General features: G+C 48.2%; 50 protein-coding genes and 2 pseudogenes (1 of these 52 running past the window's edge). 25 read left to right on the forward strand and 27 right to left on the reverse strand.

The genetic code is table 11. The features are described 5' to 3' along the window. Positions 1-421: 421 nt before the first annotated feature. The 4 genes and pseudogenes from KBW69_RS18280 to KBW69_RS18295 all read right to left on the reverse strand — a co-directional run. A complete protein-coding gene (locus tag KBW69_RS18280; RefSeq protein WP_257281774.1) occupies positions 422-700 on the reverse strand; it encodes a hypothetical protein in 279 nt (92 codons plus the stop codon). Positions 701-789: 89 nt separating this feature from the next. Further along, on the reverse strand, positions 790-1062 hold the full coding sequence (locus KBW69_RS18285; protein ID WP_306674586.1) for a type II toxin-antitoxin system YafQ family toxin: 273 nt from the start codon (positions 1060-1062) through the stop codon (positions 790-792). After that, entirely contained in the window at positions 1062-1322 is a 261-nt protein-coding gene (locus KBW69_RS18290) for a type II toxin-antitoxin system RelB/DinJ family antitoxin (protein WP_257281776.1), read from the reverse strand. The genes KBW69_RS18285 and KBW69_RS18290 overlap by 1 nt, the downstream gene beginning before the upstream one ends. Positions 1323-1734: 412 nt before the next feature. Further along, positions 1735-1986: pseudogene (locus KBW69_RS18295) on the reverse strand (type II TA system antitoxin MqsA family protein); the annotation flags it as partial. Positions 1987-2350: 364 nt separating this feature from the next. Here KBW69_RS18295 and KBW69_RS18300 point away from each other — a divergent pair. Next, on the forward strand, positions 2351-2776 hold the full coding sequence (locus KBW69_RS18300) for a DUF4124 domain-containing protein (RefSeq protein ID WP_257281777.1): 426 nt from the start codon (positions 2351-2353) through the stop codon (positions 2774-2776). Between the two features lie 55 nt (positions 2777-2831). On the opposite strand, the gene KBW69_RS18305 is transcribed toward KBW69_RS18300, so the two are convergent. The 8 genes from KBW69_RS18305 to KBW69_RS18340 form a co-directional block, all read right to left on the reverse strand. After that, entirely contained in the window at positions 2832-3050 is a 219-nt protein-coding gene (locus tag KBW69_RS18305; RefSeq protein ID WP_257281778.1) for a HupE/UreJ family protein, read from the reverse strand. Between the two features lie 53 nt (positions 3051-3103). Beyond that, a complete protein-coding gene (gene ureG / locus KBW69_RS18310; protein ID WP_257281779.1) occupies positions 3104-3769 on the reverse strand; it encodes an urease accessory protein UreG in 666 nt (221 codons plus the stop codon). A gap of 11 nt (positions 3770-3780) precedes the next feature. Continuing rightward, entirely contained in the window at positions 3781-4467 is a 687-nt protein-coding gene (locus KBW69_RS18315; RefSeq protein WP_257281780.1) for an urease accessory protein UreF, read from the reverse strand. Further along, a complete protein-coding gene (ureE, locus tag KBW69_RS18320; protein ID WP_257281781.1) occupies positions 4439-4942 on the reverse strand; it encodes an urease accessory protein UreE in 504 nt (167 codons plus the stop codon). Before ureE ends, KBW69_RS18315 begins: the two co-directional genes overlap by 29 nt. 96 nt (positions 4943-5038) lie before the next feature. After that, a complete protein-coding gene (gene ureC, locus KBW69_RS18325; RefSeq protein WP_257281782.1) occupies positions 5039-6745 on the reverse strand; it encodes an urease subunit alpha in 1707 nt (568 codons plus the stop codon). Further along, positions 6745-7065 (reverse strand): urease subunit beta, encoded by a 321-nt coding sequence (locus tag KBW69_RS18330; protein ID WP_257281783.1) that lies wholly within the window; start codon positions 7063-7065, stop codon positions 6745-6747. The genes ureC and KBW69_RS18330 overlap by 1 nt, the downstream gene beginning before the upstream one ends. Before the next feature lie 13 nt (positions 7066-7078). Further along, positions 7079-7381 carry an urease subunit gamma gene (locus tag KBW69_RS18335; protein WP_062264019.1) on the reverse strand — a complete coding sequence of 101 codons (303 nt, stop codon included), beginning with the start codon at positions 7379-7381 and terminating at the stop codon, positions 7079-7081. A 72-nt stretch (positions 7382-7453) separates the two neighbouring features. Continuing rightward, a complete protein-coding gene (locus KBW69_RS18340) occupies positions 7454-8371 on the reverse strand; it encodes an urease accessory protein UreD (protein ID WP_257281784.1) in 918 nt (305 codons plus the stop codon). A gap of 312 nt (positions 8372-8683) precedes the next feature. On the opposite strand from KBW69_RS18340, the gene urtA reads away from it, so the two are divergent. The 5 genes from urtA (at position 8684) to urtE (ending at position 14419) form a co-directional block, all read left to right on the forward strand. After that, entirely contained in the window at positions 8684-9991 is a 1308-nt protein-coding gene (urtA, locus tag KBW69_RS18345) for an urea ABC transporter substrate-binding protein (protein ID WP_257281785.1), read from the forward strand. A gap of 115 nt (positions 9992-10106) precedes the next feature. Continuing rightward, positions 10107-11732: an urea ABC transporter permease subunit UrtB gene (gene urtB / locus KBW69_RS18350; RefSeq protein ID WP_257281786.1), complete on the forward strand. Its 1626-nt coding sequence runs from the start codon at positions 10107-10109 to the stop codon at positions 11730-11732. Between the two features lie 3 nt (positions 11733-11735). Then, positions 11736-12911 carry an urea ABC transporter permease subunit UrtC gene (gene urtC, locus KBW69_RS18355; protein ID WP_257281787.1) on the forward strand — a complete coding sequence of 392 codons (1176 nt, stop codon included), beginning with the start codon at positions 11736-11738 and terminating at the stop codon, positions 12909-12911. Next, positions 12904-13686 carry an urea ABC transporter ATP-binding protein UrtD gene (gene urtD, locus KBW69_RS18360; RefSeq protein ID WP_257281788.1) on the forward strand — a complete coding sequence of 261 codons (783 nt, stop codon included), beginning with the start codon at positions 12904-12906 and terminating at the stop codon, positions 13684-13686. The genes urtC and urtD overlap by 8 nt, the downstream gene beginning before the upstream one ends. A 37-nt stretch (positions 13687-13723) precedes the next feature. Next, complete coding sequence (urtE, locus tag KBW69_RS18365) at positions 13724-14419, forward strand: urea ABC transporter ATP-binding subunit UrtE (protein WP_257281823.1); 696 nt, start codon at positions 13724-13726, stop codon at positions 14417-14419. A 60-nt stretch (positions 14420-14479) separates the two neighbouring features. Here the strand turns inward: urtE and KBW69_RS18370 are convergent, their stop codons facing one another. From KBW69_RS18370 to mrcB, 4 genes are all read right to left on the reverse strand, one after another. Next, entirely contained in the window at positions 14480-14791 is a 312-nt protein-coding gene (locus KBW69_RS18370; protein ID WP_257253560.1) for a YqcC family protein, read from the reverse strand. Positions 14792-14939: 148 nt separating this feature from the next. Next, positions 14940-15470: a hypothetical protein gene (locus KBW69_RS18375; protein ID WP_257281789.1), complete on the reverse strand. Its 531-nt coding sequence runs from the start codon at positions 15468-15470 to the stop codon at positions 14940-14942. Between the two features lie 418 nt (positions 15471-15888). Then, positions 15889-16191 (reverse strand): tetratricopeptide repeat protein, encoded by a 303-nt coding sequence (locus tag KBW69_RS18380; RefSeq protein WP_257281790.1) that lies wholly within the window; start codon positions 16189-16191, stop codon positions 15889-15891. 92 nt (positions 16192-16283) lie between these two features. After that, the gene (mrcB, locus tag KBW69_RS18385) at positions 16284-18629 is read right to left on the reverse strand and encodes a penicillin-binding protein 1B (RefSeq protein ID WP_257281791.1); all 2346 of its coding nucleotides are present in this window, start codon (positions 18627-18629) and stop codon (positions 16284-16286) included. Between the two features lie 205 nt (positions 18630-18834). On the opposite strand from mrcB, the gene KBW69_RS18390 reads away from it, so the two are divergent. Both KBW69_RS18390 and KBW69_RS18395 read left to right on the forward strand, forming a co-directional pair. Then, positions 18835-19512 carry an AAA family ATPase gene (locus KBW69_RS18390; RefSeq protein WP_257281793.1) on the forward strand — a complete coding sequence of 226 codons (678 nt, stop codon included), beginning with the start codon at positions 18835-18837 and terminating at the stop codon, positions 19510-19512. A 145-nt stretch (positions 19513-19657) separates the two neighbouring features. Then, positions 19658-19918 (forward strand): TfoX/Sxy family protein, encoded by a 261-nt coding sequence (locus KBW69_RS18395; protein ID WP_257281794.1) that lies wholly within the window; start codon positions 19658-19660, stop codon positions 19916-19918. A gap of 5 nt (positions 19919-19923) precedes the next feature. Here KBW69_RS18395 and KBW69_RS18400 read toward each other — a convergent pair whose 3' ends face one another. Both KBW69_RS18400 and gcvH read right to left on the reverse strand, forming a co-directional pair. Beyond that, positions 19924-20682, reverse strand: a complete 759-nt coding sequence (locus KBW69_RS18400) for a molybdopterin-synthase adenylyltransferase MoeB (protein ID WP_257281795.1) — start codon at positions 20680-20682, stop codon at positions 19924-19926. A 134-nt stretch (positions 20683-20816) separates the two neighbouring features. Beyond that, on the reverse strand, positions 20817-21209 hold the full coding sequence (gene gcvH, locus KBW69_RS18405; protein ID WP_257281796.1) for a glycine cleavage system protein GcvH: 393 nt from the start codon (positions 21207-21209) through the stop codon (positions 20817-20819). A 287-nt stretch (positions 21210-21496) separates the two neighbouring features. Between gcvH and KBW69_RS18410 the strand changes: the two genes are divergently transcribed. Further along, on the forward strand, positions 21497-22042 hold the full coding sequence (locus KBW69_RS18410) for a DinB family protein (protein ID WP_257281797.1): 546 nt from the start codon (positions 21497-21499) through the stop codon (positions 22040-22042). A gap of 15 nt (positions 22043-22057) precedes the next feature. On the opposite strand, the gene KBW69_RS18415 is transcribed toward KBW69_RS18410, so the two are convergent. Beyond that, positions 22058-23836: a lysophospholipid acyltransferase family protein gene (locus KBW69_RS18415; RefSeq protein WP_257281798.1), complete on the reverse strand. Its 1779-nt coding sequence runs from the start codon at positions 23834-23836 to the stop codon at positions 22058-22060. Between the two features lie 329 nt (positions 23837-24165). After that, a complete protein-coding gene (locus tag KBW69_RS18420; protein ID WP_257281799.1) occupies positions 24166-24705 on the reverse strand; it encodes a YHS domain-containing (seleno)protein in 540 nt (179 codons plus the stop codon). A gap of 464 nt (positions 24706-25169) precedes the next feature. Here KBW69_RS18420 and KBW69_RS18425 point away from each other — a divergent pair, with 464 nt between their 5' ends. The 4 genes from KBW69_RS18425 (at position 25170) to KBW69_RS18440 (ending at position 31925) form a co-directional block, all read left to right on the forward strand. Next, positions 25170-26555, forward strand: coding sequence for a S8 family peptidase (locus KBW69_RS18425; protein ID WP_257281800.1), 1386 nt, complete (start codon positions 25170-25172; stop codon positions 26553-26555). A gap of 193 nt (positions 26556-26748) precedes the next feature. Further along, positions 26749-28833, forward strand: a complete 2085-nt coding sequence (locus tag KBW69_RS18430; protein WP_257281801.1) for a TonB-dependent siderophore receptor — start codon at positions 26749-26751, stop codon at positions 28831-28833. Positions 28834-28855: 22 nt separating this feature from the next. Next, positions 28856-29398 (forward strand): YfiR family protein, encoded by a 543-nt coding sequence (locus KBW69_RS18435; protein ID WP_257281802.1) that lies wholly within the window; start codon positions 28856-28858, stop codon positions 29396-29398. Positions 29399-29471: 73 nt separating this feature from the next. Beyond that, positions 29472-31925: an ATP-binding protein gene (locus KBW69_RS18440; protein ID WP_257281803.1), complete on the forward strand. Its 2454-nt coding sequence runs from the start codon at positions 29472-29474 to the stop codon at positions 31923-31925. A 300-nt stretch (positions 31926-32225) separates the two neighbouring features. Here the strand turns inward: KBW69_RS18440 and KBW69_RS18445 are convergent, their stop codons facing one another. Next, positions 32226-34010, reverse strand: a complete 1785-nt coding sequence (locus tag KBW69_RS18445) for an acyl-CoA dehydrogenase C-terminal domain-containing protein (RefSeq protein WP_257281804.1) — start codon at positions 34008-34010, stop codon at positions 32226-32228. Between the two features lie 169 nt (positions 34011-34179). Continuing rightward, positions 34180-34989, reverse strand: a complete 810-nt coding sequence (locus tag KBW69_RS18450) for a hypothetical protein (RefSeq protein WP_257281805.1) — start codon at positions 34987-34989, stop codon at positions 34180-34182. Positions 34990-35085: 96 nt separating this feature from the next. On the opposite strand from KBW69_RS18450, the gene KBW69_RS18455 reads away from it, so the two are divergent. Next, complete coding sequence (locus KBW69_RS18455) at positions 35086-35346, forward strand: hypothetical protein (protein WP_257281806.1); 261 nt, start codon at positions 35086-35088, stop codon at positions 35344-35346. 60 nt (positions 35347-35406) lie between these two features. Here KBW69_RS18455 and KBW69_RS18460 read toward each other — a convergent pair whose 3' ends face one another. Continuing rightward, positions 35407-37197 carry an acyl-CoA dehydrogenase C-terminal domain-containing protein gene (locus KBW69_RS18460; RefSeq protein ID WP_257281807.1) on the reverse strand — a complete coding sequence of 597 codons (1791 nt, stop codon included), beginning with the start codon at positions 37195-37197 and terminating at the stop codon, positions 35407-35409. Positions 37198-37618: 421 nt separating this feature from the next. Here KBW69_RS18460 and KBW69_RS18465 point away from each other — a divergent pair, with 421 nt between their 5' ends. Further along, the gene (locus KBW69_RS18465) at positions 37619-39046 is read left to right on the forward strand and encodes an ankyrin repeat domain-containing protein (RefSeq protein ID WP_257281808.1); all 1428 of its coding nucleotides are present in this window, start codon (positions 37619-37621) and stop codon (positions 39044-39046) included. Between the two features lie 8 nt (positions 39047-39054). Here KBW69_RS18465 and KBW69_RS18470 read toward each other — a convergent pair. Continuing rightward, positions 39055-39183: pseudogene (locus KBW69_RS18470) on the reverse strand (IS110 family transposase); the annotation flags it as partial. A 93-nt stretch (positions 39184-39276) separates the two neighbouring features. On the opposite strand from KBW69_RS18470, the gene KBW69_RS18475 reads away from it, so the two are divergent. From KBW69_RS18475 to KBW69_RS18485, 3 genes are all read left to right on the forward strand, one after another. Then, positions 39277-39846: a hypothetical protein gene (locus KBW69_RS18475; RefSeq protein WP_257281809.1), complete on the forward strand. Its 570-nt coding sequence runs from the start codon at positions 39277-39279 to the stop codon at positions 39844-39846. Between the two features lie 9 nt (positions 39847-39855). Then, positions 39856-40479 (forward strand): hypothetical protein, encoded by a 624-nt coding sequence (locus KBW69_RS18480; protein WP_257281810.1) that lies wholly within the window; start codon positions 39856-39858, stop codon positions 40477-40479. Positions 40480-40690: 211 nt separating this feature from the next. Further along, positions 40691-40882, forward strand: coding sequence for a hypothetical protein (locus tag KBW69_RS18485; protein WP_257281811.1), 192 nt, complete (start codon positions 40691-40693; stop codon positions 40880-40882). Between the two features lie 210 nt (positions 40883-41092). Here the strand turns inward: KBW69_RS18485 and KBW69_RS18490 are convergent, their stop codons facing one another. Both KBW69_RS18490 and KBW69_RS18495 read right to left on the reverse strand, forming a co-directional pair. Further along, positions 41093-42016 (reverse strand): ankyrin repeat domain-containing protein, encoded by a 924-nt coding sequence (locus KBW69_RS18490; RefSeq protein WP_257281824.1) that lies wholly within the window; start codon positions 42014-42016, stop codon positions 41093-41095. Next, positions 41967-43214 (reverse strand): hypothetical protein, encoded by a 1248-nt coding sequence (locus KBW69_RS18495; protein ID WP_257281812.1) that lies wholly within the window; start codon positions 43212-43214, stop codon positions 41967-41969. The genes KBW69_RS18490 and KBW69_RS18495 overlap by 50 nt, the downstream gene beginning before the upstream one ends. A gap of 590 nt (positions 43215-43804) precedes the next feature. Between KBW69_RS18495 and KBW69_RS18500 the strand changes: the two genes are divergently transcribed. The 4 genes from KBW69_RS18500 to KBW69_RS18515 all read left to right on the forward strand — a co-directional run bounded on the left by KBW69_RS18500 (position 43805) and on the right by KBW69_RS18515 (position 51219). Next, the gene (locus tag KBW69_RS18500) at positions 43805-46024 is read left to right on the forward strand and encodes an ankyrin repeat domain-containing protein (RefSeq protein WP_257281813.1); all 2220 of its coding nucleotides are present in this window, start codon (positions 43805-43807) and stop codon (positions 46022-46024) included. Between the two features lie 204 nt (positions 46025-46228). Then, positions 46229-48943, forward strand: coding sequence for an ankyrin repeat domain-containing protein (locus KBW69_RS18505; protein WP_257281814.1), 2715 nt, complete (start codon positions 46229-46231; stop codon positions 48941-48943). A gap of 447 nt (positions 48944-49390) precedes the next feature. After that, positions 49391-50227: a hypothetical protein gene (locus KBW69_RS18510; RefSeq protein ID WP_257281815.1), complete on the forward strand. Its 837-nt coding sequence runs from the start codon at positions 49391-49393 to the stop codon at positions 50225-50227. 161 nt (positions 50228-50388) lie between these two features. After that, positions 50389-51219 (forward strand): hypothetical protein, encoded by an 831-nt coding sequence (locus KBW69_RS18515; protein WP_257281816.1) that lies wholly within the window; start codon positions 50389-50391, stop codon positions 51217-51219. Between the two features lie 62 nt (positions 51220-51281). On the opposite strand, the gene tusA is transcribed toward KBW69_RS18515, so the two are convergent. Further along, positions 51282-51503: a sulfurtransferase TusA gene (tusA, locus tag KBW69_RS18520; RefSeq protein WP_257281817.1), complete on the reverse strand. Its 222-nt coding sequence runs from the start codon at positions 51501-51503 to the stop codon at positions 51282-51284. A gap of 54 nt (positions 51504-51557) precedes the next feature. On the opposite strand from tusA, the gene KBW69_RS18525 reads away from it, so the two are divergent. The 3 genes from KBW69_RS18525 to KBW69_RS18535 form a co-directional block, all read left to right on the forward strand. Further along, positions 51558-54050, forward strand: a complete 2493-nt coding sequence (locus tag KBW69_RS18525; protein ID WP_257281818.1) for an ankyrin repeat domain-containing protein — start codon at positions 51558-51560, stop codon at positions 54048-54050. Positions 54051-54329: 279 nt separating this feature from the next. After that, positions 54330-56843, forward strand: a complete 2514-nt coding sequence (locus KBW69_RS18530) for an ankyrin repeat domain-containing protein (protein WP_257281819.1) — start codon at positions 54330-54332, stop codon at positions 56841-56843. A gap of 216 nt (positions 56844-57059) precedes the next feature. Then, a protein-coding gene (locus KBW69_RS18535) for an ankyrin repeat domain-containing protein (RefSeq protein ID WP_257281820.1) crosses the window boundary here: on the forward strand, positions 57060-57671 show its beginning. 735 nt of this gene lie beyond the right edge of the window; 612 of the gene's 1347 nt are visible here — the first part of the coding sequence; it begins with the start codon at positions 57060-57062; its stop codon lies off the right edge, out of view.

Raw genomic sequence — 57671 nt, forward strand, 5'->3', positions numbered from 1 at the left:
AAGCCGTGAAACCAGAAACTGGCAATTACCGGCAGAGGTATGGCTTAACCCTGAGCGATCAGAGAATCAGCAGCATTGTGATTTAGCTGCATAAGTTGAGGCGACATCTACCTTGAAAGTTACCGGTATCTTGAAAACTAAATGAAATGTTAGATGGACATTTTATAACTCCATCTTTGGTAGTATTAACAGATTGGTAAGACTCATCAGCAAGCAATGAGGTAACTGCCTGTGAGCTAATAATTACAATTTGTAATAAAACATAGAGACAAGAAGTTTTCATAATAAATGCCCTGATCAACTTCAAACAAGCCATGAAAAATAAACAGGTTTGACTTGCCGGGCTCAGTATAGCCGCATAAACCCTTAAATCAGTGGTTGCCGACAGACAATCCACTGGATTTTATTGTCAGGTGGCGTGTTAGTTGTTGGGGAGGCGTTGACGGATGAGTAATTCTAGCTGTTCTATTTTTTCGTCGCTACGTTTAAAGCCTGCAAGGGTGGCTTCAGTAAGAGCACCAATGGCAGCTTTAATTTCTGAAAGTTCACGGTCATGCTGTGCAATGCGCAACCGATTTTCCCGCTGGTTTTCCAGTACAATCTTCTGTGTTTCCCCGCTAATCTCGATGAGCCGGTGTACGGCGTTATCCAGCGATTCAAAATGGGATTCAAGTCTCTCTGCACGATGCTGCAGTGACATACTGCGTTCCGTTATCAATTATTGTGCAAGCAGTCAGCGTAGCAGATACTGAGAGATTGCACAGAGACACCTAACATAGGGTTATGTTGCTACCTAAACAATTCAGAATGTGACCCCAGACGCTCAAAGAATATTTTATCTTCTACCACTGCATAGATTAATAACCAGTCTGGCTCTATGTGACATTCTCGATAGCCGCGATAGTTACCAGTCAGGGAATGGTCTTTGTATCTCGCTGCAAGTGGTCTATCTTCTATGAGCCGGTCTGTGACTTTTTTTAATTTTGAGCAATCTTTACCCTGCTTCTTTGCTTTTTTAACGTCCCTTTTGAATTGATTCGTACTGACTGGCTTTAGCATCATTAAATATCCAAGTCATCGTACATTTCCTGAGCGTTTTCGTAGTGCGTTAAACCAACCCCTTTCTCTGTGTCGTCAAAGGCTTTAAGGGTTTCTTCATTAGGTATACGAACATCAAAAGGTAATCCATTGCACAAACCTACTTGCTTATAAAACAAGGTGATTGCATCTGTTGCGTTCAGCCCCAGTTTCTTGAATATCGCTTCTGCATGTTCCTTCACATCAGGCTCTATTCTGGCTCGGATCATTGCGCTTTTGCTCATTTTTAAGTACCCCTATGCGTCATATTGTTCTGTACAGTGTCATTGTAGATCATTTGGGGTACAGTGCAAACGCAACATAACAAACGCTTCCAATTCGTGGCTTCGCCACCCGACCGCCCTTCGGTCGGCGTCTGAAGCTGAGGGATATACTGCACACTCGGTATAATATCATCAACAACCGTACCACGAAGCATACTATCATGGCAGGGAAGCAACTCTCGGAGAAATCGCAAAGGCCGACCATAGCATACGCATGGCCAAAGCTTATACGACATTGCTAGCCCACCCTGACAGTGTCATACAGCAGCGAGGCCGTGACCTAAAGCTCTACGAAGAGATCCTGCGTGACGACCAGTTAAAATCCTGTTTCCAGCAAATACGTCTGACTGTCTCACAGTGACTAGTAAGTATTTCAGCTGCGAATTTCAGACAAAAGCTCTGGATGATTGTCCAGCAGTCTGAACAGTTTTACCAGTGAAAGTGGTGGTTTGGTTTTGCCATTTTCGTATCGGGAAAATGCGTTAACCCCTCCACCAAACATCTCTCCGGCCTCTTTCTGGTCAAGAGTCAGCTTTTTACGGACATTCGCAATAAAGCCCGGGTCGACTATGGAAGCGTTTACCTGTTTGTTAAACGCAACCATGGCCGCACTAACCCGCTCTGATTCTCTGGCGTCAAGTGGGAAGCAAGGTCCTGGTTGAAGCCGGGGCCATTAAATCAGAGGTGCCTGATTTGCCTGTTTATGAGTCCTCTGTCTAATGGCTTGGGGCTATTTTGGGGCTATTGTGAGGTTTTTTAGGGTATATCAGATGGGGTATTTATTGAAACACAGTTTTATTTGATAAAAATAATTCAAATAAATCAATGAGTTAAAGCTTTTTCAATATTCTGCCAGAAATTGCTTACATTTAGAGTAATGACTGCAAACAATCATGAGCCAGAAAAACAGCTTTAGCTCACTATCATCAGGCTAAAAGCCCGGCTCCGTGGTGTTTCCAATAATAAATAAACGCTTAAGGATAACCGGCATGAAAGCAATACAAGCCCTGATTTTGCTACTGCTAACGGCTTGCCTCAATCTTCCCGTTCAGGCAGAAAAGATTTTCAAGTGGGTGGATGAAAGCGGCACCGTTCATTACTCTTCCAGACCACCACTCGTCAACGTTGATACAGAAGTCATTTCAACGCTGGACGAGCAAGAAAAAGAGCCTGAAGAACCGCACCCTCCCGTTGACTCTGAGCCTGAGTCCATCGCTGAGAATCCACCCCAATCCGTTCACCCCCCGGAAGTTCTGGCGTACTGTAAGACACTTTCGGCCAATCTTGAGACACTCAACAGCGATGACCAGGTACGTGTGAACAAAGCCGACGGCAGCTTTGAAATACTGAACGAAAAAGGCCGGGAAAGGGAGAAGGAGAGAATTCGTCAGCAAATGAAGCAACACTGCTTCTGAACCGTTGCCAGATGACCACCGGACAGGCTTTACTGCCCGGCTTCATTCATTAACTCTAACGTTTTTTACCGGCATTAATCTTTTTATACATACGGTAGGAAAAACACGCCAGTGCGCCGGTAACGCCAATAAACACCATATGATCAGGCTCCGTCATAAAGTGCATCAGCATGGAGAAAACGCTACCCTCAGAATGGTCTCCGGGGTGGGCAGACACCTGAGAAGAGGCCAGGACAGTGGCAAAGGTTGCAGAAACGGCGCTCAGATTTTTCATTATCGTACTACTCCTGTCTATTTTTATAACCGAAAACGGTGAACTGTGAGAGATTATACGCTCACGGCAGCAGGTTCATGATCCTGTCTTTCAGGCATTTTCGCTTCCAGCATGCCTTTGTCAACAATAAAGTCGATCACTTCACGAACACCCTGCTCCGCTTTCAGGTTGGTGAACAGGAAAGGGCGATCCCCGCGCATCTTTTTCGCATCTCTGTCCATCACTTCCAGAGAGGCTCCAACGATAGGTGCAAGATCGGTTTTATTGATGATCAACAAATCAGAGCGGGTGATACCCGGTCCACCCTTGCGAGGAATCTTGTCTCCGGCGGAAACATCGATGACATAAAGTGTCAGATCTGACAGCTCAGGGCTGAAGGTTGCACTAAGGTTATCACCACCAGACTCCACCAGAACCATTTCCAGGCCTGGATGTCTCTGGCAAAGCTCATCAACTGCTGCCAGATTCATAGACGCATCTTCACGAATCGCCGTATGGGGACAGCCACCGGTTTCAACACCAATGATACGATCTTCATCCAGCGCTTCATTGCGAATCAGAAACTGTGCGTCTTCTTTCGTATAAATATCATTGGTCACCACTGCCAGGTTGTAGTGCTGCCGCATGGAAGCACAAAGTTTGGTGAGCAGTGCTGTTTTACCGGACCCTACCGGACCACCGACACCCACCCGAAGGGTCTGAGGCTGCTTGCTTGTCATATTGCTTCTTCCTAAGATCTGAACAATCTTGAATACTGGTGCTCGTGCCAGCTGCTGGCCATGGCGTAATGCACCAGATTATTACCCAATTTGTGATCATGAATCGTTTTAGCGCTCTCGATCACAGTGCCAATTTCACTGGCCAGATGTTGCAAAATTTTCTGGGCATCGGTCTGCCCCAAAGGCACCGCCTTGGTAGCCGCTGTCACCTGGTTTTCGCACCATGACCACAACAGTCCGATAGCGGCAGTATCTTTCTTCATGCCGTGGCATAAACTGGATAATGCAAACATAGCTGCTTGAGTGGGCATCTCCAGCCAGTCCGCCCTGGACTCTTCAGGGAATAAAGACGTCAGCCAGATTTTGAATGCCTTGCCTACCTGACAGTCTTCATCATAAAGTTCGCGAGTTTCCCGAAAGGCGAGCAATTGACGATTCCAGTGCTCAACTGAAGGCCTGTCATCAGACTGAAAAGCGTCGTATAGTCGGAAGAACACCGGAACATCCAGACGGCCCATTCCCTCCGTTAGTAGCTGGGAGATCCAATGGCAGGTGGACTCACGATCAAAACACCATTGTCGCTCAATCGCTGTTTCCAAACCCTGAGAATAAGCGAAGGCTCCAACAGGCAGGGCTGGACTGGACAGATGCAAAAGCCCAAGTAATGCCTCAGTGTTCATGGCTTTCCATCCGCTCATAGCTTTCCACCCGCTCATGGCTGTGCTCACCATGGTGATGATGACCATGACCTTTGGCATAAGCACCGTTTTCGGGCTCAAAAGGAGCCTCTGTGTGGTCTACAGTCAGCCCGAGTAACATCACCATTTCATCCAGAACGTGATCTTTCTGGAATCGAAGCCAGTTATTGCCCACCTGCAAGGGGACATGACGATTACCGAGGTGATAGCATGCTCTGGCAAACGTCACGGCATCCTCACAGTAGGCTGTTGTGACTTCTTCATCACTGGCGCGCACCAACACGACTTCACCAGTGTCTGCCTGAAGCAGAGTGCCGCCTCTTAAAACATCGCCCCGCTCAATGAATATTCCTGCTTCTCTCCCGCTCAGGGTGGTCGCTTTCAAACGACCTCTCTTGCGCTCATCAAATGGCAGCAATAGCTCGTCATTGTGCTGAACATCAGTTTCCTGCAAGCGCCTGGTTAACTTCAGCATTTCTTATTTTCCTTTGTCTTGATTTGTTTTGAGCCATTGACAGTAAAAGTCTTTGCGCTCGAAAAAGGCTCACAAAAAAAGCTCTTAAAGATATTCCTAAAAAAGAAAGTAGCGCTGAGCCAGAGGAACGACTTTGGCTGGTTCACATACCAGCAGCTCGCCATCGGCACGCACTTCGTACGTCTCCGGATTAACCTCCATATGGGGCTGCCAAGTGTTCAACAGCATATCTTTCTTGCGAATAGTTCGGGTATTTTTTACCGCAGACAGGATTTTATTCAACCCAAGTTTACTACCAATGTCGTTTTCAAAGGCGGCCTGTGAAACGAAAGAAAGTGAGGTAGCAGAAACGGTTTTACCCAGCGCTCCAAACATGGGGCGATAGTGGACCGGCTGCGGTGTCGGGATGGATGCATTGGGATCGCCCATGGGTGCCATAGCAATTGCGCCCCCCTTCAATACCAGAGATGGCTTGGTACCAAAAAATGCCGGTTTCCACAGCACCAGGTCAGCCAACTTACCCGGCTCGATAGAACCCACTTCATGGGAGATACCGTGGGTTATGGCCGGATTCATTGTGTATTTCGCCACATAACGACGTGCCCTGAAGTTATCCACACCCGCCGAAGAGTCTTCAGGTAACAATCCCCGTTGTACTTTCATTTTGTGAGCCGTCTGCCAGGTACGACAAACCACCTCACCAACCCGGCCCATAGCCTGAGAGTCTGAAGCGATCATCGAAAAAGCGCCGAGATCATGCAGAATATCTTCTGCTGCAATGGTTTCGCGGCGAATACGGGAATCGGCAAAGGCCACATCTTCAGGAATGTTCGGATCGAGATGGTGACAAACCATCAGCATATCCAGATGTTCATCAACCGTGTTGATGGTGTATGGACGAGTAGGGTTTGTAGACGACGGTAGAACAAAGTCTTCACCACAGGCCTTGATAATATCGGGAGCATGTCCACCACCGGCACCTTCGGTATGGTAGGTGTGGATAACTCTTCCCTTGAATGCGGCAATAGTATCTTCAACAAAGCCCGATTCATTCAAGGTATCGGTGTGAATAGCGACTTGAATGTCGTACTTCTCTGCAACGCCCAGGCAACAATCGATAGAAGCGGGAGTGGTTCCCCAGTCTTCGTGAAGCTTGAGCCCCATGGCTCCCGCCAGAACCTGTTCTTCCAGTGCTGCGGGGATGCTGGCGTTGCCTTTGCCAAGAAAACCAATATTCATGGGCAGACTATCCACAGCCTGTAACATGGAAGTCATATGCCACTCACCGGGTGTACAGGTCGTTGCATTGGTTCCTGTGGCAGGCCCGGTGCCACCACCCAGCATGGTGGTCACTCCGGAAGCCAGAGCTTCTTCTATTTGCTGGGGACAGATGAAGTGGATGTGGGCATCAACCCCCCCCGCAGTGACAATCTGACCTTCGCCGGCAATCACTTCGGTGCCAGGACCGATGATAATGTCGACTCCGGCTTGCACGTCGGGGTTGCCAGCCTTGCCTATCTTTTCTATCCGGCCATTTTTAATGCCAATATCCGCTTTGACGATGCCCCAGTGATCCAGAATCAGTGCGTTAGTGATGACCGTATCCACCACATCAACTCCTGTTCTCTGACTCTGGCCCATACCGTCACGAATCACCTTGCCACCACCAAACTTCACTTCGTCGCCATAGACGGTGAAATCTTTCTCCGGACTGATGAACAGATCAGTATCACCAAGACGTACTCTGTCTCCTATTGTCGGACCAAACATGTCCACATAGGTTTGACGTTCCATTCTGGCCATTATTTTTCTCCCTGCTCCAGCTCACCCATGACATCACCACGGAAACCATAGATCTTGCCTTCCCCGGCGAAACGAACCAGCTCAACCTGTCGATCCTGACCAGGCTCAAAACGAACAGCGGTGCCTGCCGGGATATTCAGCCGGAAACCCAATGTCGGCTGCCGATCAAAAGCCAGTGCCGGGTTTACCTCGTAGAAATGGTAATGAGAGCCAACCTGAACCGGCCTGTCACCCGTATTGGCGACGGTCACAACACAAGTTTTCCGCCCTTCATTGATTTCGATCGCCTCTTCGGAGGCAATGACCTCTCCTGGAATCATAAAAGCTCCTGCATCAGGCAATGGGATTGTGAACGGTCACCAGCTTGGTGCCATCTGGGAAAGTGGCCTCTACCTGAACTTCATGAATCATCTCCGGAATGCCTTCCATGACGTTGTCCCGGGTCAGGATTTCACGCCCTTCATTCATTAACTGAGCGACGGTCTTGCCGTCTCTGGCCCCCTCCATTATGTGCATGGAAATCAGGGCAATGGATTCCGGGTAATTCAGCTTCACTCCCCTGCCAAGGCGACGTTCAGCAACCAATGCTGCGGTGTATAACAGCAATTTGTCTTTTTCTCTGGGGGTCAGCTCCATGAGAGCCCTCCAATTTATTCTTGTTGTCTTTTAACAAGCCATAGGCAACTAATATGCTACAGGCATCAACGATCAGGTATTCCAGATTCTGGGCTTACAACCTTGCCGGCCATTCAATAAGCAACGGAGATCATTCCAAAGCCAGGCAAACAAAGTCCTGGCCTGTTCTGGTGAGCTGCCCAGATAACGGGCAATAAAAACCCCGTTTCGCCAGGTAACGGCCACACACTTCGAAGCCCCAAGGGCTTCCAGCCTTTCATGCAGATGATCACATCCGGGGTCTTGCTGAAGGGTCATAAGAAGTGTGCCGAAAACGTGCTGGCCATTCAGACCAAGAAGCGACTGAGTAAGAGGTGATCCCGCAACCAGTTCCAGTCTTTCTCGATAAAGCGGCTGGTCATTGCGAGCGAGCTGAAGGTTCTGGATTACCTTACCTTGCCTGAACGCTTCGCCACTGGCTTTCCGACCCAGACAAAGAATGTCCCAGCCTGCGTAGCAACCATTGCCGGTCAGCTCAACAGAAGTATTCAACTCCGCTTCTGCACCATTAAAAACAATGGTTTCCTGAGGCAACCATTCCAGACAGGCATCCTCCTGAACGACCATGGACGTCAGCTGTTTCTGAAGGCGGCCATTACCATTGTAGTAGACTTTCCCGGCAGCAGGTGTGGTAACCAATCCAGACGCACCAGAGTGAGCTTTAAAACTCTGAATCAGCTCATCACCGGCAACCAGTCCCCCGGGGGGATGAAGAATATAAAGATGGAGCAGGTCTTTACCCTCTGGCCAAAAGGGACGCTGAATTCGCAAAGGTCCATAATGACGCGTACGGCCCATGCGGGTATAGCCATCCTGATATTTCAGTTCAACAGCAATACCAGCACGCCAGCCCCTGTCACCGGGCGCAACGTTATCCTGGTCAGAATCAATCTCCAGGTTAGATCGCGGGTTAGATCGCGGGTTAGAAAGTAGATTAAGTGCCAGCCCCATACTTCATCCCTTCGTGTTAAAGGTCATCTCTGGCGTGCAAAAGATGTTCCATTTTATTTTTATGCAGCTGCTGACATTCTTGACCATAAAGTCAGCTTTATTCGCACCAAAAGAACGCATAAGCACCGCATTGGTGAGCAGAGATATTCTGAAATAAGGCACGTGCTGTCAAGACGATATAAAGAGATTCACCTTATCTCAGGTGCTAATAGTAAAAGCCTTTCTACATGAACGACAACGACTGTCAATATTGGCATACACATTGCTGTCTCACTGTCGCACATAAGGATAAAAAAAGGATGAATAAGAACTATGAAAAGCTCCCTCAAAAAACTTTCGAGAGGCCTGATTGTAGCGTCTGCCGCAACTGCCGCCCTGTCATTTTCGGTCATATCCCAGGCTGCAGATACCATCAAGGTGGGTGTTTTACATTCTCTTTCTGGCACTATGGCAATCAGTGAAACCACATTGAAAGACACTGTTTTAATGATGGTGGACGAGCAGAATAAGAAAGGTGGGTTGCTGGGCAAGAAGCTCGAAGCAGTCGTTGTTGATCCTGCCTCTGACTGGCCACTGTTTGCAGAAAAAGCCCGCGAACTGTTGGCAAAAGAAAAAGTAGACGTCATTTTTGGTGGCTGGACTTCAGTCTCCAGAAAGTCAGTTCTGCCTGTGGTTGAAGAGTTGAACGGCCTGATGTTCTACCCGGTTCAGTATGAGGGACAAGAGTCATCCAAAAACGTTTTCTACACCGGTGCAGCGCCAAACCAGCAGGCTATTCCTGCAGTTGATTATCTGATGAGTTCTGAAGGTGGCAACGTCAAACGTTTTGTACTGGCCGGTACTGACTATGTCTACCCAAGAACCACCAACAAGATTCTGGACTCCTATCTGAAGAGCAAGGGTGTCAAAGAGTCAGATATCATGATCAATTACACGCCTTTCGGTCACTCTGACTGGCAGACCATTGTTTCTGATATCAAGAAGTTTGGTAATGCCGGTAAAAAGACGGCGGTTATATCCACGATCAATGGTGACGCCAACGTACCTTTCTACAAAGAACTGGCTAACCAGGGTATAGCTGCTGAAGACATTCCGGTGATTGCCTTCTCTGTCGGTGAAGAAGAACTGTCAGGAATAGATACCGCACCTCTGGTAGGCCACCTGGCAGCCTGGAACTACTTCATGAGTGCCGAGAGTGATATCAACGATGAGTTTATCGAAACCTGGCAGACCTTTACCAAGAATGAAGAGCGCGTAGCCAATGATCCAATGGAAGCCACTTATATTGGCTTCAACATGTGGGCAAAAGCCGTTGAGAAAGCCGGAACCACTGATGTCAATGGCGTTCGTTCAGCCATGTATGGCATCACTGTTCCCAACCTGACCGGTGGTATCGCTGTAATGAACACCAACCATCACCTGACCAAACCGGTATTGATTGGCGAAATTCAGGACGATGGCCAGTTCGAAATCGTCTGGGAAACCAAGGGTGGTGTCATTGGTGATGCCTGGACTCAATATCTGCCCGAAAGCTCAAAGATCGTTGCTGACTGGTCAGCCCCAATCAAATGCGGCAACTACAACCTGGAATCAGGCGTCTGCTCCGGTCAGAACTACTGATTGATTAGTCGTTTTTTTTGAAGCCACATGGCATGAGAAGTTAACTCTTTCATGCCGTTCCCAAAGCCTGCCTGAAGCAAGGCAGACAACCAAATACTTATTAACTGGAAATTCTATGATCTGGAGACTCTGGCAAATATTGCCGTTAGTATGCCTCTGTCTTCTTTTTGTCTTTGTCTCATCAGCACAGGCTCTGACCGACAGTCACACCAACAGTCGTGAAGAGCTGGCCAGACAATTGAGTGAAAAGTCATGGGACAAACTGGAGGCCACCATCACCGAACTCTCTGCCAAGGGTGATGATGAAAGCCAGAAGCTTTTAACCCTGTGGTTGTCTGGCCAACTGTTTATTGAAAAGAGCACAGATCGCCTGGTCATAGGCAACAGATCAGGCCGTATGTATCTCATTGCAGACCCGATCACAGATGAAGCATTGGGTGAAGTCAAAAAACGCAGCCTGAAAAAAATCAAAATCAATAACCGGCTGAGAAACGCCATCAGAACCGCATTGGCAATCTGGGATCTCAAGTCTGAAGACCCGGACAAGCGCCTCCAGGCAGTGAAAGAAACCTCCAGGAACATTCAGGCTGAGACGTTAGCCATTCTGAAGGCGATGCTGAAGACAGAATCCGATGAGGATGTTCATTCGGCTCTGACAACAGCGGTTGCCTTGTATCATATCCAACACGGCAATGATGAACTGAAGCTTCAAAGCCTTGAAATTCTGTCTGAGTCTGATGATCCGATTGTTCGTTCAGCACTGGAGTCAATTAAAACAGAGACTAAAAACAAGGAAATTCTTCTGGGCATAGACTCTGCTCTGGCCGACATGGATCGAAGACAAGACTACTATTCCGCAATAGAAAGTGTTTTTTTTGGCTTGAGTCTGGGTTCAGTATTACTTCTGGCTGCCATTGGGCTGGCGATCACTTTTGGCGTTATGGGCGTTATCAACATGGCTCATGGCGAAATGATGATGCTTGGCGCTTATACGACTTTCATCATTCAATCTGCCTTTCCATCATTAATGGAGCAATCTTTGTTTATTGCCATTCCTGCCGCCTTTGTTGTCGCTGGTACGGTTGGCATTTTGATTGAGCGACTCGTCATACGTCACCTTTATGGTCGCCCACTGGAAACGCTTCTGGCTACTTTTGGTATCAGTCTGATACTTCAACAGGCCGTTAGAACCATTTTTTCTCCCCTGAATCAGGCAGTATCAACACCGGAATGGTTGAGCGGCTCCTGGATCATCAATGATGCTTTATCTTTAACCTGGAACCGGGTCTACATCATTGGCTTCAGTCTGACCGTCTTTCTGACTCTCTTATTTATCATGCACTACACCCGATTTGGTTTGAATATGCGGGCAGTTACCCAAAATCGTGCCATGGCCAACTCTATGGGTATTCCCACCCACCGTGTTGATGCAATGACCTTTGGCCTTGGCTCCGGTATTGCCGGCGTTGCTGGTGTTGCTCTGTCTCAGCTGACCAATGTGGGTCCAAATCTTGGCCAGAACTACATCATCGACTCTTTCATGGTGGTGGTCTTTGGTGGCGTTGGCAACCTCTGGGGCACACTAGTGGCAGCAATGAGCCTGGGCGTAGTCAATAAGTTGCTGGAGCCCTGGGCAGGCGCAGTCATTGCCAAAATTCTGGTACTGATTTTCATTATTCTGTTTATTCAGAAAAGACCCAAAGGCCTGTTCGCCCTGAAAGGTCGTGCGGTGGAGGATTGATCCATGAGTTCTGTAAAATTATCCTCAACAACAAGGGGTAAAGGTCCTCTCAGTCGTTTTCTTCTGGACGATCCAGCGGGCAAATGGCTTTTGATTGCCGTTTTTGCCATCAGCATTATTGTCTCTGGACTCAATCTGCTGGCACCTGAAGGCTCTGCCCTGCACGTCAGCAGTTATACTGTCACACTGCTTGGAAAATACCTCTGTCTGGGCCTTCTGGCACTGGCTCTGGATCTGGTCTGGGGTTACTGCGGCATCCTCAGTCTGGGTCACGGGGCTTTCTTTGCCCTCGGCGGCTACGCCATGGGGATGTACCTGATGCGCCAGATTGGCGACCGTGGAGCCTATGGCAACCCTGAGCTGCCGGACTTCATGGTGTTTCTGAGTTGGCAGGAACTGCCATGGTACTGGCAGGGTTTTGATTCTTTCTTGTTTGCTATGCTGATGGTCGCTCTGGTTCCCGGCATTCTGGCTTTCCTGTTTGGTTGGCTGGCATTCCGTTCCCGGGTCACCGGCGTTTATCTATCCATCATTACTCAGGCACTGACGTATGCCCTGATGCTGTTGTTCTTTCAGAACGATTTCGGTTTCGGTGGCAACAATGGCCTGACCGACTTTAAAGATATTCTCGGCTTCAGCCTGAAAAGTGATACAACCCGCGTCGCTCTGTTGATGTGCTCAGCACTAGCCCTGGGGCTGGGCTATATGATTTGCCGATGGCTGGTGGATTCCCGATACGGAAGAGTATTGATAGCTGTCAGGGATGCCGAAAGCAGAACCCGCTTTATGGGTTATCGGGTTGAACACTTCAAGCTGGTGGCTTTTGTAGTTTCTGCTGTGTTGGCCGGCATCGCCGGTGCACTTTATGTGCCACAAGTAGGCATCATTAATCCGGGTGAGTTTTCTCCCATCAACTCCATTGAACTGGTGATTTGGGTGGCCGTTGGTGGCAGGGGAACACTCTACGGGGCAATCATCGGTGCACTGCTCGTTAATTATGCCAAAACATGGTTTACCGGAGCTATGCCCGATGCTTGGTTGTTTGCCCTGGGTGCCCTGTTTGTTGTTACGACACTCTGGCTACCCAAGGGCGTTGTTGGCTTATACGGCCAGGTTCGTGAGAAGTTTTTGAAACCATCTGCCCGGACTCAGGAGCAAGAGGTAGTCGATCATGGTTGATAAACATATACCTGATAACACGCTGCTGTACCTCGACAATGTGACAGTCAGCTTTGATGGCTTCAAAGCCTTGAACAACCTGTCTTTTTTAATCAACCAGTGCGAACTCAGGGCCATTATTGGTCCCAACGGTGCCGGTAAAAGCACCATGATGGACGTCATCACTGGTAAAACTCGACCAGATACCGGAGAGGTGCTTTTTAATCAAGGAAGCACAAGGCTGTCCGGGGGCTCTATCGATCTCACCCGGCAAGACGAAGCCGAAGTAGCCAACCTGGGAATTGGCCGAAAGTTTCAGAAGCCTTCTGTCATCGAAAGTCTGACAGTCTGGGAAAACCTGGAACTGGCTCTTAAAGGTCGTCGTTCACCTTTTGAATCCATCTTTAAAGCTCTTTCTAAAGAGGGCTTCAAAAAGATTGAGAAAACCCTCAGCAGAATCCGCCTTCAGGATCGCCGTGACTTCGCGGGGGCATCTCTCTCTCACGGTCAGAAGCAGTGGCTTGAGATAGGCATGTTATTGCTTCAGGACCCCGAGCTTTTGCTGATCGATGAGCCCGCAGCCGGTATGACCGATGAAGAAACCTTCAGAACCGCTGATCTGCTGCGGGAACTGTCAGAAGAGCGAAGCGTTGTGGTAGTCGAACATGACATGGCCTTTATCAAAGCACTTGACTGTAAAGTGATGGTGCTTCATGAAGGCAGTGTACTGGCAGAAGGGTCGCTGGACCATGTTCAGCAGAATCAAAAAGTCATCGACGTCTATCTGGGAAGATAGCCTCAGGCCAGATAGCAGCCCTGAGCTGGAGAATAATATGCTTGAAGTACAGAACATAGATGTTTTTTACGGTGCCAGTCAGGCACTGAAGTCTGTCTCCCTGAAAGTGGACAAAGGTCAGGTCACCAGTATTATGGGTCGTAACGGTGTGGGTAAAACGACATTGATGAATACTGTCGCCGGGCGTGTTTCAGTAATGTCGGGACAGATACTCTGGAAGGGTCAGTCCATCAATAATCTGACTTCACATCAACGAGCCCGACAGGGAATTGCTTATGTACCCCAGGGTCGACAGATTTTCCCGCTGCTCACGGTTCAGGAAAATCTGGAAACAGGATTTGCCTGTCTGCCGCGTTCGCAGCGTAAAGTGGATCGGGAAATTTATGATCTTTTTCCTGTATTGCTGGATATGAAACATCGTCGTGGAGGTGACCTCTCTGGCGGACAACAACAGCAACTGGCTATTGCCCGGGCACTGGTTACCCAACCTGAGTTGTTAATTCTCGATGAGCCAACCGAAGGCATTCAACCTTCCATCATCAAAGATATTCAATCCGTCGTTGGTATGCTCAGGGACAGGGGAGAAATGGCCATTCTGCTGGTAGAACAATACTTTGAATTTGCTCGGGATCTGGCCGATCGATATGCCGTACTGGATCGTGGTGAACTGGTACTGTCTGGGGCAGGCAGTGAGATGAATGAAGAAGAAGTCAGGCAATTGATGACCGTTTAAAACGGCGCGGATGAATACAGCCAGACATTCTGCCTGTATCCATCTGTTCTGCGATCATAATCAGTTCATCAACTGATCAAAACGCTCCACCAGCGAAAGCAGTTGAGTAGCTTCTATTTTCTCAACCATCAGGGCTTCTTCAGCATAAGGCTTGATGTTTGCACCTTTTGGCAGGTCAGCCCCCTGATCAAGAATGGCATGGACCCGGGGAATAAAAAGCCATTGCAGCCACTGAGTAAATTCCATGGCATCCATGCAGAAAGGTGTTGTACTGGCCAGCGCCTGAGCCGAAGGTGGCATAGCCTGCCAGCACTCCAGTCTTTTTAACTCTGCTTCCAGAGCTATCAATAACTCTCTAACTTCTGTGCTCATTGACTGTCTTTTACCCTGAAAACCCAAAACGTATTTTACTATGAAAATAGCCTGATATCCTCCTCACTCTGAAGAGGTGTCGCAAAGGCCTTCTAAAGACACGAATTTTTGTGCTGATTCGATAAGTCTGTTGAAGTTAAGGCAGATACTAAAACGTTTCTTCCTGCAGAATACTAAATTCACCTGATAAAGCGATAGACATCACAGCATTGGTTGCTTCCATGGGTAAGTGGTAAGAGTTATTAGATACTCTCATTAGTCCTGATATTGGTGTAGTCATCATTTCAGACTCAGATTGTTGATGTAAATGATGATAAAGAATAATGCTTTGTATTGATTCACGATTGACTCTGCCAGATCTTATTGGTATGTGTACATATCTCGCCGGGTCATTTCCAATACCAGACCCTTTTTCTAAAAAATTCTGATGCTGTATAAAGTATTGGTCACGATCATTTCTTATGATAAACATGCGGCAGCCTTGGCACAATTCGCTTGTATGCTGAACTTCAGCCATATATTCAATGACTCCTATTCCCGTTATTTTTAATCTTACTTCCTTTTCATCACTACTCTTAACTAAAAAATCACTAGGTGTTATTTTTTTTATTTCTGGATGGGCCATACAACAGTAAAGTATCGTAGCCAAAATAATTAACGCCGTTTTCAGGGTAAGCATTGATATTTACCTCGAAGAGTATCAATTATAAAGTAGCTGCCCCAAAAAGTTATTGTGTACTTTTATTAGCAAGTGGCTAGCCTTATGAAATCAAATATTTCTGGCAGCTTTTATGGAAATCCTCTACCGCTTATTATCATTAGTGAGCATGTGCATCGGGTTCAGACTCATGGGTTGCGTAAAAATTTGATTTGTTTCAGGTAAGTCGCGCTGGATTCAAGCAATAAGTGCAAGCAAACATCCTGTGTAAACTTCAAACGATATTCCCCAGCCAGCACCTCAGCCTTTTCAACCCTGCTTCCAGAGCTATCAATAACTCTCTGTACTTTATGCACGTCGTTTGTCTTGTAAAATGAAAATCCTTACCGCATTTTACTGTGAAAATTGTATAAAAAAAGCAAAATGCGCCCGACCCTGTTTAACCAAGTGAAGTCAGAAAACTCTTGATCTGTCGCATGAGGCCTGAGGCTGGCCCCAGACTCAGAGCTCTATCTGCCAGCTCACGGGCCTGGCCGTAATGCCCCTGTTTCTTCCTGAGTTGCGCCATCAGGTAATAAACCGATGGATCGGTTGGACTGATTCTCATTGCTCTGGACAGGGCACTTCCAGCACTATTCAGATCGTTGTCTGCCATGGCATTCCATGCCTGATCCAGCAGAGTACCAACAGCATCGGTTCGATCCGCATGAGATGAATCGGCATCTGAGATGGAGGGTGGCATATACGCCACCTGACCAATACTGGCACAACCTGTTAAGAGGACTGCAAAGAGCAGTGGTATTAATCTTTTCACTTTTGTCTCACTATGGGCATTCATTCAAACCATGATTTTATGGAATCAAACAGAGTTTTAGCGGGCTCAATCATGGTTCGACCACACCCCTGATACTCCTCAGGCTCTGAACCCGTGATATAAGGCACTTTTACCGCTCCCTCGCAGCTCTTGCCTGTTCTCACATTGCTTACCGGCTTAATCCAGACATACTCAATCTCTCTACTGTTCAAAGGCTGAACCGACTTAATTGGCACCTGTTGCATAAAACGCGTCCAGACTCTCAGGGCTCCGCTACTGCCAGTCAGGTTAGTTGGGCTGTTATCATCATTCCCCAACCAGGTCACTGTCATCAGATTTCCGGTAAAACCAGCAAACCAGCTGTCTCTCAGGTCATTGGTGGTGCCACTCTTTCCTGCTAACTGAATATCCTGACTGATACTCCAGTATGCACGACGCCCGGTACCTTCTCTCATTACCTGACCCATAGCATGTCGCAAAAGCTCTATTGGAGCAGAGTCGAACGCTCTCTCAATCGAGAGGCTGTAGCGCTTCAATGGATGACCACGGGCATCTACTACCGCATCAATTGCCCGCAATGGCATCCTGAAGCCTCCGCTGGCGATGGTTTGGTACATAGACGCAACATCCATAAGGGAAAGGGACGCTGCTCCCAACATGACAGAGGGATAGGGAGGCAGTTTTTTCTCAATCCCCAGACGCTCAATGGTATTCAGGACATTATTAAGACCCAGAGCCATCCCGGTCTGGATCGCCGCCTGATTGTAAGACTTGGCCAGCGCCTCTTGCAAAGGCACCATACCTCTGGATTTGCCATCATAATTGGCAGGCTCCCAAAGTCCTCCCTGACCGTCGCTTACCCGAATAGGATAATCCTTGACAGGTGTCGTTAAAGTATACCGCGCAGGTTGCTCCAGCGCTGTCAGATAGATCGCTGGCTTAAGCAATGATCCCACAGGACGTCGTGCATCCAGAGCCCGGTTAAAACCGATATAGCCCGGATTCTTGTCGCCGACTACCGCCAGAAGATCGCCTGTCTGGGCAGAGGTCACCACCATGGCTCCCTGCAAATCAGGGTTATTTTTATCTAGCTGATCTACAGTATCAGTCATACTTTTCTGGGCAAACCGCTGGATGACGGGGTCCATATTGGTGAAAATTCTCAGACCTTCCGAGGTAAGATCACCTTCATCATAATCTTCTCTGAGCTGCTTCTTTACCGTGTCAATGTAAGCAGGATAAGCACTGGTATTGAGCTGCTCCCGGGTCACGACGCCCAGAGGCAGTTTTTTGGATCGCTCTGCTTCAGAACGAGGCACAACGCCTTCATCTGCCATCACATCAAGCACCAGGTTTCTACGTGCCTTTGCTCTCTCAGGAAAACGTCTTGGGTCGTAATACGACGGACCTTTCACCAACCCCACCAGCAGAGCGACACGAGCAAGGCTCAACTCTTGGATAGGTTGGGCAAAATAGAAATGACTGGCCAGACCAAAACCATGGATGGCCCTTCGGCCATGCTGCCCCAGATACACTTCATTCAGATAGGTTTCCAGAATTTCTTCTTTGGAATAATGAAAGTCCAGCAGTACCGACATAATCGCTTCATTAAATTTGCGGGTCAGGGTTCGGTCATTGCTCAGATAAAAGTTTTTAACCAGTTGTTGAGTCAGGGTACTCCCGCCCTGTACGACCCCTCCGGCTCTCAGATTGACCAGAAATGCTCTGGCTATCGAGCTCGGTGAAACCCCCCAGTGATCATAAAAGTTCTTGTCTTCTATCGCTAACAAGGCTGTGGTCAAATACCTTGGTGCCTGAGATTCACGGATAAGAATTCGATCCTCAAAGGTTGAAGGATAGATACCTCCTATCAGTTGAGGGTCCAATCTAAGCAATGGAATATTTTCTGCGGCCTTACCTTTCAGACTGATAACTTCATTGCCAGAAAATACGACACTGGCATGGCGGGATGATTCAGCGCCATCCGGAAAATGAAAACCCCGGCTATAAATAGTGAAGTGATTCCCCGTGCGGGCAAAGGTACCAGGTCGTTTGACGCTTCTAACGGCCTGATAGCCCTGACGGCGAAGTTGGGCCTGAAGCTCATTAGGGTTAAGAAGCTGTCCTTCGTAGAGTTCCAGCGGACGAGCATAAACCTGGGCAGGAATCGCCCATTTCTTGCCTTCAAATTTTTGAGTGACAACAGCGTCCAGATAAACGGAGTAAGCAGCAAGTAAAATCAGACCGACTATTCCCAGTTTTACCAGAGTCGGGAACCAACGCCTGCCCCCACCTGCATTTCGGGCTTTTTTCTTGTGTCCCGGCGACCGTTTGCCCCGGGACGGTGTTTTTTTCTTTGTTACCATGGTGCGAGATTATACGCTATAGTTTTCCGCAATGGCCCTATGGTTTGCCGTGTTTTTACATCAGATTATTTTCTAACAGCGCAACCAACAAAAAGCATTACCCCCGCTTATGATGTTTTCCGCAATCCCTGCGTTTAAATCACCTTCAATTGAAAGCTTCTGCCTATACTCGATGACAATTCTGAACTTATTGAGTGACACAGCTATGCATCCGTTCCTAAAAGAAAATTGGCTGGACGCCATCAGCCCACCGGGCAAATCAGCTCTGGAACCTTTACTGGATTTGCCTGTGCAATCGACTGACTTTAATCGGAATTGCCAGAGTGAAAAACCATTTCTTGTGATTATGCAGGGACTGTCGGGTTCAGGAAAAACAACAGCAGGTCGGGAGCTGGTCAAGCACTTCAACTGCACCATGCTCAGAACGGATATCGAGCGCAAAAGATTATTTGGTCTCAAGCCGGACGCATCAAGCCATGAAGCCGGGCTGGATATTTACACACAGGATGCCACCCAAAAAACGTATTTGACTATTCAGAAAACAGCTCGCTTTCTGTTAAGCCAGAGTGTTTCTGTAGTCATTGATGGCGCTTCTCTGAAACTTCAGGAAAGAGCGCTTTGCTGCCAGCCTGCCATTGAACTTCAACTTCCCTTTTTTATTGTCAAATGTATGGCACCCGATGCCGTTCTTAAAAGCCGAATTACTGAACGTCAACTCAGCAACACTGACGCTTCTGAGGCGACTGTAGATCTGATCAGACAACAACATCAGTGGGAGGAATCGCTCTCGGATCAGGAAAAAAAGCACACTATAGTGCTAAATACAGCCGATGAGCGCTGGCTTGAAAAACTGTTAAAAGATCTAACAGCTCAATTGAATTGATCTACTTCTCCCTCTTCGGATGCTCATTGCTAGGCAGCCGCAAAGACTCGTCTATCATTAAACTCATTAAAAGAAATTTCATTCTGACTTTCAGAAATATCAAGCACACCCTCCAAGGACGCTTGGGACGATTTGGAAAACCGGTATGGCAACTGACCTGATCGAATTAAAAAATCTTGGTAAAACTTCAGTGCAGTGGCTTAACGCTGTGGGTATTCGCACACTCGAACAGCTTCATGAGGCAGGCGCCGTAGTAGCCTACTGCAAAGTCAGAGATAGAGGCTTTAAAGTATCCAAAGTACTGCTCTATGCTATTGAAGGCGCTTTAATCGGGGCTCATTGGAATGAACTGGACTGTGAGCACAAACAACGTCTGCTCAGTGAAGTGAAAAACTATCAGGGCTGAAACGCTCAGCCTTTCTTCTCTTCCTGACCACACACCGGACAATCCGGATCAGCAGCCAGCTGAAGGCTCTGCCATTCCATAGTAGCAGCATCGAACATCAACAGCCTGCCATTCAATGTCTTGCCTGCTCCTGTCAATAACTTGATTGCTTCCAATGCCTGCATGGTACCGATTGTTCCCACGACAGGTCCCAGAATACCTGATTCCGAACAGCTGAGCTCTTCAGCCACTTTTTCTGAGTAGAGACAACGATAGCAGGGGGCATTTTCCTGCCAGCGATCAAATACCGTTAACTGACCATTTAGACGGATTGCAGCACCCGTAACCAGAGGCACTCCCGCACGGACACTGCAACGATTCACCATGAAACGGCTGTCAAAGTTGTCAGTAGCGTCCAGAACCAGATCACTGTTCTCCAGCAGACTCAGTAGCTCCTGCTCTTTGAGCTTTCCTGGAATGGGGTCTACCTCAATGCCAGGATTCATGGCACTGATTCTTGCTGCCGCGGCATGGACTTTAAATTGTCCGATATCATCGGTAGAGAAGGCAATCTGTCTTTGCAGATTAGTAGTATCCACCACATCCGGGTCAATAAGGGTCAGCCTTCCGACTCCAGCTGCCGCGAGATACATCGCTGCCGGACAACCCAACCCCCCCATTCCAACCACCACAATGTGGGCGTTAAGCAGGCGCTCCTGCCCCTCAATATCGATCTGAGGCAAAAGTATTTGTCGGCTGTAGCGCAGCAGCTGATCGTCATTCATAGTGAGCATCATATTCACAGGAAAAGGGGGAGTGCAGTATACCGTCAGAAGGTGCAGCAACAAGATCAGCAAAAGAGTACAGAAAAGCCCTGACTGTGCAGGGCTTTTCATGAACTGTCAGTCTTGGCCCCGTATCAGGCCTCAGACTCTACGAATTCTGCGTAGGATTCAGCGTCCATCAGCTCGCTCAGCTGACCTTCATCGGTGATCTTGACCTTGAAGAACCAACCTTCATCGTAAGGTGCACCGTTCACTGTTTCAGGCGCTTCTTCCAGTGCTTCGTTAATGGCAACGACTTCACCAGAGATAGGTGCATAAAGGTCAGAAGCGGCTTTTACGGACTCAACTACACCTGCTTCATCTTCAGCAGCCAGAATGGAACCCACTTCAGGCAGCTCAACAAAAACTACATCACCCAGAGCTTCCTGAGCGTGATCAGTAATACCGATGGTGGCTGTGCCGTCTTCTTCGATTCGGATCCACTCATGGGAACGCACATAACGCAGTTCGGATGGAATGCTGCTCATCGAAAATTCCTCTGGTCACTTAACAATTTCATTCTTTTCAGCTGCTATCAGTCACAATCCCGGCCACTGACCGCAACGCACAATCATCTTGAAGGTAGTCGAAAAAGTTGTACTTTTTATCAAGATTGGCATTTTAACCAGAATCCATGACTTCGCCAATATTTCATTCAAGACGAATGTATTGTGTTGACACCACAATATGCAAAACCAACTGGCCAGATACTTACAAAGAGCCTGCCACTGTGACAGACTGAACAAATCAGGGATAACAACAATCTGGAATCATCATGACACTGACCGATGCCCGCCAGTTTAATATCAGCACGCTCTTTGAGCTGGAGTCAGTGCTCCGCCACCTCTCCGTGAAACAATATAAAAAGAGCTCATCTCTTTTATCGAGTTCAGTAGGCACCCATGTCAGGCACATTATTGAGTTCTATCACTGCTTTTTCAGAGGGCTCGATTACGGTGCGATTGATTATGACAATCGTCCCCGGAATCAGCTGCTAGAAGAGTCTTTAGAGCAGGCTATGGAATATCTGAAAAATATCCTCATCCTGCTCACTGGGCAGGATATGTCCCATTATCCTGAAACCGTCTCAGTGGTGGCTGTCATAGATTCGGGAAGTCTCATTCAAACCAGCAGCAGTATCATCAGAGAACTGCTTTTTCTGCAGAATCACACCACCCATCATCTCGCCCTGATCGCCCTGATGCTGACACAGGAGGGCGTCAAGCTGCCCGTTAATTTTGGTGTAGCCACTGCTACCAGACTGCATCGAGCCTCCACTGAAGATCCTTCCGAAGCGTTAACTGATTCTCAACAGCCATGAGCGAGAAGACCAGTCCTACACCGCAGGCCGGTTATATGTCAGGAAGGCTCTGGCACCTGCCACTCCCATATATTTATTAAGCGTTCTTTCATCCACTTTCAGAAGATCGACAATAATCAATCCATCCAAAGCATTATTAAAGTTTGGATCAACATTAAAGGCAACCAGCTCCCCATGCAGTTTCAGATACTGCTTTAACAGGATCGGTATACCTTTGTTGTCTTCCTCAATTTGCTGAACCAGAGAAGAGAGTGTTTCAAAATCCGTCAATCCCAGCAAGTCAGCCTGATTCCAAAAGCGCCCTTTACCCGCCTTCAGTGGGGTTGTCGGCTGAACCAGATCACGAAACACAGCATCCGAGTTATTTACAGACAAGCAGCCCGCCATTAATTGACGGGAAGCCTCGCTGTAATCACTGCTGATGCTGACGGGCCCAAACAGTACCTTGTACCACGGATTGGCAGCCACATAGGCACCTATCCCTTTCCAGAGCATCATCAAGGCACTCAGACTCCTCTGATATTCAGGCACCACAAACGACCGCCCCATCTCCAAACAACTGCCGAGCTTGTGGATAAACTCAGCGTGATAGCGGAATAAACTGCGGGAATAAATGCCATGGACACCTCTGGAGCGGAGGATCTGATCAACCTGCCCGATCCGATAGGCTCCCATAATTTTTTCTTCTTTCTGATTCCAGAGAAACAGGTGCAGATAGTCCTCATCATACTGATCCAGATCTCTGGGTTTACCGGTTCCTTCTCCCACGCCCCTGAAGGTCACCTCCCTGAGACGGCCAATTTCTGGCAACACTTCAGGCAACTGCCCTGAACGGGCGCAGTAAACAATCATTTCCCCCTTCTCCAGCAGCAGACAGTCCTCTGGCAACTGTTTAATGTTGGCTTGCAACCTTTCAGGGGAAACAGGATCGACAATGGGCTGCATTTTCCGTTCTTTAGGGGGCATGGAAACCCGTTTTGTCTGAGACGGTTTATGTGTGGATAAGAGGTATGTATGCAAACGAAGATAATTGGTCAGTGCAGAGTCAGAACTCATTGATTGATAGTCTGAATCATCCAGTTTACGGCCTATGCGAAAGCTCAGGGTTGAACCTCTTTTGTTCAAAAGTTCCCTGATCAATCTGACCGTTCTTAAACGGGGATGAATCAACCCCATAGCCTGAAATAACCAACCATTCTGGCCATCGATGAATACCGGTGTCACTTTCGCCTGTGTTTGTCGGATAATTCGGGCAGCGGTATTTCTCCACTTGGGATCGGTAACCTGCTTTAGAGATAGATCCAGACTGGACACTTCACCGGCAGGAAAAATCAACAGTTGATGACCCTCTGCCACCCATTTTCGGGCTTCTTCAATGGCGTTTACATTTTTCTTTCGGACATTGGTGCTGATGATGTCCACGCCTATGAACAGCCCTTTCAATTCATGAATTCGACAAAGCAATTCATTCGTCAGCACTTTTACATCAGGACGAATCTGCAACAATAAATCAGCAAGAGCTACGCCTTCAATTCCACCAAAAGGATGATTGGCTACTATAACGGAAGACCCTGTGGCAGGAATTGAGTCCAGGCGCCCCGAAGCTACCTGGTGCTGAATATTAAATATCTTGAGTACCAGTTTGAGAAAATCATCTGAGGGGTATTCTTCATTAACTTCTTTTTTATAAATCTGGTCGATGGTTTTCAGACCCAGAAGCCATTCGGCAGCAGCCTCTGGTATACCAGAACGTGTTTTCTTTGGAAGTCTGAACGGAGAGCTTTCAGGAGTCATCCTACTTTCCCTTTCTTGCTTTCTTCTGGCTATGGACCTATTTGAAAATCCTGTCGGCTACACCTCTTTAAATAGCCACAATGCTTTACTTCAGCTCAGGAGATTGACTCACTTCAAATCTTTCGTAATAAACAAGCTGGTCTTCATGAACAAGACTAGGAAAGGTAAATGACAATTCCGTTAACAGGATATGAAAACACTGTGACGATATTCATTTGAGAGATGAGCGAGGTACCGAGACCCCGCTAAAGAATGAGGTAATGAGAGACAAATACGTTTGACACCGTTATCGATTTCAAGTCTTCCTTGAAAATAATGTGTTGCTGGTACTAATCAGCCATCATTTTTGGCCAGTTTGTGTCACCCAGATTGATAAAGCCCGGTATATCCTTTAGCCACTTTCCTTGAATGTCTGCGTCGTAATTCAGATACAACTTATTATCTACAATTTTCCAGTAATTCGGATCACCCGGAGCTCTTTGCTTTTTCTCGGCGATCGCCCACGCACAATACCCACCGTATTGAGGCCGATATTGATCAGGCGCTTTCCTGAACATCTGCAAGTGTTTTTCTGAGGAAAAGTACCATTCTACCCCCAGGTACTTGTACTTGAATCGGGCATTACCTTTAACGGCTTTCCCTTCCGTAAAGTAAGCAACCGTATCGTAACCACTGACGGCCTTATTACTGAACCAGCCGGTATAAAGGTTCTTGGCAGCATAGGCATTGCTACTGTTCAATAACATCAGGACAAATACAGCCATGAGCCAAAAATGCCGTTCACATCGAACCATAAAAATAGCTATCGGATTGGAAAAAGCGGCATTTTCATAATAAGCAGTGCGGATCATCCTGGTAGATGGCTTCAATGTACTAGCCTCCCTGCGGACAATTACTCCATATCCGGATAGTGTCTGACAAGCTCCCGCTCCAGCTTCTATCGTTGATAATACGCCAAGATGGAAGGTGGGCGAAATCCCCGGCGCCGATTGAACCGTCCCACTCGAAAGAGTGTTCAATACTGAATGAAAAGAACTTTTTCAATCCCAGATGTGGGCTTCTGTGCTATCGGCACCATTCACTTCAAGTATATAGTAATTTTTGCCATTCATTAGATAATTTATATCTCTAAATCGAATATATGCAGGGCCATAAAAATAGCAAAACAAGCCTTTAGCCAATTTATCAAAGGCTTTTTGAAGCTCTGTAGTCAGCGATCACAGAAATTACGGGCCTGGTATGACACTGACACGAAGTTGCGATGTCGTTCTGTTTATCTTCAACCATACTGATTTGAATCCCCCACAAGAAACAGAGGTAAGGATATCTCGCTATGAAAGCAAGGATTGCTTTATTACTGACTTTTTTTGGATTCATTCCCATGGTGGCCACGACTCAGGAAATGGAAATTGAAACAGTTCCCCGTCAGGTAACCGACCGAATCATTGTCAAATACCACCCCAAGCCCACCGAGGGTAATGCCATGGCATTCATCAAGCAGGGGATCAGTTATGGCTCCTTTGGTGTTGCTGCGGGAAAGGATAAAGACGTTCTCGAGATTGGTAGCAGCCTGAACATTAATGACGTTCAGACACTGGCAGCTAGTCTGGAAGACGACCCTCAGATTGCCTTTGCTGAACCTGACTACATTATGCAAATCATGCGCGTGCCCAATGATTCCCGCTACAACGAGCAATGGCATTATTTTGAATCGACTGCAGGCAGTAATCTGCCCGCCGCCTGGAATATTACAACAGGCGGTAATGTTGTTGTGGGTGTGATAGATACTGGCATCATCTATCACAAAGATCTGGATGGCAATGTTGTGTCAGGCCATGATTTCATATCACATTCGTGGATGGCCAACGACGGTGGTGGCCGCGACAGTAATGCGACTGATTCTGGCGATGCGGTGACTTCAGCTGGAGCCTGTGGTTATGCCGACGGCCAACCCGTGCCATCGTCTCCCACTGAGAGCAGTTGGCATGGCACCCATGTCTCCGGCACCATCGCCGCAGAGTCAAACAATAGCAATGGCGTGGCCGGTGTCGCCTGGAATGCTAAAATCATGCCTCTGCGTGCTTTAGGCCGTTGCGGCGGTTATACCTCGGATATTATTGATGCCATGCGCTGGGCAGCCGGACTGGATGTATATGGCATGACCCGAAATAACAACCCGGTCAGAGTCATTAATATGAGTCTGGGTGGTTATGCCTATGGTTGCCCCCAAAGTTATCAAAATGCCATCAATGAAGTGGTCAATGCCGGGGTGACTGTGGTTGTTGCAGCGGGTAATGAAAACAGCAACGTCGCTTATGCCGCGCCAGCCAACTGTGAGAATGTGATTACGGTGGGTGCAATTAATCGGAGCGGCAACCGCAGCTGGTATTCAAATTTTGGTCGTCATGTGGATATTTCAGCACCCGGTGGGGAAACTCGCTATTACGGAAATGGCATTCTTTCTACTGCCAATGCTGGCACCACTTCTGCCACTCAGGATAATTACGAGTATTATCAGGGTACCAGCATGGCCACCCCCCATGTTGCTGGTGTAGCGGCGCTCATGTATTCAATCAGTCCTGATATAACACCGGCCAGAGTGGAAGAGATCATCAAACTGAATGCCCGTCCCTTTTCTGGTAGCAGCTGTAATACCAGTCTCTGTGGTGCCGGTATTTTGGATGCGGGTGCTGCTGTACTGGATGCCAGAGATGAATAAATGGCCAGTCTCAGGTACTAACGGGCCTGCACCCTTTATCTCTCGGAAAGAACCTTTGTCTGCCCGATGGGCAGAATCCTCCTTTTCCAGTTCAAGTCTTTCTAAGTCAGCTAGGTTTTAAGGAAGACCTTATTTATTTGAATCTTCAACTTCAGCAGTGTTGGGATTTAATCAAGATTCACGGAGCGGAACCTTGAACACTAAATTTCTACCCACACTGCTGGCCACATGTATTTTCGCAAGCAGTCAGGCTATCGCCGAATCACAGGAAGATGACGATCTTTTTGAACTCAGCCTTGAAGAACTGATTTCCATGGAGATTCCTGACGTCACGTCTGTATCCCGCAAAAAGCAACGTTTGATGGATTCTGCCGCCGCTATCTATGTCATCACCAATGAAGATCTTCGCCGTAGCGGGGTCACTTCCATTCCAGAAGCCCTGAGAATGGTCCCGGGTATGCAGGTGGCAAAACTGAACGCCAATACCTGGTCAATCAGTACCCGTGGATTTAACTACATCTTCGCTAACAAACTGCTGGTTCTGATTGATGGCAGAACCGTTTACTCCCCACTCTTTTCCGGTGTGAACTGGGACGTTCAGGACACCATGATGGAAGACATCGACCGGATCGAGGTCATCCGGGGACCGGGAGCAGCACTCTGGGGAGCCAATGCGGTTAACGGTGTCATCAACGTCATTACCAAGAAAGCATCGGATACCCAGGGCAATCTGCTTTCAGCGGGCGCGGGTACCGAAGAAAAGGCCTTTGGAGCCTACCGTCATGGAGGAGAATTTGGGGAAACCGGTTTCTACCGTGTTTATGTGAAGGCCTTCGAACGGGATGGCCAGGTGGATGCTAAAGGTAAAGATACTTCTGATGACTGGAACATGCGCAGAACCGGTTTCAAATCAGAGTGGAAAACAACTTCTGACTCAGAGATGACGGTTCAGGGCGACCTTTACGAGGGAACCACACGACCTCCTTTACGCCTGTTTGATGAAACTCAACCACTGGACCCACAAAAGGACAACAACTTTGTTGTTGATGGCCTCAGCCGTGATCAACGTGGTGGTAACCTGGGCGCTTATTGGAAAAGAACCTTGAGCGAAACCCACGATTACTCCTTCAGAGCGATCTACGACAACTATCAGAATTTTGATTACCGGATTGCTGAAAAACGTGACACCGTTGATTTTGAGTTTCAGCACTACTATCAGTTTTGGGGCAAGCATGACCTGGTCTGGGGGCTCGGCTACAGAACCACCTGGTACGAGGTAAAAAATACCTCCTATATGTACTTGCTTGAAGGCAAGGACTCGAAAAAAACAGAGTTATTCAGCGCCTTCATCCAGGATGACATCACGCTCAACGAGCAGTGGACTTTCACCCTGAGTTCGCGTTTCGAGCACAACAGTTTCTCAGGCTATGAGGTTCAGCCTAACGCCCGGTTAACCTGGAAGCCTACTGAAAACAGGACTTTCTGGACGGCTCTCTCAAGAGCTGTAAAAACGCCTTCGATCAGTGAAACAGCTTTGCAAACTGATGGAATCACCATCGCTCAAATAGGTTTAGAGACTTATCTGCTGCCCATTAGAGGGAACCCGGAGTTAAAGTCAGAAAAACTCACTGCCCTGGAATTCGGTTACAGGGAACAGTTTGGCAACAGTTTCCGTCTGGATGCCACCGCGTTTTACAACCAGTATGAAGATATCATTGCCTATGTTGATATCAGTCAGTGCCCCGGCAGGCCTATCTCTCCACCACAAAACTTTTGCTCCAATACTGATATTAACTCCCGCTTCTTTGAAATACCGACAACGCTCATCAATGGGCTTGACGTAAAAACTTATGGACTGGAAATCGTAGCGGACTGGCAGGCAAGAGACTGGTGGAAACTTCAGTTTAATTACAGCTGGCTTCAGGTGGATGCCTTGCCAAACAGGAATAGAACCAGTTTTCTGGATGCCAATGAAAAAATTGTTGAAGATTTGAGTGCCTCCCACACGGCAAACATTCGATCCACGATGAACTTGCCTAATCAATGGTATTTTGACTCTTGGATCCGCTACATGGATAACTTGAAGGATGCCAAAGTCGGAGCCAGCACATCACTGGATATACGAGTTGCGAAAAAATTTGGAGACGGTCTTGAGTTCTCAATTGTGGGACAGAATCTCTTTAGGAATCACCACCGGGAGTTCTCTGAAACACTGAGTGGCATCGCTCCAACTGAAATTCAGGAATCATGGTACGCCCAGATTCGCTGGCAATTTTAATCGGATGGAGGAGGATAACTTCATGCCGATGCCAATCAACATGATAAAATCAAAAATCAGCCTGCTGTTAATCACGGCCAGTTTGTCAGGAATGTTCTTTACCAGTACAGCAAAAGCGGGCACACCGGAAGACATGGTCAAAACAGCCATCGTCTATAAAATAACCAAGTTCGTGACCTGGCCCAAGAAAAAGCAAAGCCTCACGCTCTGCATAATGGGCGAAGGATCAATTAACAGTGAGTTGACCAAAATCAACCGTAAAAGCAGTATGGGCAGACGCCTTTCTGTTACCCACAAAGATCTGAATGCTCCTGTGGATAAGCTGTGTGATATTCTTTATATCCACAGCATCGACCAGGCTTCCTCTTCAAAAATGACCCGCAGTCTTAAAGGCAAACCTATTCTAACCATCAGTGACAGTCGTTCTTTTGCTGAGCAGGGTGGATTAATTGGTCTGGCCCGGAAAGGGAAGAAGATAAGCTTCACCATCAACAAATCCTCTGTTGATGCATCAGGTTTGAAGATCAGCTCCCAACTGAAAAGCCTGGCCAAAGTCATTGAGTAAACACAAGAATAACGTTAATCACTCGTTTTCATCCCATTTGGGGTGAAAACCTTTTTTAGTCATGCAATAAATCATGGTGACGTTCAGAAATCTTCCTATCAAGCGAAAACTGCGTTACGGCATGCTCATCACGGCATATGCGGTACTTCTGGTCACCTTGTCCATTCAAAGTATCAGCGATCTGATCAAGTCCCGAGCCTCTTTGGTTAACCATATGGAAACTCTGGCTGAAGTTGTAGGTTCCAATGCTCATGCCGCCTTGATTTTTGAAGATGAAAGCTCTGCTAAAAAACTGTTAACCGGTTTTGGCAGCGCTCCCCATATTCAATCCGCTTTTCTTTTAAATGCTGACGGTGAAGAGATTGCTGCCTATCATCATTCGAACCAAAGTCCCTGGGCTTTCTCACTGCAGGAACCTGCAGATCCGGTTACGCTTTTCAGCAGCACCCGTCTCCACTTATACCGCCCGATTGTTCTTGATCAACAATTGATTGGTGCTATCTACATTCAATGTGATTTGTCACCGCTGTATATAGAGCTGACTGAAAATCTGTTATTAGCATTATTAGCCGCCCTGGTCTCCGTCATTCTGGCCTCTATTCTTGCTTCAAGACTTCAAAGATTGCTGGGTAAGCCCATTACTGAGTTAGCCAATACTATCTCCCAGATGACCAAAAACGAGCAGTATGATCATCAGGTTCAAAAGTTTGATAACGATGAGATTGGTCAACTGTACGATTGCTTCAACGAAATGCTGATGCAGATAAAAGAACGGGACCGGAGGCTGCAACAACACCGTGAAAATCTCGAAGCCTCCGTTGCTGAAAGAACCAGAGAGTTACACAGTGCCAACCGTGACCTTAAAGATAATATTTCTGAATTGAATGAAGCCAAAGAAGCAGCCCTTGAAGCAGCCAAGGCCAAAAGTGCTTTTCTCGCCAATATGAGTCACGAAATCCGCACCCCTATGAATGGCGTGCTGGGTATGTTGGAGTTGTTGAAAGATACGCACCTTGATCGAGTACTGCATGACATTGTAGAGACCGCTTATAACTCGGCAGATGCGTTACTGCAGATTATCAATAACATCCTCGACTTCTCCAAAATTGAAGCCGGAAAGATGGACATTGAATCCATTGATATGAACCCTTCCGAAATCGCTGAGGATGTTTGTGCCCTTTTGGCAGGAGAAGCCAGAGAAAAAGGCCTGGAGTTAAGCTGCTATACCGATGTTGACCTGCCCAGTATTTTGAAAGGAGATCCGGTACGGCTAAGACAGGTTCTTACCAACCTTGTAGGTAATGCTGTCAAGTTTACTGAAGAGGGTGAAGTGATTGTCCGCCTGAATATGCTGGAAGGCAGAGAGAACCGTGTCAAAATCGAATTTTTAGTTGAAGATACCGGCATTGGTATTGCGTCCGATGTGCTGCCAAATCTGTTCTCAGCTTTTACCCAAGCTGACGGCAGCACCACACGTAAGTTTGGTGGTACAGGCCTTGGTCTCACAATATCGAGACAGTTTGTTGAATTGATGGGCAGTGATCTCCAGGTGTCCAGTGCCTTGGATCTGGGCTCCACGTTCTCATTTGTTCTGGATCTGGATGTATCCGAATCCCGGGCAATTAAACCTGTCCATGTCAGTCATGCTCTGGAAGGCATAGAAACATTGAATGTGAACAATAACTCTTTTAGTCATCACATTCGCATTCTTCTGGTTGAGGACAACATGGTTAATCAGAAAGTCGCTGTCAGTATGCTGAAAAAAATCGGATTGACGCAACCTGACATTGCAGCGGATGGCAAAGAAGCACTTAAGATGAGCCAGCATCAGGAATACGACCTGATACTCATGGACTGCCAGATGCCGGAAATGAGCGGCTATGAAGCCACGAGTCTGATAAGAAAACGAGAAAGTACTCTCCACCTGCCACACATTCCGATTATTGCCATGACCGCCAATGCCATGGAGGGAGACAGAGAGAAATGCCTGGCATCCGGCATGGACGACTATCTGAGCAAGCCCATCAAGGTCAACACCCTCAAAGAAAAACTGGACCAGTGGCTTGTCAACGACCTTGAATCAGATATTGAACTTCTTTCCGAAACGATAGAAACAGGAGACAGCCTTGAGCTAAAAAACAGCCTTGAGCTAAAAGACAGCCTTGAGCTAAAAGACAGCCTTGAGTCAGAAGATCAAGAACTGATTTTGAACATGGCCACCCTGAATACCCTGAAAGATATCATGGAAGAAGAGTTCGACACTCTTGTTGAAAGTTATCTTGAAGATGCCCCATCACTGTTGAAAGATATTCAGAACGCTTCAAAAGAAGCAGATTTACAGATTATGATTCGAGCTGCCCATACTTTAAAGTCCAGCAGTAATAACTTTGGTGCATCACTGTTGGCAGGTATTGCACTGGAAGTCGAAAAAATGGGTAAAGATAATCAGCTATCTGATGCCATTGAATTAATCCCCAAACTGGAAAATGCCTTGACTAAAACCACTCACGCACTTAAGTCACTTTGAATTAATTCTTTTCCAGAAAAAGAAAAACCCCGCAGTGCGAGGTGAATGTTGACCGGGCTGACTCCCTGTGAGCATCCTGCTCATTATTTTGCTTCCTTGCCTCTACATTCCATGTAGATTAATAGCCCAGTACTCTAACTATAGACAACCACCCAAGAATGCAAAGTCAACTGAAATAAAGAATAACGCTATTTGTCTTTCAATTGAGTTACAACTTTGAGCATTTAATAAGAAAAAGCCCTTCAACACCGAAGTGAAGAAAGGCTTTATTTACTCATCAGATGTGGGAATCATTTGTTATCAGAATTGTTCAGCCGACAATTCATAAAGTGCTTCTGTTCCAGAAGCTGCAGAAACGAGTAAACTTTCCATCCTGGGCAACAGACGCTTGTAAAAGTATCGGGCAGTAATAATCTTCGCATGATAGAAATCGCCTTCTTGAGTGCCTGCTGACAACTTGACTTGAGCTTCTCTTGCCATCATCGCCCACATCCAGGCATAAGAAACGTATGAGAAAGCATGCAGATAATCATTACAGCTGGAGTTAACCACATTCGGATCACTTGCAGCCTGCCCCAGCAGCTCATTCGTCAGGTTCTCAAGTTTGGCCAGAGCCGTTTCCAGAGGAGCCGAGAACTCATCGCCTTCTCCTTCAGCAATAAAGCTCCTGACATTCGCGGCAAACTGCCTGAAAGAAGCACCACCATTCATGGCTATCTTGCGACCCAACAAATCCAGAGCCTGAATGCCATTGGTGCCTTCATAAATCTGGGCAATACGAACATCTCTGACCAGTTGTTCCTGTCCCCACTCACGAATGTAGCCATGACCACCAAACACCTGCTGACCGGAAACACAACTTTCAAGACCTATATCGGTCAGGAATGCTTTGACGACAGGTGTCAATAAACCCACCTGATCTGAAGCAAGCTTTCTTTCCGTTTCGTCCGGACTGAACTTGGCGGTATCCAACAGATTCGCCACATAGGTTGAAAAGGCTCGTCCGCCTTCGTTCAGGGCTTTCATGTTCAGCAACATTCTCCGAACATCACCATGCACAATAATCGGATCAGCAGCTTTTTCTGGCTGTTGTGGACCGGTAGCCGCTCGCCCCTGAACTCTGTCCAGAGCATATTCGAGGGCTGATTGATAAGACATTTCACTGGTACCCAGACCCTGAATACCGACAAAGAGTCGTTCGTAGTTCATCATGGTGAACATAGCGTTGAGACCCTTGTTGACTTCCCCTACCAGGTAACCTTTGGCTCCATCAAAGTTCATGACACAGGTGGCTGAAGCCTTGATACCCATTTTGTGTTCCAGAGAACCACATTGAACCTGGTTTCTACCCGCCAGAGAACCATCTTGATTCACATTCACCTTCGGTACCAGGAACATGGAGATCCCCTTGGGTCCGGCAGGTGCATCGGGCAATTTGGCCAGAACCAGATGAATGATGTTTTCTGTCAGGTCATGCTCACCGGCAGTAATGAAAATTTTGGTGCCGGTGATGTTGTAGGAACCATCACCATTGTCTTCCGCCCGGGTTCTGATAATGCCCAGGTCTGTTCCACTGTGTGACTCAGTCAGACACATGGCCCCAGTCCATTCGCCGGAATAAAGTTTGGGAAGATAAAGGGATTTCAATGCTTCGCTGGCATGGGCATCAATCGCCAGTGCAGCACCAGATGTCAGACTCGGATAGAGGATAAAGGCCAGACTGGCACTGCTGAACATTTCATCAAACTGGGCACTGAGCGCCTTTGGCATCCCTATGCCACCATACTCAGGATTGCCGGCAATGCCTGTCAGGCCAGCTTCTGAAAACAACCGGTAGGCTTCCTTATAGCCTTTCGGGGTAGTAACACCCTCTTCACTCCAGTGACAACCTTCCTCGTCACCTTCCCGATTGAGGGGAGCAACCGTTCTTGCAGCCAGCTTGGCACCTTCCTCCAGAAAGGCATCAGCCGTTTCACGATCAACCACTTCCTGTGTAGCAGGCCACTGACCCCAACGTTTGTCGGTATTAAAAACTTCGTACATCACGAAGCGCATATCACGAAGAGGTGCCTGATAGTCTGCCATGGGGGACACTCCTGAAATTTTAATGTTTTATTCAAGTGTGTATTTATTTTACCCCAGAGGAACAGGGGCTAAAAGGAATGTTTTAAACTAACGTTTGAATTTTTAACTACAAATAAGCCACAACGTAAATCTGTGGTTTTTTTGATGCGGATGGCAAGTGTCCAGAAGATCAGAAACGGTAATAAAAACCTGCCGAGAAAACGACCGCCGCATAGGAGAACTCAATGCCAAACCCCTTGTAGTCGATGTCCAGAAGAGCCTGAACTATAGGAAAAACACGGCTCAGATATTCCTTATATCCGTACACAATGCCTGCACGATAGCCTGCCTCTATATCAAACCCTTCGTATTTTTGTTGATAGAGAGTGCGCTGCACGCCTCCAGACCAGACTCTGTTACAGTGGGTATTAATGAAAGTAGCGGCATAATAGCCTTTGTAGGAGAAAGCGATCAGTTTATTGTTGCTTTCCTGATCATCACCACCCTCAAGATGCAGCGTCCACATACCCAGGTAAAGATGATCCCGGGAAGGCCGGCCCCAAATTTGATCGACCCAATCCGTCTCCCCGGTAAAACTGTTATAAAGCAAAGAAGTGTCTGCAGTTGATGAAACAACTTCCGCGTGCTGATGCTGGTTGCCATTGCTCATCTGCAAACTGTCACTGCCTGTATTCGCAGACAATAAAACGCCCGCTGGATCTAACCATTGCGATTCTCCCTGATATATCTGAAGATCGTAGTTCATATGATTATTCCCTGCGGCTTGAACTTTCAAGCCGCAGGGAACCAAAAGAAGAAGAAATATCTGTAAGAAAGAATTAATGGATCGCTTAGAAAAACCCGATAAGGGGTTTATTAGTGTTTTCTGTTTGATCATCGCCTCGCCTAATAAAGCTCTGGAGTAGCTCTTATATCTCCACGGACTTTGCAAAAGGAATATTACCGCTTTCCTTATAGACCAGCGCTTGAGGTTAAGCAAAAAACATCAGACTCAAAACAACGCCCGTAAAAACTCACCGGACTATAATTTTTTAATTGAATACAAACTACAAACGCATATTTCAAAGGAATGGCTATGCGGTATCTGATAACCCTGATCAGTACGATGTTGAAAATCACATGGCAGCCCGATTGGATGCAGGATCAGTTGCCCGATGAACGTCACTTTTATCGTCGAACCTTGACTGGCTCTTATCGAGCCAAGAAAAAAATTGTGAAAAACATTTGGATCGCAGCCGGACTCTTAATGCTGATTAATCCGGTGGTCCACATTGTGATATTAATCGCTCTACCCGCTACGCTCCTGAGTTTTGTCATTCTGGATGAGACTCCCTAAACATCAGGCATGAAAAAGGGCTGCCGAAGCAACCCTTGTCCGAAAACACTTACTCAGAGATCAGAGACTTCCGAAATCTTCCTCAGCCATATCCAACAGATTCTCTGTGCCCGAGAGCATCGCAGACTTGTGAGCCAGCGTTCTTGGCAGGATACGTTCGTAGTAGAAACGTGCAGTTTGGATCTTGGCTTTGTAGAAGCCTTCTTCAGTGGTACCTTCAGCCAGTTTTTCCTTGGCCAGACGAGCCATGTCAGCCCACATATAAGCCAGAGTCACATAACCGGAGTACATCAGGAAGTCGACGGAAGCCGCACCCACCTCATCAGGATTTTCCATCGCTTTCAGACCCAGCTGCATGGTCAGATCGCCCCACTCCTTGTTCAAAGCAGCCAGGGGCTCGACAAAGGCTTTCAGGTCTTCGTTCTCAGCGTGAGCCTTACAGAACTTGTGAATTTCCTTGGTGAATGGCTTCATGGTTTCGCCACCGCTCTGGAAGATTTTTCTTCCCAGCAGGTCCAGAGCCTGGATACCGGTAGTTCCTTCGTACAGCATGGAGATACGGCAGTCACGAACATTCTGCTCCATCCCCCATTCACTGATATAACCATGACCACCGTAGCACTGCAGAGCGTGGTTCGCAGACTCAAAACCGGTTTCGGTCAGGAAAGCCTTTACGATAGGTGTCAGGAAGCCCAGCTCTTTATCCGCCTGCTCACGTACTGTTTCATCAGGGCTGTGTAGCAGATCTGCTTTCTTGGCTGTGTAATACAGCAGGGCACGGTTACCTTCAGTTAAGGATTTGATGGTCAGCAGCATCCTGCGCACATCAGGGTGCACGATGATCGGATCTGCAGGGCTGTCAGGGTTCTTGGCACCACTCAGGGAACGCATTTGAAGACGTTCGCGGGCGTAGCGCAGGGCACCCTGGAATGCGATTTCACCGTGGGACAGGCCCTGAATACCGGTACCCAAACGGGCAGTATTCATGAAAGTGAACATGCAGTGCAGACCACGATTCTCCGGACCAATCAGGAAGCCGGTCGCTTCATCAAAGTTCATTACGCAGGTAGCGTTACCGTGAATTCCCATCTTATGCTCGATGGAACCACAACTAACACCATTCCTTTCACCGTGTTTCCCGGGGAGGTGCTTGGGAACGATGAACAGGGAAATACCTTTGGTACCTTTTGGAGCATCCGGCAGACGAGCCAGAACAATATGAACAATATTATCTGCCATATCGTGTTCACCGGCAGAAATAAAGATCTTGGTACCTGAAATTTTGTAGGTACCATCACCGGCAGGCTCGGCTTTGGTACGCAGCATACCCAGATCAGAACCACAGTGAGGCTCGGTCAGACACATGGTGCCAGTCCACTCACCGGATACCAACTTGGTCAGATAAGCTTGCTTCTGTTCTTCAGTACCATGGGCTTCCAGGGTATTCATGGCACCGTGACTGAGTCCGGGATACATGCCCCAGGACCAGTTGGCTTCCCCCATCAGTTCACTGAGAACCAGACCCAGAGAGTAAGGCAGACCCTGACCACCGTATTCCGGATCACTGGACAGCGAAGGCCAGCCGCCTTCGACGTATTGCAGATAGGCGTCTTTAAAACCATCAGGCGTTTTGACACCGTCTTCCGACCAGGTGCAGCCTTGCTCATCGCCTACCTGATTCAGGGGAGCCAGAACTTGTTCACAGAACTTGGCACCTTCTTCAAGGATGGCGTCCACCATATCAGGGCTGGCTTCTTCACCGCCGGGGATGTTTGCATAATGTGCCTGATATCCCAGGAGCTCGTCACGAACGAACCGGATATCGCGCAGGGGGGCCTTATAGTCTGGCATAACGGTACCTCTGGGTTGTCTTATATTTATTCATGAAACGGATTGCTAAAGTATAGCAACAGTTTCAAACAGTTGTTTGAAAGTTACGTTCGCTTACAGTAAATGTCAACTATTGTTCTTGTTCCAGTCCTATTTGTCTGATGGATTTCTATGGCCGTGACGCAGAGCCTGTGGTCGTTCAAGCCCTGACCGGGGCCGGGGCACCGTAGGGAGTACAGGCATTCTCTATCTGGATCTGGCTTGCAGCGATCTTGGCTTCGACATTGAGACTATCAGGGCGATCTACAAGAAACGGTGGAAAATCGGGGTCCTGGCAGGGCTGCGAGCTTCTCTGGGGCAGCTGAGAGAGCGGTTAACAGGATAACTTGAGTTACTTTCCTGATCTATCCTTCCTGCCTTAACACCAAAATGCAAGGATAGAATGATTAAACACTCACTCTTGTCAGCATCACTGTTGCTCATGACATTGTCCGTCGTCTGTCAGGCTCAACCGTCGACAAAACGTTTTGTCGTCGAGCTTGAACAGAAGTCAAGTTCTCCAAACCATTACGTTTCTGTAACACCTGACCAGCACACGCTGTCGGACACCTTGTCAGACATTGCCCACACAAAAGGCCATGCAGGATCGGATTTACTGTCTGGAGAGATACAAAGCAGACTAAACGATTGCAAGCTAAAAACGACCATCATTGAATCAATTTCCTGGCAATGGCTTTACGCCTCTCATCTGCTGGTGGGTCACAAACTGATACTGACCACCAAAAATACCCCAATCTGCCCCACCTCTTATTCATGGCTACCTATAGAAGTGGTTGTCGCTGTCGGTTGGCTTTTAAAAAGCTATTGGAATATATACTCACCGTCGTTTAACTCGATAAAACAAAAAGAGCCGTGTCAGGATCACCCATTTGCGGCCATCATTACGGTGCCTGTCTCTGGAAATGCCCAGCAACAACACACACCATCAGAGTCATCGGGGCAGCAAGCCCAGGGTGCCACCGCCTGTCCTGTAGGCTCTTTCAGAAACTCCTTTTTTTCTGACTCTGCCGATGGTGACGGAGGCTCACAGCAACATCTGCACACTTTGGGTTTGGATTGTTTCGTCTTTCCCTGTCATGGCGTTTGTCAATTCCGACCGTCATCCGATAGCAGTGGGCCCTCTCAGTGGCCGATGAATTCCTCAGAAAATTCGACAGGCCACACAGCGGCATCGCCCGAACAAAGCTCATGCCGAGATTCGGATAATGGACACTGCCCAGAGTGCGCAGGTCATGTGACTAACACGGATGTACTCCTCATGGGTGGCATTGCTCGCCCCACTGTCCCCATGGACACTGACATACCGCCGGAGTCCGATCCCTGTCCTATTTGTCTGGATCACTTTCATGGCCGTGATGAAGCGCTTGTGATCGTCAAAAGCCAATGTTGTCGCCACCGCTTCGATCTGAAGTGTATTTCGAGGTGTTTTGTTGATCAGTCCATCGGCTCTCGCCAGTGTGTAATGTGCCGGCAAGACCCGATGCCTATGGTGAATGAGAACACCGGAGAATCTCATCCGGATACATTTTTCCCCGACCAGACGTTTTATCTTGCCTGTTTGCGGGGGAATTTGGATCAGGTGGAGAAGTCACTGGCAGAGGGAGTCAATGTCAATGCCGTTATTTATGATGATTTCACTGCTTTGATATTCGCATCTGGTAATGGGCACAAGGACATCGTCGAACGCCTGATCGACGCCGGGGCGGATGTCAACGCCCGGAGTACGGATGGTTTCTCCTCGCTGTTCGCCGCAGCCGTGAAGGGCAATACCGACTGCGTAAAAGTCCTGATCAAGGCCGGGGCAAGGTAGGAGACAGAGGGAAAAAAACGCATACTGGGTCGTGAAGCTGCTTCAGCAATCGCTTCAGCATCGTTGTAGTCGTTCTTGTCAGTTTTGACATAAGGCTTAACAAACTGAGGTGGGGTCAGTTTGACAGCATGCCCATATGTCTTAAAAACGCCGCACTTTCCCGGGAACATTTTATTTTCTGCCATGTCTAACCTGCGTCTACTGAATTATCCAGCTTTTGAGGAAAAAAAATGAAAAAGACATTGAAACCATCCGGCATAAGAAACTATCTGGTCGGTTCGCTGTTCTGTTTTGTTTCAAGCGCTATTGCCAGTTCTGAACCGGGTATTGACGCTGTGCTTGCGGAATTGAACTCAAGGCCAGAGCCTGTTAACTATCAAAAAGACAGGCGCATGGTTGGCGGGCGCGGCCCCATTTACTCCATGGATCAGTACCCTGGTTATATTCTGAAAATCGACCGGGGAGATTCAGGTCAAGCACTCCTTGCCCAGTCATTATTTGAGGCTTTTGGCCTGGAACACCTGTTTGTTCCAAAAATGCTCCCAGTGGTCGTAGGTGGTGAGGCGATGTTGCTGACAGAGCGGGTCAATATACCAACAGACAGGTTTGCACACTATATGGAGTACAGCCTGAATCGCGAAGGTTATCGTGGTGCTATTAGAGATCTGACGGCGCTGGCGTGCCTGAGGGGGATTCCTGACTTTACCATTAATGAAAATGCAACGATAACAGGAGAGCGTATTCGTTACGATAATATTCCTCCCTTTCAAACAGTGGATAACAATGGCAATACTCAATAGAAGGTCGGTATGATTGACCTTGATCATTACTCTGACATGGTACCCGTCCGCCCTGCATTAGAGATTGTTCGCAATGTCGTGGAAGCTTTTCCCTGGGCTTTGGACGATGTTCTGGACGTCGCTTCCTATCATCGAAGCTGCTTTCTGACAGATGATAATACCCGATGGTTGCGTGATTTCGCTTATCAGCAGTCAGTCAGAAGGTACACAATGTACGAAGGATATCATGACTATCTGTTAGCCAAAGACATTAATCCGATGTCAGCTTCTGTTCACCCGCATACGCTCTATCAGACACCCAAGGAGTTCAAACTGACATTGAGGCACCACCATGATCCAGTGGTTCTTAATCTGGCAGAGGTTATTTACAATACAGCGAAAGAGAAAATGCAGGTTAAGGAAAAACAGAATGTTAAAGGCTATGCTGCTCGTATCAGCTACGTCGATAGTTATTACCCTGATTACCTGACATCTATTATACAACAGTATGTAGATACCTATATGGATATTCAACAGGCTGTTGAACAAGGTAATGCGTTATTATTGAAAGCAGTTGCTTTATTAGAAGAAAACAAACTGATTTACGGAGCAGCTGTTGATCCGGATCGAATGGATATGTTTATTTATTTTTGAGTGCAAACTCTCGGCAACCGGCGAGTAGCCGTATCCGATAAGGCCTTTAACAAGGAATAAAAGGACACCCTTATATTTGCCAAACAAACCAGCTTGTCTACTTTTTTCCTGTCGCTGATTTTTAGTTCCGGCAGGAGAGGTTGTGCCCCGTGCGCGAAGTTCTCTGATCGATCCGGGTTCTACGCCTTATTATCACTGTATAGCTTGATGTGTGCGCAGAACGTATTTGTGTGGAGAGGATCATTTAACAGGCAAAAACTACGAGCATCGTCGTCAGTGGGTCGTAGACAAGCTCAGGGAACTGGTTTCAATCTTTTCTATAGAAGTCTGCACCTACGCTGTCATGTCGAATCACTATCAAGTGGTTTTGCATATTAATCACTCAAGTTACGCACCATTCTGAAATCAGCCGTTATTGGTGACATGAAAAAGTTAGTCAATAGGTGATACGTACCAGGCGCAAGAAAATACGACAGTTAAGATATATGGCTGCAAAGTTTGCAGTGGCTGAATAATCACCCATTTCAAAAACTCAGAAGATTTAAACACCTTAAAGCCGTGTTTTCCGGATAAGATGACGCCTTTCTTTTATTCCCTGCCTTGCCTCTGTTACCTACCTTGCCCTGGCCTTGATCAGGGCTTCAAGGCAGTCGATATTGCCGGTCACAGCAGCGATAAAAAACGGGCTGGTGTCATCCGACAAGACGGCATTAAGATCTGCTTTGGCTTCGAGCAGAACTTTCACGATGTCGGTATAGCCCTTCTGGGCTGCGAGACAGAGCGAGGTGACGCCATTCGTAGTCCGGGCGTTGAGATCTGCCCCGGCTTCGATCAGGGCTTTTACGATGCCGATGTTATTATGCAGGGCAGCGCTTAGCAAAGGGGTGGCGCCACCAGGCAAGGCGGCATCGAGATCCGCATTGGCTTCGATCAGGAGTTTCACGATGTCGGTATAGCCCTTCTGGGCTGCGATATGCAGCGGGGTGGCGCCATTATTAGCTCGAGCGTTGAAATCCGCTCCGGCTTCGATCAGGGTTTTCACGATGTCGGTATGGCCCTTCTGTGCAGCGATGAACAGCGAGGTGGCGCCATGCGAAGTCCGGGCGTTGAGATCCGCATTGGCTACGATCAGGAGTTTCACGCAGTCGTGGTTATTTTGTTGGGCAGCGACGAACAACGGGGTATTACCATCCTCAGCCGGGGCGTTGAGATCTGCCTTGGCGTCGATCAGGAGTTTCACGCAATCGGTATTGCCTAATTCGCTGGCGATCAGTAGCGGGGTGGCGCCACCCTTTGTTCGGGCGTTGATATCCGCCCTGGCTTCGAGCAGGATTTTCACACAGTCGCTGTTATTTTCCTGGGCAGCCATGAACAGCGCGGTGACGCCTTTCTTTGTACGGGCGTTGAGGTTTGCACCGGCGTTAATGAGGCGTTCGACGATGTCCTTGTGCCCATTAACAGATGCCAACATCAGGGCAGTGAAATCATCACTCAAAACGGCATTGACATTGACTCCCTCTGTCAGTGACTTCTCCACATGATCCAACCCCCCCCTCAAAACAGGCACGATAAAACGCCCGATCGGGGAAAAATGTATCCGGGTGAGATTCACCGGTGTATTCATTCACCATAGGCATCGGGTCTTGCCGGCACATTGCACATCGGCGAGAGCCGATGGGCTGTTCAAAAAAACACCCCGAAATACAGTCCAGATCGAAGCGCTTGCCACAACATTGGCTTTTGACGACCACAAGCGCTTCATCACGCTCATGGAAGTGAACCAGACAAATAGGACAGGGATCAGGCTCCGGCGGTACGTCAGTGTCGATGGCAGCTGTGGGGTGAGCAATTCCATCCATGAGTAATACATCTGTATTATTCACATGACCTGTGCACTCTGGGCCGTGTCCGTTGTCCAAATGTGGACATGAGCTTTGTTCGGGCGTTGCCTCTGTGTGGCCCGTCGAATTTTCTGCGGAATTCATCGGACATTCAGCGGGCTCACTGCTATCGGATGATGATCGGAATTGGCAAACGCCATGACAGGGAGAGACGAAACAATTTAAATCAAAAGAATGCAGAGATTGTTGAGGGCCTCCGTTACCATCGGCAGAGTCAGAATAAAGGAAGCTATCGAAAGAGCCTGTAGAGCGGGCGGTGGATTCCTGAGCATGCTGCCCCGATGACTCTGATGGCGGGCATTGTTGCTGGTTATTTCCAGAGCCGGGCATCGTAATGATGGCCGCCAGCGGGTGATCGTGACACGGCTCTTTTTGTGCTATCGAGCTAAACGACGGTGAGCACATACCCCAATAGCTCTTTAAAAGCCAACCGACAGCAAAAACCACCTCTAAAGGTAACCATGAATAAGAGGTGAAGCTGAGTGGGGTATTTTTGCTGGTAAGGATCAGTTGGTAACTCACCAGCAGATGATTGGCGTAAAGCCATGGCCACGAAATTGATTCAATGATAGTCGTTTGTAGCTCGCCACCGTCTAGTCTGCCTTGTTTCTCATCAGGCGGTAAATCTGATCCTGCATGGCCTTTTGCATAGGCAATGTCTGGCAAGGTGCCCGATAGTGTGTGTTGGTCAGGTTTTATGGAAAAGTTCTGATTTGGAAAATCTGCTTTCTGTTCAAGCTCAACACCAAAACGTCTTGTCAACGGTTGAGCCTGACAGACGACGGACAATGTCATTAGTAAGAGTGATGCTATAAAGAGTGAGTGCTTAATCATTCTACCCTTGCATTCTGGTGTACAGAGAGGAAGGATAGATCAAGAAAATAACTCAAGTTACGTAGCTCTGCAGGAGACAATTTCGTAACGAATCTTGATATAAAAGGGAGAGTGGTTACTTGCCAGCAGGTATAGCTGCAAGCTTATTAACTCAAGCTGAATGATTCCCGTCTTTGAGGATGTCGCAAAAGTAGCGAGCAAAGCTGAGACAAGGCAAGAGCTCCATGCCACTCCGGGCGAAGAAGCGCTTGAGACGTTTACGCCTGGTCACGGAAGCGTGCCCCACAGTTCGGGCAACATGGGACAGATTGACTGATCCCATCTGGATGAGGCCAAAAATAACCAGCACAATAAGGTCAATACGGGATTGAGCCAGCCAGAAGAGGTTTTAAAAGGCTTTGCCAGTGAATGGGTGTGTTGCACGAAAGGTGACTGCTGGTGGTAATGGGCTTGCAGAATACCTGCTATCCGCCACCTATTCACCCTTTCATATCAAGCTTTGTCTCGAAATTGTCCCCTACAGAGCTGCGTAACTTGCGTTATTTTCTTGATCTATCCTTCCTCTCTGTTCACCAGAAAGCAAGGATAGAATGATTAAACACTTACTCTTTACAGCACCATTGTTACTCATGACATTGTCCGTCGTTTGTCAGGCTCAACCGCTGGCAAGACGTTTTGTTGTCGAGCTTGAACAGAAAGCAGGTTCTCAAAACCAGAACTTTTCTATAACACCTGACCAGCATCCACTGCCGGGCAAACTGTCAGACATTACCCACACAAAAGGCTACGCAGGATCAGATTTACACCCTGATGAGAAACAAGGCAGATTAATCGGTTGCGAGCTAAAAACGACCCTCATTGAATCAATTTCGTGGCCATGGCTTCACGCCAATTATCTGCTGATGGGTTACGAGCTTATCCTGACCAGCAAAAATACCCCACTCAGCTCCACCTTATACTCATGGCTACCTGTAGAAGTGGTTGTCGCTGTCGGTTGGCTTTTAGAGAGTTATTGGAATATTAACTCACCGTCGTTTAACCCGATAGCACAAAAAGAGCTGTGTCAGGATCACCCGCTGGCGGCCATCATTACAATGCCCGGCTCTGGAAATAAGCAGCAACAACGCCCTCCATCAGAGTCATCGGGGCAGCACGCTCAGAAAGCCACTGCCCGCCCGGCAGGCTCTTTCGATAGCTTCCTTTATTCTGACTCTGCTGATGGTAACGGAGGCCCTCAACAATCTCTGCATTCTTTTGATTTAAATTGTTTCGTCTCTCCCTGTCATGGCGTTTGCCAATTCCGATCATCATCCGATAGCAGTGAGCCCGCTGAATGTCCGATGAATTCCACAGAAAATTCGACAGGCCACACAGAGGCAACGTCCGAACAAAACTCATGCCCACATTTGGACAACGGACACTGCCCAGAGTGCATAAGTCATGTGACTGACACAGATGTACTACCCATGGATGGCATTGCTTACCCCGCTGTCCCCATGGACACTGACGCACCACTGGAGTCCGATCCCTGTCCTATTTGTCTGATTCACTTCCATGGTCGTGATGTAGCGCCTGTGGTCGTCAGAACCCAATGTTGTGGCCACCGCTTCGATCTGGACTGTATTTCGAGGTGTTTTGTTGATCAGCCCATCGGCTCTCGCCGGTGTGCAATGTGTCGGCAAAATCCGATGCCTATGGTGAATGAGAACACCGGTGAATCTCACCCGGATACATTTTTCCCCGATCATGCGTTTTATCGTGCCTGTTTTGAGGGGGATTTGGTTCAAGTGGAGAAGTCACTGGCAGAGGGAGTCAATGTCAATGCTGTTATGGACGATGATCTCACTGCCTTGATATTGGCAACCGCTCTGGGGAACAAGGACATCGTCGAGCGCCTGATCAACGCCGGAGCAGATCTCAACGTCCGTATTGAGGATGGAGTAACCTCGCTGTTCATCGCTGCCCTGATGGGTAATACCGACATCGTGAAACTCCTGATCGAAGCCAAAGCGGATCTCAATACCCGGACTAAGGATGGCGCCACCCCCCTGTTCATAGCTGCTCAGGAAAATAACACCGACTGTGTGAAACTCCTGATCGAAGCCCGGGCGGATCTCAACGCCCAGCCTGATAATAGCGCCACCCCGCTGTTCATCGCTGCCCAGAATGGCCATACCGACATCGTGAAACTCCTGGTCGAGGCCAAAGCAGATCTCAACACCCAGACTAACAGAGGTGCCACCCCGCTGTTCATCGCTGCCCAAGAAAATAACACCGACTGCGTGAAAGTTCTGCTCGAAGCTAAGGCTAATCTCAACGCCGCCTTGTCTAATGGCACAACCCCTCTGCTAATCGCTGCCCAGAAGGGCAATACCGACATCGTGAAACTCCTGATCGAAGCCAAAGCGAATCTCAACGCCCGGACCAAGAATGGCACCACCCCGCTGTCCATCGTTGCCCAGAATGGCCATACTGACATCGTGAAACTCCTGATCGAAGCCAAGGCCGATCTCAACGCCGCCCGGTCGGATGGTGCCACCCCACTGTTCATTGCAGCCCGGGATGGCAATACCGACTGCGTGAAAGCCCTGATCGAAGCCGGGGCAGACCTTAACGCCGCCTTGCCGGATGGCTCCACCCCACTGTTCATCGCAGCCGAGCTGGGCAATACCGACTGCGTGAAAATCCTGATCAACGCCGGGGCAAACCTCAACGCCGCCTTGCCGGATGGCTCCACCCCACTGTCCATAGCGACCGAGGTAGGCAATACCGACTGCGTGAAAGCCCTGACCGAGGTCGGGGCAAGGTAGCAAGGAAGGAAACAAAAGAGAGGCGTTATCTTATCCGGAAAAAACGGCTTCCAGGTGTTAAGGCGATCTTCAGGAAACGCTGAAAAGTCGAGGCCCTGGCAGGGCTGAAAGCTTCTCTGGAGCAGTTGAAAACTGTTAACTGCGTAACTTGCGTTATTTTCTTGATCTATCCTTCCTCTCTGTTCACCAGAATGCAAGGATAGAATGATTAAACACTTACTCTTTGCAACACCGTTGTTACTGATGACATTGTCCGTCGTCTGTCAGGCTCAAACGTTGACAAGACGTTTTGTTGTCGAGCTTGAACAGAAAACAGGTTCTCCCAACCAGAACGTTTCTATAACACCTGAACAGCACACATTGTCGGGTACTTTCTCAGACATTTCCCACACAAACGGTGATGCAAGATCAGATTTACCGTCTAATGAGAAACAAGACAGACTAAACGGTTGCAAGCTAAAAACGACCACCATTGAATCAATTTCGTGGCAATGGCTCTGCGCCACTTGTCTGCTGGTAGGTTACGAACTGATCCTGACCACCAAAAATACCCCAATGAGCTCCGCCTCTTATTCATGGTTGCCTGTAGAATTCGTTGTCACTGCTGGTTGGCTTTTAAAAAATTATTGGAATACCTACTCATCGTCGTTTAATGCGATAAAACAAAAAGAGCTGTGTCAAGTTCACCCATTGGCGGCCATCATTACGATGCCTGGCTCCGGAAATGCCCGGCAACAACACTCGCCGCCAGAGTCATCGGGACAGCGAGCTCAGGAAGTCACGGCCCGCCCTGCAGGCTCTTTCAACAGCTTCCTTTATTCTGACTCTGCCGATGGCAACGGAGACTCACAGCAACATCTGCATACTTTGGGCTTAGATTGTTTCGTCTTTCCCTGTCATGGCCTTTGTCAATTCCGGCCGTCATCCGAGAGCAGTGGGCCCACTGAGTGGTCGATAAATTCAGCAGAACATTCGACAGGCCACACAAGAACAGCGCCAGAACAAAGCTCATGCCCGCATTTAGACAATGAACATTGCCCAGGGTGCGCAAGTCATGTGACTGATACGGGTGTACTACTCATGGATGACATTGCTTGCCTCGCTAACCCCATGGATACTGACGTACCATTGGAGTCCGATCCCTGTCCTATTTGCCTGCTTCACTTCCATGGTCGTGATGCAATACCTGTGGTCCTCAAAACCCAATGTTGTGGCCACCGCTTCGATCTGGACTGTATTTCGAGGTGTTTTGTTGATCAGCCCATCGGCTCTCGGCGGTGTGCAATGTGCCGGCAAAATCCGATGCCTATGGTGAATGAGAACACCGGTCAATCTCACCCGGATACATTTTTCCCCGATCATGCGTTTTATCGTGCCTGTTTTGAGGGGGATTTGGATCAGGTGGAGAAGTCACTGGCAGAAGGAGTCAATGTCAATGCCGTTATGGATGATGGTTTTAATATCTTGATGGCGGCATCCATTAACGGTCACAAGGGCGTTGTCGAACGCCTGATCAACGCCGGAGCAAATATCAACGCCGCCTGTTCGAGTGGTGCCACCGCATTGCTCATGGCTGCCCAGGAAAATAACACCGACTGCGTAAAAATCCTGATCGAGGCCGGGGCGGATCCCAATGCCCGAAATTCGGATGGCGCCACCGCGCTGTCCATCGCAGCCGAGATGGGCAATACCGACTGCGTGAAAGTCCTGATCGAAGCCAGGGCCGATCCAAACACTCCCTTGTCGGATGGCGCCACCCCGCTGTTCATCGCTGCTGCGAAAGGCAATACTGACTGCGTGAAAACCCTGATCGAAGCCAAAGCGGATCCCAACGCCCGGACTAATGATGACGTCACCCCGCTGTTCATCGCCGCCCGGGAAAATAAAATCGACTGCGTGAAACTCCTGATCGAAGCCGGGGCGGATATCAACGCCACTCTGCCCAATGGTGCCACCGCGCTTTTCGTTGCTGCCCGGAATGGCAATATCAGCATCATGAAGCTCCTGATCGAAGCCAAGGCAGATATCAACGTCCGAACTCAGAGTGGCAGAACTTCTCTCTTCATGGCTGTCCTGGAAAATAACACCGACTGTTTGAAAATCCTGATTGAGGCCGGGGCAGATGTAAACGCCGCCTTGGCGAATGGCACCACCACGCTCTTGATCTCAGCTGAGATGGGCAATACCGACTGCGTGAAAGTCTTGATTGAAGCCAATGCGGATCTCAACGCCCGGAATTCGAATGGCGTCAGCTCGCTCTATATCGCGGTCCAGAAGGGCCATACCGAAATCGTGAAGGCCCTGATCAAAGCCAAGGCGGATCTCAACGCCGCTTTGCCGAATGGCGTCACCCCACTATTAACCGCTGCCTGGGAAAATAACACCGACTGCCTGCAAGCCCTGATCGAAGCCAAAGCAGATCTCAACGCCATCTTGCCGAATGGCGCCACCGCGCTGCTCGTCGCTGCTGCAAAAGGCAATACCAACTGCGTGAAAGTCCTGATCAACGCCGGGGCTGATCTCAACGCCGCCTTGTCGGATGGCACCACCCCGCTGTTCATCGCTGCTCAAGAAAATAACACCGACTGCGTGAAAGTCCTGATCAACGCCGGGGCTCATCTTAACGCCGCCTTGACGAATGGCGCCACCCCGCTGTTCGTTGCTGCCGAAATGGGCAATAACTTCATCGTGAAACTCCTGATCAGAGCCAAGGCTGATCTCAACGCTGCCTTGTCGGATGGCACCACCCCGCTGTTCATCGCTGCCCAGGAAAATAACACCGAATGCCTTAAAATCCTGATCAACGCCGGGGCGGATCTCAACCCATGGACTGAGGATGGCGCCACCCCGCTGCTCATTGCAGCTCAGATGGGCAATACCGACTGCGTGCAAACTCTGACCGAGGCCGGTGCACAGTAGGGGACAATTTCGAGACAAAGCTTGATATGAAAGGATGAACAGGTGGCCGATAGCAGGTATTTTGCAAGCCTATTACCTCAGGCAGTCACCTTTCGTGCAACACACCCATTCACTGGCAAAGCTTCTTAAAACCTCTCTTGGCTGGCATCAATCCCGTATTGACCTTATTGCGCTGGTTATTTTTGGCCTCATCCAGATGGGTTCAGTCAACCTCTCCCGTATTGCCCGAACTATGGGGCACGGTACCGAGATCGACTCCAGGCGTAAACGTCTCAAGTGCTTGCTTGCAGTCATACCTGCTGGCGAGTACCCACTCTCCCTTTTATATCAAGATTCGTTACGAAATTGTCCCCTACAGAGCTGTACAAGATTGCTGACTATTATGTTATGAACTTTATGCATGGTATTGACTCTGAATAGTTTAAATAAAGAAAAAGGAGTTTCACCATGACTTTGCCGGTCAGCAATATTTCAAATAAAGGATTGCTCTCAACAATAGATGTAGCCACAAAACAGGATACTTGCGATTCACATAAAGCCGGAGCAACGTATTATAACAGGTCCGTAGAAAGTGTAGAGCCATCAGCATCTATAAAAATTGATAGATCCAATAAAAGACACGCTATTTTTAATGGACTGTTTCAGAGTCGTATGGAGGACAGAGAGGTGGTATTAAAGTATATTCCTTTCGAAGTAGACGACACCACTTTTGATCTCATCAATGGCAATGAAAGAGATAATGAGCTAGCGAAAAAATTGCCAGATATGAGTGACAACAGGCCAAAAACCTCTTTCTCTTTTAACATTACAACACAAGATGGCAATCACGAATATAGGCCTTCACATTTATGGCAAGAACGATTTTTAAGATGTGTCAATAAAGGATTGCAAGCTCTTTTCGATGACTGCCCTCCAGACACAGTAGTTCCTAACTTAGAAAATATGACTGTTGGTAATCTTTATAACAGTGAAAAAGCACCAACAACTTGCCTTCAATTTGTTAACTTTATGGAATTTAATTCAAATTCATTTCAAGATCGTTACCACACAGAACTTACAATCTTAAAAAATCCAGATATAAAGAATCAATTCACCCCTATTGCAATTTTAAACAAAGACGTTATGGTTCATATCTTTATTCATATTGGAGATAATGTTTGCATAAGTAAAGTGGGAAGCAGCCATATTTTTTTCCATACTGCTGAAGACATATTAAGTCATTATCAGGCATCTTTTGAAACGCCTTTGACTTTGGCGATTGCAAGTATTACGCCTTTACAGTAGTTGTGTAGCAGCGTATGTGCGGGACAAAACCTTTAGCAGTTGCTGAACATTATTTGAGCATCCAAACACCCACTGTTACGCTTGCTAACTATTATGTTGTGAACTTTACCCATGGTATTGGCTCTTAATAATAGTTAAATAAATGAAAAAGGAGTTTCACCATGTCGACACCGGTCAACAATAGTTCAAATACAGGATTGCCCTTAACAACAGATATAGCCACAGTACAAAACACGTGCGATTTACAAACACCTGGAGCAACGTGTTATAACAGGTCTGTGGAATGTGTAGAACCATCAGTATCTATAAAACTGGATAGTTCCCAAAAAAGAGATATTACTTACACTGGGCTTCATGAGAGTGGCCTGAAAAAGAGAATGGTACTAAAGTATATTCCTTTTGAAATAGACGACACTGCTTTTAATTGTATCAATGGCAATGAAAGAGATGATGAACTGGCCAAAAAAATGATAGACATTAGTGACGACTGGCCAAAAAGCTCTTTCTCTTTTAATATCAAAACACAAGATGGAAGTCACGACTATAAGCCTCCACATTTATGGCAAGAACGACTCTTAAGGTGTATAAACGTAGGATTACAAAGTTTATTCGATGATTGTCCTCCAGAGAGAATTCCGGTATTAAGGAATAAAACTGTGGGTGAGATTTATCAAGGTAGAAAAGTCAGACCAACTTGCTTTCAATTTGTGAGCTTTATGGAATTTAATTCAAATTCATTTCGTGATGCTTTAACTATTGAACTGACAAACTTAGAACACTCAGACAAAAAAAACCAATTCACTCCTCTTGCCATTTTGAAAGACAACATCATCATTCATGTATTTATTCATATTGGAGATAATATTTGCATAGGTAAAATGGAAGATAGGAATATTTTTTTCCATACTACTGAAGACATACTGAGTCATTATCAGGTGCTTTTTGAAAATCCTTTGAGTTTAGCGATTGCAAACATTAAGCCTTTGCAGTAGCTTTATAGCACATAACATCACACTCACCGTTAAAGTAGAGCGCTGCGAACAGGCCCGGTTACTTAAGATACAGCCTTGCAAATCAGGTAGACGTATTGTTTTTCCACCTGTTCATAGGACAGCAACTCATGATCCGGAAACTTACAGTACCTGGGAATATCTCGCTGGCTAGAAGGATCAGTTGCTATCACCCTCACCATTTCTCCGGGCTTCATGTCCCTCACTTTGTTATGCAGCTTCATGACCGGTTCCGGACAAAGCAGACCTGAAGTATCCAGCTCCATGAATAATTTCCCTGATCTATCCTTTCTATCTTTACACCAGAATGCAAGGGTAGAATGATTAAGCACTCACTCTATGCAGCACCACTGCTACTCATAACATTGTCCGTCCTCTGTCAGGCTCAACCGTTGACAAGACGTTCTGTTGTCGCAGTTGAACAGAAAACAGGCTCTCAAAACCTGAACTTTTCTATAAAACCTGACCAACATACACTGTCGGGCACATTCTCAGACATTGCCCACACAAAAGGCTATGCAGAATCAGATTTACCGCCTGATGAGAAACAAGGCAGACTAAACGACTGCGAGCTAAAAACAATCGTCATTGAATCCATTTTGTGGCCATGGCTTTACGCCAATTATAAAAATACCCCACTCAGCTCCACCTCTTATTCGTGGCTACTTGCTGAAGTAGTTGTCGCTGTCGGTTGGCTTTTAAAAAGCTATTGGAATATTAAATTACCGTCGTTTAACCCGATAACACAAAAAGAGCTGTGTCAGGTTCACCCGTTGGCGGCCATCATTACGATGCCCGGCTCTGGCAATGATCAGCAACAACACCCGCCATCAGAGTCATCCGGGGAGCAGGCTCAGCAGGCCACCGTCGGCCCTGCAGGCTCTTTCAACAGCTTCCTTTATTCTGATTCTGACTCTGCCGATGGTAGTGGAGGCTCACAGCAACATCAGCATAGTTTGGGTTTAAACTGTTTCGTCTCTCCCTGTCATGGCGTTTGTCAATTCCGACCATCATCTGATAGCGGTGGACCCGCTGAATGGCCGGTGAATTCCGCAGAACATTCGACAGGCCAAGCAGGAGGAACGCCAGAACAAAGCTCATGCACACATTTGGACAATGGACACTCTTCAGAGTGCACAGGTCATGTGAATAGCACGGATGTACTACTTATGGATGGCATGGCTCACCCCACTGTCCCCACGGGCACTGACATACCGCTGGAGTCCGATGTCTGTCCTATTTGCCTGGTTCACTTCCATGGCCGTGGTGAAGCGCTTGTGGTTGTCAAAAGTCAATGTTGTGGCCACCACTTCGACCTGGACTGTGTTTCGAAGTGTTTTGTTGAACAGCCCATCGGTTCTCGCCAATGTGCAATGTGCCGACAGAACCCAATGCCAATGTTGAGTGAGAACACCGGTGAATCTCATCCGGATCAATTTTTCCCCGATCAGGCGTTTTATAATGCCTGTTTTGATGAGGATTTGGATCAGGTACAGAAGTCACTGGCAGAAGGAGTCAATGTCAATGCTGTTATGAATAATGACGGACTCAATGCCTTGATGTTGGCATGCATTTGGGGACACAAGGACGTCGTCGAACACCTGATCAATGCCGGGGCGGATCTGAACGCCCAAACTGAGATTGGCTCCACCTCGCTGCATTTCGCAGCCCGGAAGGGCCATTCCGACATTGTGAAACGCCTGATCGAAGCCGGGGCGGATATCAATCTCACCTTGTCGGATGGCTCTACCCCGCTCTCCATCGCAGCTGAGATGGGCCATACTGACTGCGTGAAAACCCTGATCGAAGGCAAGGCTAATCTCAACACCCGAACTAAGGGTGGCTACACACCGCTGTTCATCGCTGGACAAGAAAATAACACCGACTGCGTAAAAATCCTGATCGAAGCCAAGGCGGATCTCAACACTCGGAGTAATGATGGCGCGACCGCACTGTTCATCGCTGCCCAACAAAATAACACCGACTGCCTGAAAATCCTGATCGAAGCCGGGGCGGATATCAACGCCGCCTTGCCAAATGGCGTCACCCCGCTGTCCGTCGCCGCTGCAAAAGGCAATACAGACTCTGTGGAAGTCCTGATCAACACCGGGGCTGATCTCAACGCCCAAACTGAGAGTGGCAACACCGCGCTGCATATCGCAGCCCGGGATGGCCATGCCGACATTGTGAAACGCCTGATCAAAGCCGGGGCGGATGTCAACGCCCGAGACAGGGATGGCATCACCCCGCTGCTCAGGGCTGTCATGAAGGGCAATACCGAATGCGTTGAAGTCCTGATCTACGCCGGGGCGGATCTCGAGATTGCCATGTCTGATGGCACTACTTCACTGGAAATAGCAGCCCTGATTGGCAATACCAACTGCTTGCAACTCCTGACCGATGCCGGGGCGAATGTCAACGCCCGGGCCAGGGATGGCACCACCCCGCTGTTCAAGGCCGTCATGAAGGGCAATACCGAATGCGTTAAAGTCCTGATCGACGCCGGGGCGGATCTCGAGGCTGCCATGTCTGATGGCACTACTCCACTGGACATCGCAGCCCTGATGGGCAATATCAACTCCATGCAACTCCTGATCGATGCCGGGGCGGATGTCAACGCCCGGGCTAAGGATGGTAGCACCCCGCTGTTCGTGGCTGTCATGAAGGGCAATACCGAACGCATGAAAGCCCTGATCAACGCCGGGGCGGATGTCAACGCCGCCATGCCAAATGGTACCACCCCGCTGTTGGTCGCCACTGCGAATGGCGATACCGACTCTGTGGAAGTCCTGATCGACGCCGGGGCAAAGTAGGAAACAGAGGCAAGGCAGCAAACAAAAGAAAGGCGTTATCTTATCCAGAAAACACGGCTTTCAGGTGTTCCCATCTTCTGAGTTTTTGAAATGAGTGATTATTTAGTCACAGCAAACTTTATAGCCATAGAGAAAGTGAAGTTGGATCGCTTTCAGCTCAGCACTACAACCTATACGACAGGGCTTTCTCTCGGACAGTTGATAGATCTGTTAACTGCGTAACTTGAGTAATTTCCTTGATCTATCCTTCCTCTCTGTAATTCAGAATGGAAGGGTAGAATGATTAAACACCCTCTCTTTTCAGCCTCACTGCTACTAATGACATTGTCCGCCCTCTGTCAGGCTCAACCATTGACAAGACGTTCTGTTGTCGCGGTTGAACAGAAAACAGGCTCTCAAAACCTGAACTTTTCTATAAAACCTGACCAACATACACTGTCGGGTATCTTTTCAGACATTACCCTCACAAAAGGCTATGCAGGATCAGATTTACCTTCTGATGAGAAACAACGCAGACTAAACGGTTGCGAGCCAAAAACGACCATCATTGAATCAATTCCGTGGCCAAGGCTTTACGGCACTCACCTGCTAGTCGGTTACGAACTGATCCTGACCATCAAAAATACCCCACTCAGCTCCACCTCTTATTCATGGCTACCTCTGGAAGTGTTTGTCGCTGCCGGGTGGCTTTTAAAAAGTTATTGGGATATCGACTCACCGTCGTTTAGCCCGATAAAACAAAAAGAGCTACGTCAGGATCACCCGTTGGCAGCCATCATTTCGGTGCCCGGCTCTGGAAATAATCAGCAACAACACCCGCCATCAGAGTCATCGGGGCAGCAGGCTCAGGAAGCCACCGTCGGCCCTGCAGGCTCTTTCAACAGCTTCCTTTATTCTGACTCTGCCGATGGTAGCGGAGGCTCACAGCAACATCAGCATACTTTGGGTTTAGATTGTTTCGTCTCTCCCTGTAATGGCGTGTGTCAACTCCGGCCATCATCCGGTAGCAGTGGACCCGCTGAATGGCCGGTGAATTCCGCAGAACATTCGACAGGCCAAACAGGAGGAACGCCAGAACAAAGCTCATGCCCACATTTGGACAATGGACACTGTACAGAATGCGCAGGTCATGTAACTAACACGGATGTACTACTCATGGATGGTAGTGCTTGCCCCGCTGTTCCCATGGACACTGATGGACCGCCGGAGTCCGATCCCTGTCCTATTTGTCTGGTTCACTTCCACGGTCGTGATGCAGTGCCTGTGGTCCTAAAAACCCAATGTTGTGGCCACCACTTCGATCTGGACTGTATTTCGAAGTGTTTTTTAAGACAGCCCATCGGCTCTCGCCGTTGTGTAGTGTGTCGCCAAGACCCAATGCCTATGGTGAATGTGAACACCGATGAGTCTCACCCGGATAAGTTTTTCCCCGATCGGGCGTTTTATCGTGCTTGTCTTGAGGGGGATTTGGATCAGGTGGAGATGTCACTGGCAGAAGGAGTCAATGTCAATGCCGTTATGACTGATGATTTAACGGCCTTGATGCTGGTATGCATTATGGGGCACAAGGACGTCGTCAAATGCCTGATCGAAGCCGAGGCGGATCTCAACGCCCGGTGCGATGATGGCGCCACCCCGCTGTTCTTAGCGGCCCGGGAACATAACACCGGCTGTGTGAAACTCCTGATCAACGCCGGGGCAGATATCAACGCCCGGACTCAGTACGGCATCACTCCGCTGGCCATCGCAGCCGGGAGGGGCCATACCGACATCGTGAAACTCCTGATCAAAGCCAGGGCGGATCTTGACGCCCGGACTACGGATGGAGCCACCCCGCTGTTCATCGCTGCACAAGAAAATAACACCGACTGCATGAAAGTCCTGATCGACAACGGGGCGGATCTCAACGCTCGGACTCAGGATGGCGCCACCCCGCTGTTCATCGCAATCCGAGAGGGCAATACCGGCTGCGTGAAAGTTCTGGTCGATAACGGGGCGGATCTCAACGCCCGGACTAATGAAGGTGCCACCGCACTTTACATGGCTGCCCAGGAAAATAACACCGACTGCGTGAAACTCCTGATTGAAGCCAAGGCCGATCTCGACGCTGCCACGCCGAATGGCGCCACCTCGCTGTACATCGCCGCCCAGGAAAATAACACCGACTGCGTGAAACTCCTGATCGAAGCCAAGGCCGATCTCAACGCTGCCACACCGGATGGCGCCACCTCGCTGTGCATCGCCGCCCAGGAAAATAACACCGACAGCGTGAAACTCCTTATCGAAGCCAAGGCCGATCTCAACGCCCAGACCAAGAATGGTGCCACCCCGCTGTTCATTGCTGCCCGAAAGGGTCATTCCAACATCGTGAGACTCCTGATCGAAGCCAAGGCCGATCTCAACGCCCGAACTCAGAATGGCGACACCTCTCTCTCGGTCGCAACTGAAATGGGTAATACCGACTGCGTGAAAATCCTGATTGAAGCCAATGCGGATCTCAACGTCGTCTTGCCGGGCACCACCCTAGTATTAATCGCTGTCTGGGATGATAACACCGACTGCCTGCAAGCCCTGATCGAAGCCGAAGCAGATCCCAACGCCGCCTTGCCCAATGGCGTCACCGCGCTGTTCATCGCTGCTGCAAGAGGCAATACTGACGGCGTGAAACTCCTGATCAACGCCGGGGCTGATCTCAACGCTGCCTTGTCGGATGGCACCACCCCGCTCGCCGTCGCAGCTGAGATGGGCAATATCGACTGCGTGAAAATCCTGATCGAGGCCGGGGCAAGGTAGGGAACAGAGGCAAGAAAGAAAACAAAAGAGAGGCGTTATTTTATCCAGAAAACACGGCTTTCAGGTGTTAAGTCTATCTTCAAGAAACGGTGGAAAGTCGAGATTCTGGCCGGACTGAAAGCTTCACCAGGGTAGTTTAGAGAAAGGTTAACTGCCTGACTTGAGTTATTTTCCTGATCTATCCTTGCTCTCTGTACACCAGAATTAAAGGGTAGAATGATTAAACACTCACTCTTTGCAGCACCACTGTTACTCATGACATTGTCCGTCGTCTGTCAGGCTCAAACGTTGACCAGACGTTTTGTTGTCGAGCTTGAACGGAAAACAGGTTCTCCAGGCCAGAACGTATTTATAAAACCTGACCAGCACACACTGTCGTACACCTTCTCAGACATTACCCACACAAAAGACTATGCAGAATCAGATTTACCGCCTGATGAGAAACAAGGCAGACTAAACGACTGCGAGCTAAAAACAACCGTTATTGAATCAATTTGGTGGCCATGGCTTTACGCCAATTATCTGTTGGTGGGTTACGAACTGATCCAGACCGCCAAAAATACCCCACTCAGCTCCACCTCTTATTCATGGCTGCCTCCGGAAATGGTTGTCGCTGTCGGTTGGCTTTTAAAAAACTATTGGAATATAAACCTACCGTCGTTTAACCCGATAAAACAAAAAGAGCTGTGTCAGGTTCACCAGTTGGCAACCATCATTACGGTGCCCGGCTCTGGAAATAATCAGCAACAACACCTGCCATCAGAGTCATCAGGGCAACAAGCTCAGGAAGCCACCATCGGCCCTTCAGGCTCTTTCAACAGCGTCCTT

This window comes from Endozoicomonas sp. ISHI1, from assembly GCF_024606225.1.
In the GTDB taxonomy this organism is placed as follows: Bacteria; Pseudomonadota; Gammaproteobacteria; order Pseudomonadales; family Endozoicomonadaceae; genus Endozoicomonas_A.

Excerpts from the sequence above, each read along its gene's own strand:
- KBW69_RS18280 (WP_257281774.1), bottom strand. The coding sequence starts at position 700 with ATGTCACTGCAGCATCGTGCAGAGAGACTTGAATCCCATTTTGAATCG.
- KBW69_RS18285 (WP_306674586.1), bottom strand. The coding sequence starts at position 1,062 with ATGATGCTAAAGCCAGTCAGTACGAATCAATTCAAAAGGGACGTTAAA.
- KBW69_RS18290 (WP_257281776.1), bottom strand. The coding sequence starts at position 1,322 with ATGAGCAAAAGCGCAATGATCCGAGCCAGAATAGAGCCTGATGTGAAG.
- KBW69_RS18300 (WP_257281777.1), top strand. The coding sequence starts at position 2,351 with ATGAAAGCAATACAAGCCCTGATTTTGCTACTGCTAACGGCTTGCCTC.
- KBW69_RS18305 (WP_257281778.1), bottom strand. The coding sequence starts at position 3,050 with ATGAAAAATCTGAGCGCCGTTTCTGCAACCTTTGCCACTGTCCTGGCC.
- ureG (WP_257281779.1), bottom strand. The coding sequence starts at position 3,769 with ATGACAAGCAAGCAGCCTCAGACCCTTCGGGTGGGTGTCGGTGGTCCG.
- KBW69_RS18315 (WP_257281780.1), bottom strand. The coding sequence starts at position 4,467 with ATGAGCGGATGGAAAGCCATGAACACTGAGGCATTACTTGGGCTTTTG.
- ureE (WP_257281781.1), bottom strand. The coding sequence starts at position 4,942 with ATGCTGAAGTTAACCAGGCGCTTGCAGGAAACTGATGTTCAGCACAAT.
- ureC (WP_257281782.1), bottom strand. The coding sequence starts at position 6,745 with ATGGCCAGAATGGAACGTCAAACCTATGTGGACATGTTTGGTCCGACA.
- KBW69_RS18330 (WP_257281783.1), bottom strand. The coding sequence starts at position 7,065 with ATGATTCCAGGAGAGGTCATTGCCTCCGAAGAGGCGATCGAAATCAAT.
- KBW69_RS18335 (WP_062264019.1), bottom strand. The coding sequence starts at position 7,381 with ATGGAGCTGACCCCCAGAGAAAAAGACAAATTGCTGTTATACACCGCA.
- KBW69_RS18340 (WP_257281784.1), bottom strand. The coding sequence starts at position 8,371 with ATGGGGCTGGCACTTAATCTACTTTCTAACCCGCGATCTAACCCGCGA.
- urtA (WP_257281785.1), top strand. The coding sequence starts at position 8,684 with ATGAAAAGCTCCCTCAAAAAACTTTCGAGAGGCCTGATTGTAGCGTCT.
- urtB (WP_257281786.1), top strand. The coding sequence starts at position 10,107 with ATGATCTGGAGACTCTGGCAAATATTGCCGTTAGTATGCCTCTGTCTT.
- urtC (WP_257281787.1), top strand. The coding sequence starts at position 11,736 with ATGAGTTCTGTAAAATTATCCTCAACAACAAGGGGTAAAGGTCCTCTC.
- urtD (WP_257281788.1), top strand. The coding sequence starts at position 12,904 with ATGGTTGATAAACATATACCTGATAACACGCTGCTGTACCTCGACAAT.
- urtE (WP_257281823.1), top strand. The coding sequence starts at position 13,724 with ATGCTTGAAGTACAGAACATAGATGTTTTTTACGGTGCCAGTCAGGCA.
- KBW69_RS18370 (WP_257253560.1), bottom strand. The coding sequence starts at position 14,791 with ATGAGCACAGAAGTTAGAGAGTTATTGATAGCTCTGGAAGCAGAGTTA.
- KBW69_RS18375 (WP_257281789.1), bottom strand. The coding sequence starts at position 15,470 with ATGCTTACCCTGAAAACGGCGTTAATTATTTTGGCTACGATACTTTAC.
- KBW69_RS18380 (WP_257281790.1), bottom strand. The coding sequence starts at position 16,191 with ATGCCACCCTCCATCTCAGATGCCGATTCATCTCATGCGGATCGAACC.
- mrcB (WP_257281791.1), bottom strand. The coding sequence starts at position 18,629 with ATGGTAACAAAGAAAAAAACACCGTCCCGGGGCAAACGGTCGCCGGGA.
- KBW69_RS18390 (WP_257281793.1), top strand. The coding sequence starts at position 18,835 with ATGCATCCGTTCCTAAAAGAAAATTGGCTGGACGCCATCAGCCCACCG.
- KBW69_RS18395 (WP_257281794.1), top strand. The coding sequence starts at position 19,658 with ATGGCAACTGACCTGATCGAATTAAAAAATCTTGGTAAAACTTCAGTG.
- KBW69_RS18400 (WP_257281795.1), bottom strand. The coding sequence starts at position 20,682 with ATGAATGACGATCAGCTGCTGCGCTACAGCCGACAAATACTTTTGCCT.
- gcvH (WP_257281796.1), bottom strand. The coding sequence starts at position 21,209 with ATGAGCAGCATTCCATCCGAACTGCGTTATGTGCGTTCCCATGAGTGG.
- KBW69_RS18410 (WP_257281797.1), top strand. The coding sequence starts at position 21,497 with ATGACACTGACCGATGCCCGCCAGTTTAATATCAGCACGCTCTTTGAG.
- KBW69_RS18415 (WP_257281798.1), bottom strand. The coding sequence starts at position 23,836 with ATGACTCCTGAAAGCTCTCCGTTCAGACTTCCAAAGAAAACACGTTCT.
- KBW69_RS18425 (WP_257281800.1), top strand. The coding sequence starts at position 25,170 with ATGAAAGCAAGGATTGCTTTATTACTGACTTTTTTTGGATTCATTCCC.
- KBW69_RS18435 (WP_257281802.1), top strand. The coding sequence starts at position 28,856 with ATGCCGATGCCAATCAACATGATAAAATCAAAAATCAGCCTGCTGTTA.
- KBW69_RS18440 (WP_257281803.1), top strand. The coding sequence starts at position 29,472 with ATGGTGACGTTCAGAAATCTTCCTATCAAGCGAAAACTGCGTTACGGC.
- KBW69_RS18445 (WP_257281804.1), bottom strand. The coding sequence starts at position 34,010 with ATGGCAGACTATCAGGCACCTCTTCGTGATATGCGCTTCGTGATGTAC.
- KBW69_RS18455 (WP_257281806.1), top strand. The coding sequence starts at position 35,086 with ATGCGGTATCTGATAACCCTGATCAGTACGATGTTGAAAATCACATGG.
- KBW69_RS18460 (WP_257281807.1), bottom strand. The coding sequence starts at position 37,197 with ATGCCAGACTATAAGGCCCCCCTGCGCGATATCCGGTTCGTTCGTGAC.
- KBW69_RS18465 (WP_257281808.1), top strand. The coding sequence starts at position 37,619 with ATGATTAAACACTCACTCTTGTCAGCATCACTGTTGCTCATGACATTG.
- KBW69_RS18475 (WP_257281809.1), top strand. The coding sequence starts at position 39,277 with ATGAAAAAGACATTGAAACCATCCGGCATAAGAAACTATCTGGTCGGT.
- KBW69_RS18480 (WP_257281810.1), top strand. The coding sequence starts at position 39,856 with ATGATTGACCTTGATCATTACTCTGACATGGTACCCGTCCGCCCTGCA.
- KBW69_RS18495 (WP_257281812.1), bottom strand. The coding sequence starts at position 43,214 with ATGATTAAGCACTCACTCTTTATAGCATCACTCTTACTAATGACATTG.
- KBW69_RS18500 (WP_257281813.1), top strand. The coding sequence starts at position 43,805 with ATGATTAAACACTTACTCTTTACAGCACCATTGTTACTCATGACATTG.
- KBW69_RS18505 (WP_257281814.1), top strand. The coding sequence starts at position 46,229 with ATGATTAAACACTTACTCTTTGCAACACCGTTGTTACTGATGACATTG.
- KBW69_RS18510 (WP_257281815.1), top strand. The coding sequence starts at position 49,391 with ATGACTTTGCCGGTCAGCAATATTTCAAATAAAGGATTGCTCTCAACA.
- KBW69_RS18515 (WP_257281816.1), top strand. The coding sequence starts at position 50,389 with ATGTCGACACCGGTCAACAATAGTTCAAATACAGGATTGCCCTTAACA.
- tusA (WP_257281817.1), bottom strand. The coding sequence starts at position 51,503 with ATGGAGCTGGATACTTCAGGTCTGCTTTGTCCGGAACCGGTCATGAAG.
- KBW69_RS18525 (WP_257281818.1), top strand. The coding sequence starts at position 51,558 with ATGATTAAGCACTCACTCTATGCAGCACCACTGCTACTCATAACATTG.
- KBW69_RS18530 (WP_257281819.1), top strand. The coding sequence starts at position 54,330 with ATGATTAAACACCCTCTCTTTTCAGCCTCACTGCTACTAATGACATTG.